General features: G+C 62.0%; 51 protein-coding genes and 1 pseudogene (2 of these 52 cut by a window edge). 38 read left to right on the top strand and 14 right to left on the bottom strand.

The features are described from left to right. The 3 genes in view from K408_RS0103270 to K408_RS0103260 are tightly spaced (at most 51 nt apart) and all read right to left on the bottom strand, a layout consistent with a single transcriptional unit that may run on beyond the window. Positions 1 to 760, bottom strand: the 5' portion of a protein-coding gene (locus K408_RS0103270; protein ID WP_006022652.1) for a hypothetical protein. 635 nt of this gene lie to the left of the window's left edge; the window shows 760 of its 1,395 coding nt (coding positions 1-760); it begins with the start codon at positions 758 to 760; its stop codon lies off the left edge, out of view. 51 nt (positions 761 to 811) lie between these two features. Continuing rightward, entirely contained in the window at positions 812 to 1,738 is a 927-nt protein-coding gene (locus tag K408_RS0103265; protein WP_006022651.1) for a hypothetical protein, read from the bottom strand. A gap of 9 nt (positions 1,739 to 1,747) precedes the next feature. After that, complete coding sequence (locus tag K408_RS0103260; RefSeq protein WP_006022650.1) at positions 1,748 to 2,302, bottom strand: hypothetical protein; 555 nt, start codon at positions 2,300 to 2,302, stop codon at positions 1,748 to 1,750. A gap of 93 nt (positions 2,303 to 2,395) precedes the next feature. Between K408_RS0103260 and K408_RS0103255 the strand changes: the two genes are divergently transcribed. The 9 genes from K408_RS0103255 (at position 2,396) to K408_RS0103215 (ending at position 16,460) form a co-directional block, all read left to right on the top strand. After that, positions 2,396 to 3,031, top strand: coding sequence for a hypothetical protein (locus tag K408_RS0103255; RefSeq protein WP_006022649.1), 636 nt, complete (start codon positions 2,396 to 2,398; stop codon positions 3,029 to 3,031). Continuing rightward, positions 3,028 to 4,140, top strand: a complete 1,113-nt coding sequence (locus K408_RS40200; protein WP_006022648.1) for a toll/interleukin-1 receptor domain-containing protein — start codon at positions 3,028 to 3,030, stop codon at positions 4,138 to 4,140. Before K408_RS0103255 ends, K408_RS40200 begins: the two co-directional genes overlap by 4 nt. Beyond that, positions 4,140 to 5,471 (top strand): hypothetical protein, encoded by a 1,332-nt coding sequence (locus K408_RS0103245; RefSeq protein ID WP_006022647.1) that lies wholly within the window; start codon positions 4,140 to 4,142, stop codon positions 5,469 to 5,471. Before K408_RS40200 ends, K408_RS0103245 begins: the two co-directional genes overlap by 1 nt. An 81-nt stretch (positions 5,472 to 5,552) precedes the next feature. Further along, positions 5,553 to 6,146 carry a DUF6088 family protein gene (locus K408_RS0103240; RefSeq protein WP_006022646.1) on the top strand — a complete coding sequence of 198 codons (594 nt, stop codon included), beginning with the start codon at positions 5,553 to 5,555 and terminating at the stop codon, positions 6,144 to 6,146. Further along, positions 6,139 to 7,155: a nucleotidyl transferase AbiEii/AbiGii toxin family protein gene (locus K408_RS0103235; RefSeq protein ID WP_006022645.1), complete on the top strand. Its 1,017-nt coding sequence runs from the start codon at positions 6,139 to 6,141 to the stop codon at positions 7,153 to 7,155. The genes K408_RS0103240 and K408_RS0103235 overlap by 8 nt, the downstream gene beginning before the upstream one ends. Before the next feature lie 18 nt (positions 7,156 to 7,173). After that, positions 7,174 to 8,478, top strand: coding sequence for an SIR2 family protein (locus K408_RS0103230; RefSeq protein ID WP_006022644.1), 1,305 nt, complete (start codon positions 7,174 to 7,176; stop codon positions 8,476 to 8,478). Then, positions 8,468 to 10,498, top strand: a complete 2,031-nt coding sequence (locus K408_RS0103225) for an ATP-binding protein (RefSeq protein ID WP_006022643.1) — start codon at positions 8,468 to 8,470, stop codon at positions 10,496 to 10,498. Before K408_RS0103230 ends, K408_RS0103225 begins: the two co-directional genes overlap by 11 nt. A 656-nt stretch (positions 10,499 to 11,154) precedes the next feature. Continuing rightward, on the top strand, positions 11,155 to 13,149 hold the full coding sequence (locus tag K408_RS0103220; protein ID WP_237863169.1) for a PD-(D/E)XK nuclease family protein: 1,995 nt from the start codon (positions 11,155 to 11,157) through the stop codon (positions 13,147 to 13,149). Continuing rightward, positions 13,146 to 16,460, top strand: coding sequence for a UvrD-helicase domain-containing protein (locus K408_RS0103215; protein ID WP_006022641.1), 3,315 nt, complete (start codon positions 13,146 to 13,148; stop codon positions 16,458 to 16,460). Before K408_RS0103220 ends, K408_RS0103215 begins: the two co-directional genes overlap by 4 nt. Before the next feature lie 311 nt (positions 16,461 to 16,771). Here K408_RS0103215 and K408_RS0103210 read toward each other — a convergent pair whose 3' ends face one another. The 6 genes and pseudogenes from K408_RS0103210 to K408_RS0103180 form a co-directional block, all read right to left on the bottom strand. Then, a complete protein-coding gene (locus K408_RS0103210; protein ID WP_006022640.1) occupies positions 16,772 to 18,511 on the bottom strand; it encodes a phospholipase D-like domain-containing protein in 1,740 nt (579 codons plus the stop codon). Beyond that, entirely contained in the window at positions 18,508 to 21,951 is a 3,444-nt protein-coding gene (locus tag K408_RS0103205; RefSeq protein ID WP_006022639.1) for a DEAD/DEAH box helicase, read from the bottom strand. The genes K408_RS0103210 and K408_RS0103205 overlap by 4 nt, the downstream gene beginning before the upstream one ends. Positions 21,952 to 22,185: 234 nt before the next feature. Then, positions 22,186 to 23,253: pseudogene (gene dinB / locus K408_RS37540) on the bottom strand (DNA polymerase IV). Beyond that, positions 23,250 to 23,975: an SOS response-associated peptidase gene (locus tag K408_RS0103190; RefSeq protein ID WP_006022636.1), complete on the bottom strand. Its 726-nt coding sequence runs from the start codon at positions 23,973 to 23,975 to the stop codon at positions 23,250 to 23,252. The pseudogene dinB and the gene K408_RS0103190 overlap by 4 nt, the downstream one beginning before the upstream one ends. A gap of 3 nt (positions 23,976 to 23,978) precedes the next feature. Next, positions 23,979 to 24,428, bottom strand: a complete 450-nt coding sequence (locus tag K408_RS0103185) for a hypothetical protein (protein ID WP_006022635.1) — start codon at positions 24,426 to 24,428, stop codon at positions 23,979 to 23,981. A 46-nt stretch (positions 24,429 to 24,474) separates the two neighbouring features. Further along, on the bottom strand, positions 24,475 to 24,870 hold the full coding sequence (locus K408_RS0103180; protein WP_024337238.1) for a hypothetical protein: 396 nt from the start codon (positions 24,868 to 24,870) through the stop codon (positions 24,475 to 24,477). Positions 24,871 to 25,015: 145 nt separating this feature from the next. Between K408_RS0103180 and ku the strand changes: the two genes are divergently transcribed. The 3 genes from ku to K408_RS0103165 all read left to right on the top strand — a co-directional run bounded on the left by ku (position 25,016) and on the right by K408_RS0103165 (position 27,200). After that, complete coding sequence (ku, locus tag K408_RS0103175) at positions 25,016 to 25,948, top strand: non-homologous end joining protein Ku (protein ID WP_006022633.1); 933 nt, start codon at positions 25,016 to 25,018, stop codon at positions 25,946 to 25,948. Between the two features lie 284 nt (positions 25,949 to 26,232). Beyond that, positions 26,233 to 26,739 (top strand): NUDIX hydrolase, encoded by a 507-nt coding sequence (locus K408_RS0103170; RefSeq protein WP_028145790.1) that lies wholly within the window; start codon positions 26,233 to 26,235, stop codon positions 26,737 to 26,739. After that, entirely contained in the window at positions 26,736 to 27,200 is a 465-nt protein-coding gene (locus tag K408_RS0103165) for a metallophosphoesterase family protein (protein WP_006022631.1), read from the top strand. The genes K408_RS0103170 and K408_RS0103165 overlap by 4 nt, the downstream gene beginning before the upstream one ends. A 52-nt stretch (positions 27,201 to 27,252) precedes the next feature. Here K408_RS0103165 and ligD (K408_RS0103160) read toward each other — a convergent pair whose 3' ends face one another. Further along, positions 27,253 to 28,200, bottom strand: coding sequence for a non-homologous end-joining DNA ligase (gene ligD, locus K408_RS0103160; RefSeq protein WP_006022630.1), 948 nt, complete (start codon positions 28,198 to 28,200; stop codon positions 27,253 to 27,255). A 138-nt stretch (positions 28,201 to 28,338) separates the two neighbouring features. Between ligD (K408_RS0103160) and K408_RS0103155 the strand changes: the two genes are divergently transcribed. Further along, positions 28,339 to 28,941: a hypothetical protein gene (locus tag K408_RS0103155; RefSeq protein ID WP_006022629.1), complete on the top strand. Its 603-nt coding sequence runs from the start codon at positions 28,339 to 28,341 to the stop codon at positions 28,939 to 28,941. A 95-nt stretch (positions 28,942 to 29,036) separates the two neighbouring features. On the opposite strand, the gene K408_RS0103150 is transcribed toward K408_RS0103155, so the two are convergent. Together K408_RS0103150 and ligD (K408_RS0103140) are read right to left on the bottom strand one after the other, a co-directional pair. After that, a complete protein-coding gene (locus K408_RS0103150; protein WP_006022628.1) occupies positions 29,037 to 29,240 on the bottom strand; it encodes a hypothetical protein in 204 nt (67 codons plus the stop codon). Positions 29,241 to 29,593: 353 nt separating this feature from the next. After that, positions 29,594 to 30,514, bottom strand: coding sequence for a non-homologous end-joining DNA ligase (gene ligD, locus K408_RS0103140; protein WP_006022626.1), 921 nt, complete (start codon positions 30,512 to 30,514; stop codon positions 29,594 to 29,596). A 104-nt stretch (positions 30,515 to 30,618) separates the two neighbouring features. Between ligD (K408_RS0103140) and K408_RS0103135 the strand changes: the two genes are divergently transcribed. Continuing rightward, a complete protein-coding gene (locus K408_RS0103135) occupies positions 30,619 to 30,807 on the top strand; it encodes a DUF3606 domain-containing protein (RefSeq protein ID WP_006022625.1) in 189 nt (62 codons plus the stop codon). 25 nt (positions 30,808 to 30,832) lie between these two features. On the opposite strand, the gene K408_RS37535 is transcribed toward K408_RS0103135, so the two are convergent. Further along, on the bottom strand, positions 30,833 to 31,111 hold the full coding sequence (locus K408_RS37535; protein ID WP_006022624.1) for a hypothetical protein: 279 nt from the start codon (positions 31,109 to 31,111) through the stop codon (positions 30,833 to 30,835). 571 nt (positions 31,112 to 31,682) lie between these two features. Here K408_RS37535 and K408_RS0103125 point away from each other — a divergent pair. From K408_RS0103125 to K408_RS0103090, 8 genes are all read left to right on the top strand, one after another. Next, positions 31,683 to 32,645: an ArdC family protein gene (locus K408_RS0103125; RefSeq protein ID WP_024337240.1), complete on the top strand. Its 963-nt coding sequence runs from the start codon at positions 31,683 to 31,685 to the stop codon at positions 32,643 to 32,645. A gap of 97 nt (positions 32,646 to 32,742) precedes the next feature. Beyond that, positions 32,743 to 34,857, top strand: a complete 2,115-nt coding sequence (locus tag K408_RS42615) for a ParB/RepB/Spo0J family partition protein (RefSeq protein ID WP_006018709.1) — start codon at positions 32,743 to 32,745, stop codon at positions 34,855 to 34,857. Positions 34,858 to 35,043: 186 nt separating this feature from the next. Beyond that, positions 35,044 to 39,363, top strand: a complete 4,320-nt coding sequence (locus tag K408_RS0103115; RefSeq protein WP_006018710.1) for a bifunctional class I SAM-dependent methyltransferase/DEAD/DEAH box helicase — start codon at positions 35,044 to 35,046, stop codon at positions 39,361 to 39,363. Beyond that, positions 39,363 to 40,424: a DUF7146 domain-containing protein gene (locus K408_RS0103110; protein WP_006018711.1), complete on the top strand. Its 1,062-nt coding sequence runs from the start codon at positions 39,363 to 39,365 to the stop codon at positions 40,422 to 40,424. Before K408_RS0103115 ends, K408_RS0103110 begins: the two co-directional genes overlap by 1 nt. Positions 40,425 to 40,763: 339 nt before the next feature. After that, positions 40,764 to 41,687, top strand: a complete 924-nt coding sequence (locus tag K408_RS0103105) for a DUF2493 domain-containing protein (RefSeq protein WP_006018712.1) — start codon at positions 40,764 to 40,766, stop codon at positions 41,685 to 41,687. 140 nt (positions 41,688 to 41,827) lie between these two features. Next, positions 41,828 to 42,277, top strand: coding sequence for a hypothetical protein (locus tag K408_RS0103100; protein WP_006018713.1), 450 nt, complete (start codon positions 41,828 to 41,830; stop codon positions 42,275 to 42,277). A gap of 92 nt (positions 42,278 to 42,369) precedes the next feature. Next, entirely contained in the window at positions 42,370 to 42,666 is a 297-nt protein-coding gene (locus K408_RS40895) for a hypothetical protein (protein ID WP_080654815.1), read from the top strand. Positions 42,667 to 42,854: 188 nt separating this feature from the next. Further along, the gene (locus K408_RS0103090) at positions 42,855 to 43,175 is read left to right on the top strand and encodes a DUF736 domain-containing protein (RefSeq protein WP_006018714.1); all 321 of its coding nucleotides are present in this window, start codon (positions 42,855 to 42,857) and stop codon (positions 43,173 to 43,175) included. Between the two features lie 101 nt (positions 43,176 to 43,276). Here K408_RS0103090 and K408_RS0103085 read toward each other — a convergent pair whose 3' ends face one another. Continuing rightward, entirely contained in the window at positions 43,277 to 43,525 is a 249-nt protein-coding gene (locus K408_RS0103085; protein ID WP_024337241.1) for a helix-turn-helix domain-containing protein, read from the bottom strand. Between the two features lie 146 nt (positions 43,526 to 43,671). Here K408_RS0103085 and K408_RS0103080 point away from each other — a divergent pair, with 146 nt between their 5' ends. From K408_RS0103080 to trbE, 16 genes are all read left to right on the top strand, one after another. Further along, positions 43,672 to 43,944 (top strand): hypothetical protein, encoded by a 273-nt coding sequence (locus K408_RS0103080; RefSeq protein ID WP_006018715.1) that lies wholly within the window; start codon positions 43,672 to 43,674, stop codon positions 43,942 to 43,944. 165 nt (positions 43,945 to 44,109) lie between these two features. Further along, the gene (locus tag K408_RS0103075; protein ID WP_006018716.1) at positions 44,110 to 44,304 is read left to right on the top strand and encodes a transcriptional regulator domain-containing protein; all 195 of its coding nucleotides are present in this window, start codon (positions 44,110 to 44,112) and stop codon (positions 44,302 to 44,304) included. A 136-nt stretch (positions 44,305 to 44,440) separates the two neighbouring features. Next, positions 44,441 to 44,881: a DUF2285 domain-containing protein gene (locus tag K408_RS0103070; RefSeq protein WP_024337242.1), complete on the top strand. Its 441-nt coding sequence runs from the start codon at positions 44,441 to 44,443 to the stop codon at positions 44,879 to 44,881. A gap of 134 nt (positions 44,882 to 45,015) precedes the next feature. Then, positions 45,016 to 45,297 (top strand): helix-turn-helix transcriptional regulator, encoded by a 282-nt coding sequence (locus K408_RS0103065; RefSeq protein WP_006018718.1) that lies wholly within the window; start codon positions 45,016 to 45,018, stop codon positions 45,295 to 45,297. Positions 45,298 to 45,319: 22 nt separating this feature from the next. After that, positions 45,320 to 46,201 carry a replication initiator protein A gene (locus K408_RS0103060; RefSeq protein ID WP_006018719.1) on the top strand — a complete coding sequence of 294 codons (882 nt, stop codon included), beginning with the start codon at positions 45,320 to 45,322 and terminating at the stop codon, positions 46,199 to 46,201. A 289-nt stretch (positions 46,202 to 46,490) separates the two neighbouring features. After that, positions 46,491 to 46,955, top strand: a complete 465-nt coding sequence (locus K408_RS0103055; protein ID WP_006018720.1) for a DUF2840 domain-containing protein — start codon at positions 46,491 to 46,493, stop codon at positions 46,953 to 46,955. After that, positions 46,952 to 47,464, top strand: a complete 513-nt coding sequence (locus tag K408_RS0103050; RefSeq protein WP_006018721.1) for a S26 family signal peptidase — start codon at positions 46,952 to 46,954, stop codon at positions 47,462 to 47,464. Before K408_RS0103055 ends, K408_RS0103050 begins: the two co-directional genes overlap by 4 nt. A gap of 2 nt (positions 47,465 to 47,466) precedes the next feature. Beyond that, complete coding sequence (locus K408_RS0103045) at positions 47,467 to 48,297, top strand: lytic transglycosylase domain-containing protein (protein WP_006018722.1); 831 nt, start codon at positions 47,467 to 47,469, stop codon at positions 48,295 to 48,297. 385 nt (positions 48,298 to 48,682) lie between these two features. After that, entirely contained in the window at positions 48,683 to 50,446 is a 1,764-nt protein-coding gene (locus K408_RS0103040; RefSeq protein WP_006018724.1) for a relaxase/mobilization nuclease domain-containing protein, read from the top strand. Between the two features lie 36 nt (positions 50,447 to 50,482). Further along, the gene (locus K408_RS0103035) at positions 50,483 to 52,471 is read left to right on the top strand and encodes a conjugal transfer protein TraG (RefSeq protein WP_006018725.1); all 1,989 of its coding nucleotides are present in this window, start codon (positions 50,483 to 50,485) and stop codon (positions 52,469 to 52,471) included. Positions 52,472 to 52,477: 6 nt separating this feature from the next. Further along, complete coding sequence (locus tag K408_RS0103030; RefSeq protein WP_006018726.1) at positions 52,478 to 52,903, top strand: ribbon-helix-helix domain-containing protein; 426 nt, start codon at positions 52,478 to 52,480, stop codon at positions 52,901 to 52,903. 133 nt (positions 52,904 to 53,036) lie between these two features. Next, on the top strand, positions 53,037 to 54,365 hold the full coding sequence (locus K408_RS0103025; protein ID WP_006018727.1) for an MFS transporter: 1,329 nt from the start codon (positions 53,037 to 53,039) through the stop codon (positions 54,363 to 54,365). A 228-nt stretch (positions 54,366 to 54,593) separates the two neighbouring features. Beyond that, a complete protein-coding gene (trbB, locus tag K408_RS0103020) occupies positions 54,594 to 55,508 on the top strand; it encodes a P-type conjugative transfer ATPase TrbB (protein WP_006018728.1) in 915 nt (304 codons plus the stop codon). A 1-nt stretch (position 55,509) separates the two neighbouring features. After that, on the top strand, positions 55,510 to 55,833 hold the full coding sequence (locus tag K408_RS0103015) for a TrbC/VirB2 family type IV secretion system protein (RefSeq protein WP_006018729.1): 324 nt from the start codon (positions 55,510 to 55,512) through the stop codon (positions 55,831 to 55,833). After that, positions 55,833 to 56,096 (top strand): VirB3 family type IV secretion system protein, encoded by a 264-nt coding sequence (locus K408_RS0103010; RefSeq protein ID WP_006018730.1) that lies wholly within the window; start codon positions 55,833 to 55,835, stop codon positions 56,094 to 56,096. The genes K408_RS0103015 and K408_RS0103010 overlap by 1 nt, the downstream gene beginning before the upstream one ends. Positions 56,097 to 56,106: 10 nt before the next feature. Next, on the top strand, positions 56,107 to 57,671 hold the 5' portion of the coding sequence (trbE, locus tag K408_RS0103005) for a conjugal transfer protein TrbE (protein WP_006018731.1). It continues 877 nt past the right edge of the window; 1,565 of the gene's 2,442 nt are visible here — the first part of the coding sequence; the start codon lies at positions 56,107 to 56,109; its stop codon lies off the right edge, out of view.

The raw sequence follows: 57,671 nt of genomic DNA, 5'->3' as shown, positions 1-57,671 counted from the left end.
TGCGCTGAAGCTTGCCGCGCAGCGTCTTGGCGAAGCGCTCAGCTGGCGCGCCGGTTAAGCGTTCATTTCGATCGACCGGAGCATGCACCCAGTCCCCGATCCCGCCGGAGCGGGGCGTCTCGGAATTCGCGGTCACGGCTTCGATCCAGCAGGCGGCGCCATCGTTCTCGATCAGGAAGTCCGGTGAGACATGCTTCTGCCGGACGATCAGGCCTTGCTCGCGGAAGCAGGCAAGAAGATAGAGTTCGAAGAGGCGGGACGCGAAATTGCTGGTCTGCAGATCGGGGACGAAATTGGCATCCGGATTGGGAAGCGCGAGGTAGCATTCGCCGACCGCCATCAGCGCCGGGAAATGGCTGATCGTGCTCGTCAGCAGGTCGAACTCCGGCGATGTGCCTCGCGATCCGGTCTTCAGCAGAAGCGGCCGTCGCCGTGCGCCCGGCGGCAATGGCTCGGGCGGCTCGCCAGCGCGCATGCTGATGGTGAGCTGATCCAGCGCGGCTTCGGGAGTGGGATAGGGGCCGCCTTCATCGACGCGGACCCAGCGATGATCGACACGCCTGCGCAAGGCCAGGGCGGTGAAGGTCCCGCGCTCCGGATCGAGGAGGATGCAGCCGCTCGCGCTGCCGTGTCCGGCTTGATAGCTCCCGAAGATCTGCGCGGGATCAAAATTGGGCCCACGTTCGAGCGACAGCGCATAGAGCTCAAACTGCCGCTGGCTGATCGGCGTGATCAGTCGCTGCTCATCGCCGACGGCCATGATCAACCTCACGGAACGGAAGGCGCCAGACGCGGGCACTCGGGCGCATCGTCATGATGCCTCCGCTGCGGCTTGCGCCAGAATGTCGTTGGCCTCCCACTCGTCGCCGCGCGGCGTGATGACGAACTCGCGATCCCAGACGCCCCAGCTTGTCGCCAGCGGAACCTGCGCCAAGGGGTTGTGGACATAGGTCAGCGGGCGGCTTCGACGCGAGAGGTTGCCGAGGCCAACGCGCGACCAGATCACACCTGAGATGTCAGCGAAACGCTCGTCGAGAAACGCCGTGCGCGGGATCGGATTGCGTTCGCGGTCGATGAAGGGGGCCGGGTGAAATCCTTCGTCAACGACGTTGCCGGTCTCGCGATCGATGGTGATGTAGGCATCTCCGATCGGAAATAACGTGGTCATGATCAGCGGCAACGGCTGGTCGGCGACATAGACGCCGAAGCGGCTCGCACTGATCGCGATGATCCTCGTGTCTTCCGGGCCGATCACACCCTGTTCGAGATAGCGCGCGATCCTCTGCGCCTTGGTCCAGAACGCCCCGGACGTGCGCAACTGCGCCTGACGGATCGGTGCGGCGAAGAGGCCGCCGCCCTCGTTGAGGGGGACCGGACGCACGATCTGGTCAGGACCCGGTGCGCCTTCATCTGGGGTAATGGCCTCGATCCAGATTCGGCGGCCATCTTCCAGGACGCAGAGGTCCGGCTGACCGCCTTCGCGCTGGCGCTCGACGACGGGAAGCAGGGTGCGGCCCGCCTCGAGCAGCGTGCAGCCCAGATACATCTCCCAAAATCGGCCATCGACATCGCGTGCGAAACCCTGCCGAAAGTCGGGGTCGGCATAAGGCTCGTAACGCCCCCACATCTCTTGCAGCATGGCGTGAAGCTGCTGCTCGATCGGAAGCTCGGCGGCTTTCAGGTTTTCAAACCCGCGATCGAGATTGGCGCCGTCGACATCGAATAGATCAGTCATCATCTGCTCGTCTCATGCCCGGCGCAGCATCCGCTCGATGCGAACACGGTGGAAGCCGTGCGAATGGACCTGCTGACGAAGCTGCTTGATGTCGTTGACGCCGAACGCCACCGCCGCTTTTAGCGGGCTGGCGAAGGTAGCGTAGAAGGTCCAGCGCGCGCCGTTCGGCAGCGTCGGATTTTGCCGGCGATCGGTGATAACGACGTCGCGCGGATCACTGCTGTTGCGGAAGGCGTGAAAGGTGAACCAGTCAGGCCGGCGATAGCGTGCCGCCTTGCTGAAGGGCACCGACTGAACTTTCACATCGGTCTGGTCGAGCACCCAATCTCGCTGCTCCAGGATCTGCCGCACCATATGGCCGACCATCTGCTTCACGCGGTCGGCCAAGACCTCCTCGCGGAATTCCGCCAGGAGCTGCTCCTCGATGCCTTCGACCGCGGGCTTGCCGAGTTCGGACGCGGTCTCCAGGCGGGCGACGTTTTCGGGCCGCGTGAGAAAGGCCCAGATGCGCTGGCCAAGTTCGGAGGCGTAGAGCGACGCAAATTTTTCGGGGCTATAGGTAAACATGACAGGCCTTCCTTTACCGGGCAAATATGGCCGGTTATAAGCTCCTGTCAATGGTGCGCGCTGCGCGTCCGCAGATATCGCGGGGAGGCTGGATTGGATTTCGAGGATCTCGTGACGGCGCTCGAGCCGCCGCCGAACCGCGCCGGAAAATCGGACGGCGCCCACGAACATCATCTGTATGAGGGCGCGGTGATGGTCGCCTACGCGATGCACTTGCTCCGCACGCAGGGCGCACGGGACGTCCGTGTCCATCCCGACGGCGAGCACGGAAAGCAGTTCGATTTCGCGGGCTGGCTGGGGCGGCGAGCGTTCACCAAGGTCTCCGGCGTCGGTAGCACCGCCTATGGCGGAGTCTATCGAAATCCGGCGGGCCAGACGATCACCGTCAACCCGAAGTCCGGGCTCGGTGATGTCGTCGCGAATATCGGCGACCACGTCATCTCGGCCGAATGCAAGGGCGGCATTATCAACGCGCGGCATCCAGGCCAGTTGTCGCGGCTCTACCGGGGTCTTTGCGAGACCGTAGGCCTGCTGATGGCCACGCCATCGCAGGGGCGTCAGGTGGCCGTGGTTCCGCTGACGGACGGCACCTTGCGCCTGGCCGAGCGGCTCGCGCCGCGGTGCGCCTTGGCCGGCATCGAGATCGCGCTCGTCGGCAGCCGCGGCGAGGTTTTGGAAGTGAAAGCTAGAGAGGCGGCCAAGCAGGCGGCGGAAAGGAACGACACGTGAAACGGGTGCTGACTGTCGGGCTGACTTACACCGGCGACAAGATCGATGGCGTGGAGATCGAAAATCTCGGGCTCTGCCAGCCCGATGTCGATCGAGAGCGGGCGGCCTATCCGCTCTACGAATACGACACGATCATCATCAATCCGGAGAGCTACACGCATTTTCTGTTCGGTAAGGCCGGAGAGTTTTCGAACGAACTTTACGAGCTGGGCAAGCTGAAGGGGCAGAATGACCGCTACGACCTCGACTCCGCCTTCGATGGCGAGGACCGACGCAAGGAGATGGAGGCCGCGATTGCGGGTGGCGCGACGGTCGTTTGGTGCCTGTCCGAGCCGAAGCGGGTGAACTTCTTCGGCTATCGCGAAACCCATCTTGGATATGTGGCGCCGAAAGTGGCGAGTTTCGTAAAGCGTTCGGAGCTTCTCATTAAGAAGGGGCGCAGGATGGGGCCGGTCGATCTCGACAGCCCCTTCGCGCGCTATTTCGAGGTTCTGTCGCGGACCGGCGGCTGGACGCTGTGCCTATCCGATCCCGGCGAAGGCTATGGGTCGATCGCCGCGACGCCGGAGGGCTACAGCCTCGGCGGTCAGCTGATGCTCGGCACCCCGACGGGCTGGCTGCTGACGCCGCCGACGTCGCAGGAAGCCCAGAACCAGCTCGTTCGCGACAGCCTCGCGTTGGAGAAGGCCGATCCGGCGCATGAGAAGTATCACGGCATCTTCCTGAGCCATACTGGCGTCGACAAACCCTTCGTGCGCCAGCTTCGCAAGGATCTGCTCGCTCATGGCGTAGAGCATGTGTGGCTGGACGAGGCCGAAATCGACATCGGGGACTCGCTGATCGCCAAGATCGAAGAGGGGATGAAGCTCAGCCGCTACATCGCCGTCGTCCTGTCGAAAAAGTCGATCGGCGCTCCTTGGGTGAAGAAGGAGCTCGACGTGGCGATGAACCGCGAGATCGCGAGCGGCGAGGTGGTCGTGCTGCCGCTGCTCTACGAGGAATGTGAGCTGCCAGAGTTCTTGAAAGGCAAGCTCTACGCCGATTTCTCCAAGCCCGAGGAGTACGAGGCGGTCCTCGGCAAGCTTTTGCGGCGGCTCCGGATCTCCTGATGAGCGAGACGGGTCCGAGAATGGCGATGCTGATGGCGATGACGGACCTGTGGCGCATACGACCGCCCGGGCCCGACAATATTCTTGCGCACCCGGCCTTCATGCGGCTGCGTGAGATCTGCCGCGACGACTACCCAAACGCCGGCAAGAAGGGGCCGAACTTCGCGCTCTCGACGGCATTGCGGGCGTTGGGCCTTCCATGTCACCTGCAGAAGGACACGGCCCATCTTGCCATGCCTGTGGAGGAAGCGGCGAAGGGATTGGACGCGGCGCTGCGCGCTACCCGGGCCAGGCGCATTCACCTTGCGCCGCTCGATCTTGCCGCCGACCTGCCGCCGCACGCATTCGGTCCGGCCAGGGTGTGCCGGTTGAGCGCCGACGAGCTGCGCGGCGTGATCGATGCGCGCCGGCTGAGGCGGCTTTATCCGCGTCAGGACTTCGATGCCGAGCGCTTCGCCGAATTCCACTGGCTGATCGTTGAGGAGGTCGTGGTGCTCGAGCAGGAGCCGGAGGAACGCGCGGTCCCGGTCCTGTTCATGGACCTGAGCCTAGATCTGGGGCGGGTCGAACCGCATCAAGGGCGGTTCCCGACTGCCTTGGAAGAAGCGCTGTTCTTCCTCCTGCTGGCCCCCTGGGAGAGCTGGTCGACCATGCAGGAAGTCGATTGGCGGGGCTTCCGTGTGCCATGGGTCTACACGATCGACAGCGACATCTTCGTTCGTCCCAGTTCGCCGCCGTCCCCCGACACGTTGAGCTGGGAGGACCGGGTCTACGACGATGGCTATGGCGGGACATACGAGGAAGAGCGCCCGGTCGAGCTGCACCTAGAAGAGGATGCAAAGACCGAGCTGACGGTGTGGGACCAGAGCCGATGGACGACCGTCGAGCAGGCGAAGCAATCGGTTTTGTTTGAGACGCCGATCCCTCACTTCCTCGTCCGCGCGTTCCTGGCCGAGGGCGTGGATGAATTCCTTGCGCACATCACGACGATCGAGGCGGCGCTCGGCTTGCGCGCGGACTATCAGAAGAATTTTCGCATCGCGCCTGACCGCCACAAAGGGATGCGCGCCACGAATAGAATTCGGGGACGGGTGGCCGGCCTGCTGGGCGATCGACGCTTCGCCGATCAGTATGAGCAGCTCTTCAACGTGCGAAGCGCATTCCTGCACGGCCGAGCCATGACCGCCATCTCGACGAAAGAGCGGGTGATGGCGCGGTCGTTGGCCCGCCAGATCGTCGAGGCGTTGATCCTTGCGACGCTCGCGGGGCCGATCAGCTCGCGGGAGGATTTCCTGGATGGTCTACTCGACAGGGGTTCGCCCTTGATCTAGCCGAAATAGACGGCTCCCCAGCAAGTCCGCTGGCTTGAAAACTGTCAGAAAACCGCGTATATTTCTGACAGGAGAACGGCCATGCAACGGTTAACCGAACAGATTCTCGCGCATGCCGAAGGGTTGCCGGAAGGTACGCCCGTGGCGGCTAAGAGCTTGCTTCACCTCGGTAATCGCGCCGCGGTGGATCAGGCTTTGTCGCGTCTGACTGAGCGGGGCCAACTGATCCGGGCCGGTCGCGGCGTCTATCTCCGTCCCATCACGAGCCGGTTCGGAACGAGGGCCCCCTCCGTCCAGCAAGCGGTCGAGGCGCTCGCCAACCAGCGCGGCGAAGTCATCGTCCCGAGCGGGGCGGCGGCGGCCAACACTCTCGGCCTGACGACCCAGGTGCCGGTTCGGTCGGTCTATCTAACCTCCGGCCGCAGCCGAACGATGAATCTCGGCAAACAGGTTGTCGAACTTCGTCATGCTCCGCGCTGGCAACTCGCCCTGGCTCATAAGCCGGCTGGCGAGGCGGTGCGGGCGTTGGCCTGGCTTGGGCCGGAGAAAGCGGAAGCCGCCTTGAAAACGTTGAAGCGGAAGCTCTCGCCGTCCACTTTCAGCGAACTGGTCGCGGCAGCGCCGCAGCTTCCGACCTGGCTCGCGCGCAGCGTAGGAAAGGCGGCGCATGGCTGACGCCTTTCTCCACCTTCCGGTCGCTGACCGCCGCGAGGCGCTAAGCGTCGCGGCCGATCAGTCGGGACGACCGGCGCACCTTCTCGAGAAGGATGTGTGGGTGGTTTGGGCGCTCGCCACGCTCTACGGGTCGGCGCTCGGCGAGCATCTGGTGTTCAAGGGCGGCACGTCACTGTCGAAGGCCTATGGGGTCATCCGGCGGTTTTCCGAGGACGTCGACCTGACCTACGACATCCGGGCGATCGCGCCCGACCTGGTGGACGGCAACGGCGAGGCGTTGCCGAAAACACGTAGCGAGGAGAAGCGCTGGTCGAGCGAGGTGCGCAAGCGCTTGCCGGATTGGGTGGCGGGCACCGCGCAGCCGGTCGTCGCGGACGCGTTGGCTGCCGCGACGTTGGCGGCTGCCGTCCGCGTGGAAGGCGAGAAGCTGTTTGTCGACTACGAGGCGACCACCGCTGGCTCGGGCTACGTCGCACCGAGTGTGATGCTGGAGTTCGGGGCGCGATCAACGGGCGAGCCGGCGAGCCTCCGCGACATCAAATGCGATGCATCCGGCCTGGTTGAAGGCGTAACGTTCCCAACAGCGCGGCCGCGCGTGATGCACGCCGAGCGGACCTTCTGGGAGAAGGCGACGGCTGTCCACGTCTTCTGCCTCCAGCAGCGGCTGCGCGGTGATCGCTTCGCACGCCACTGGCATGACATAGCGCGTCTGGATGACGCCGGCCTGGCGGATGCGGCTTTCGCCGATAGGGAGCTGGCGAACGCGGTCGCGCGCCACAAGGGCATGTTCTTCGTTGAGAGGGCGGCCGATCGAAGTCCGATCGATTATGCGGCTGCCGTGAATGGCGGTTTGCAGCTCGTGCCTGGCGGTGATGCCGCGAAGGCGCTGGAAGAAGATTATGGTCGCATGGTCGAGGACGGTCTGCTGTTGGAAGATGCTGAAACCTTCGAGGTCCTCATGGCGCGGAGTGCAGATGTCGCGCGCCGGGCAAACGAGGCGGCGAAATAGAGATTTGGGGGGAATGCGGTGGCGGATGCAGACAAGACGGAGCCATCGAAGCTCACATTCAAGTTTATTCGCGGCGTCGAGGGTGAGAAGGCTGATTATGATTGGCCTGATGGGGCGGATATTGTCAGAAAGGCGTTGGCTGAGTCACTGAATGCCAAAAATGTGGCGTTCCTCCTGGGAGCTGGCTGTTCTTCGTCGTGGGCTAATGACAAGGAGGTCGGCATCCCAACGATGGCGCCCCTCGCGAAGGAATTCACGGCGGCACCGAAGGAAGGGGATCAATCGTTCCCGACAGCCGACGAACGTGATGCTCTGTTGAAGCAGTTTGGAATCGACCTCGGTGCCGCGGAGTATGCGCGCAACCTAGAGCGGCTGATGGAGCTTCTTTTCAGCCTGCGCTTCGTCTTAGTGCGCAGTTCGCTGAGTGATGCCGCCACAAGACTCAAGACTGTCGAATCGATCATCAAGAAGGTTCAAACATTTCTTTGGGCCAAATGCACGAACGGCGCCTTCGCGAATGGCGACCATACCGTCGTTGGCCTTTATGAATCCTTCTATCGCAAGCTTGTGCTGCGCGACCGATCTCTTCCGCGTCCTTGGGTGTTCACCACGAACTACGATCTCTTCAACGAGACCGCAATGGATAGGCTCGGCCTGCCATACACGAACGGCTTCTCCGGCGTTGTCGAACGGCGGTTCAATCCAGCGACGTTTCGGTACGCCCTCGCTGAACAGCTCGATGTCACCAGCCGCAAGTGGTCTGCGGTCGATGGCTTTGTCTATCTGTGTAAGATTCATGGGTCCATTAGTTGGACAGAGGACGATCACGGACTTTTCCCGATCCGAGAAACGGCCGTCTCCAAAGAACCGGGCAAGGTGATGATCTATCCGACGCCTGCCAAGCAGAATTCGAGCCTTGGGTCTCCCTATGCCGATCTGTTTCGGGAATTCCAGTCACGCATTGTTCGCGAACAGAGCGTGCTATTTACGATGGGGTATGCCTTCGGCGACGAGCACATCAACAATATCATCTATCAGGCCCTGACGATTCCCACGTTCCGGCTCGTGATCTTTGTAGATCCAGATTTGGACGGGGAGATTGCGAAGCTTCGCGCGCTAAATGATCCACGAATTTGGATCATTGGGGGTGCCGGACGCAGCGCCGGACGCAAAGCCCATTACTTCGACACCATTATCGAAGAGTTCATGCCGCAACGCCCGAGCGAGCGCATTGATGACGCCGTTCGGAAGGTGATCGAGGCGATGGCCCCGAAGAAGGAGGCCGCGGCTCCCCAGAAGGGGGAGGATGACGATGAGTCGTGACGATCGGAAGCGCGCAATCGGCAAGGTGGTCTCGGTCGCGGCCGACCGTTTCGTGATCGAGATGCATGCGGGCACCGACAACTTCACCGTCGTCGGATTCGACGACGTTCACTATGTCGCCAGGCTCGGATCGTTCCTGATGGTCGCGGTGCAAACCGAGTACGTGGTTGTCGAGGTCGTCGGCCTGCGTGAGCGCGACGTTGGTCATGTTAGTCGCAGTGAAGGGGAGCTGGATAAGGCTTCTTCGGCGAAGTACCTCGATGTCGTTCCCGTCGGGATGCTGCCTCAAGATCGGCGCGAAAGGTTTCGCTTCGGCGTCTCCGTGTTCCCGTCACTCTACGGCGACGCACTGTATGCGCTGGACGCTGAACTGGATCGAGTCTTCGAAACCGATCATCCTTCGGAGCCTACACCCCCGATCGACAATGTTCCACCCACGCCACCTGATGCCACCCGCTATCGCGCATTGACGATCGGCCGGTCCGTCATATTCGAGGGTTACGACGTTAAGGTCAGGATCGATGATTTCTTCGGCGGACACACTGCCGTCCTGGGAAACACAGGGAGCGGGAAGTCCTGCACGGTCGCATCGGTCCTCCAATCCTTGTTCGAAAAGGCGGAAGAACACCATGCTCGCGGTGCCACGTTCGTCGTATTCGACGTCAATGGAGAATATGCGAAGGCGCTGTCGCCGCTCGCAAAGCGCAAGCAGATCGGCGTGGACCATGTCATTCTGGACGGCACCGCACGCACGGAGCGTTTTCGTCTGCCCCATTGGTTTCTGGAGCAGTCAGAGTGGGAGCTGCTTCTGCAGGCCAGCGAGCGCACCCAACTACCGATACTGCGCATGGCGCTCGGGCTGGCAACATTGTTCTCAGCGGGCAGCGCGGCGGAGCTGAAGGGGATCAAGAACCACATTCTGGCAACCTGCCTGAGCCAAATTCTTCGTGACGACACAGGCAGTCCGTCAAAACACGATCGCATGGTCGGTCTGCTGCAAAGATTCAACACGCCGGAGATCAACAATCAAAAGATCGCGCCATTCATCAAAATCGGCTTCGGCCAGATGGCCAACCCTGCCGGTTTAACAACCTATTTGTTGGGAAACGCCAATGGCGGCGGATTTATCATCGAAGGTTTGAAATTCCCGGCATATGCCAACCTTCCCTTTGAGTTTTCCGCGTTGGGAGAGGCGCTCGATCTGGCGATCCTATACGAGGAGGCTCACGGTAACCGTCAGATCCGAGATTACTGCTCGCAGATGCTGACGCGTTTTAAGTCGCTCGAGGAGCGACCTGAATATGCGTTCCTGCGCTACGACCTTCAAGGAAGCCAAGCTGGGCCGTCGCTCGAAAACTTCCTTGAGCAGCTCCTCGGTTTGGCACGCGACGGAGCGGGTTGGGTCAAACGCAACCAGATCGTCATCATCGACATGAATGCGGTGGAGGATGAGGTTGTCGAGCTCGTAGCGTCAGTGCTCGCTAGAATGGCCTTTCGGCTGCTCCGACAAGCAGATCCACGCAATCGGTTTCCGATCCATCTGCTTCTTGAGGAAGCGCATCGATACATCGCGGAGAAGCCATCCCGCTATGCCATAGACGCCAGCAGAGTTTACGAGCGGATTGCCAAGGAAGGGCGAAAGTACGGGCTGTTCATTCTCGCCGCTTCGCAGAGGCCCAGTGAACTCTCGAAGACCATTCTTTCGCAGTGCTCGAATTTCGTCATCCATCGAATCCAGAATCCCGACGACCTTGCTCATATACGGCAGATGACCCCGTTCATCTCCGAGGCGGTCCTGAAGCGGCTCCCGTCGCTTCCGAAGCAGCATGCGCTGGTCTTCGGCACCTCCGTGAACCTTCCCACGACCTTTCGCGTGCGCGACGCAAATCCTTTGCCTGCAAGCGATGACGCGAGAATTAGAGATTTGTGGTTCCATGAGGAGGGGCGAGCGGCTCAGGTTCGCATTACGCCGGCAACTTTCGAACATGGCGATGATAGCGTCGCGGCTGAGGGGAAATGAGTCGACGATCGATAGTTGTCGAAGGGCCGCTTGCATTCCGTACAGCGCGGATCGCTGCCGCACAGCGAGCGGATTCTGGGCTGCAGATTTTCACACTTCCACTGCTTGCTGCACGTCTCGCCGGAGGCTTTAACCGACCGGCGCGATCCCAGGACCTCGACCCAGCCATTCGCGCTGCACTCGCCGCCGGCGGCTTGACGGAGCTCGAAGGTATCCGTCAGCTTCCGGGCACGACACGGTCAATCGCCCGCACGCTCGCAAAGGTTTGGCAAGCCGACCTCGATCTTGAGGGGCTCGCTAGCCACAATGCTCGGCTTGCCGAGCTTGCGGAGGTCGAGCGCCGCGTTCGCGCCAACCTCCCAGCAGGGGTTCTGACACCGCGCGACTTGCGCGATGCCGCAATTGCGCACGCGGCCCATGCGGCTGCAGCGCTCGGGTCAATCGATATCGATCAGCTCAGTGAGATTGCATCGGTCTGGCGTCCGCTTCTTGCGACGCTCGCGAAGACGGTCCCACTCGCTTGGCGCAATCCTGGAACCTCCGATGCGAACTGGTTTCCGGGCCAGTTAATTACCAGCGACCGCGAGATGGCTGCGGACATATCCTTAGTTTCCTGCGCGAACCCGCGCGCCGAAGCAGTCGAAGCGCTACGTTGGATGCGTGAACTCATTGCCTCTGGCCGCGCGCGACCCGATGAGATCGCGATCTGTGCCACGGCCACCGAGGACTGGGACGAGCACTTCCTGGTTCTCGTCGCGGACGCGGATCTCCCACTCCATTTCTCGCACGGCGTGCCGGTCCTCGCATCGCGCGAGGGACAAGCGTGCGCCGCACTTGCCGACGTCCTGCTCAACGGGCTTGGCCAGGATCGCCTCCGGCGACTGTTCGGCCATGCCGCGGGTCGAAGCCGTGCCTTGGCCGACTTGCCTGCGGACTGGTCGCTCGGCCTCCAGCCTGGTGCGGCGCTGTTCGAGATTGATCAGTGGCAGCGCGCGCTTGACGAGGCGACCGGCCGCCGCGCCGACGCAGGCGATCCAAGACCGGTCGTGATGCCCATTCTGCGGCTGCTTGCGAGTGGCCCCGAGGCGGCTGCGCAGGCCGGCGCGATGCTATTGGGCACAGCGGCCCGTGCGCTCTGGACCGAGGCGCTTCGACGCGCGCCGGCCGAAGGGCTCGAATTCTCACTAGAGGACTTGCGGCTGCCCGATGGACGCGATCCAGGCGCGAGCGCTGTCTGGTGCCCGGCGAGCCACCTTGCAGGTGCGCCGCGTCCCTGGGTGCGCCTGCTCGGCATGACATCGCGCTCTTGGCCGCGCCGCACGGCCGAGGACCCACTGATACCGGCCCACATCCTGCCGCGCTCTGTGCTTGACCCTGATCCCGTCGCCGAGCAAGATCGACGCGCCTTTGCCGTCATCACCAGTCAGGCGGCGCGCGGCTGCGTTCTCTCGCGAAGCCGGCGTAACGCTCAAGGTGGGCAGTTGTCCGCCAGCCCGCTGATCCCGCAGAGCGCATCTTTGCAGATCCTGAAGCGGGCGCGCATTCCGCAGCATGCATTCAGCGAGGCCGATCGTCTTCTTGCACGGCCGGACGAAGCGGCGACATCGCCGGCGCTCACCGCAGCCAATCTCTGCTGGCGCAACTGGCGGCGCCCGATCGTCACCGCCCACGATGGCCAGGTTCGCGCAGACCATCCCCAAATCGTCCGCGCAATCGGTGATGTCCAGTCCGCCACCTCCTTGCGGCTGATGTTGCGCGATCCGCTCGCCTTCGTCTGGCGCTACGCGCTGGGCTGGCGCGCGGTCCCAGAAGACGATCAGCCCCTCACGCTGGACGCACGCTCTTATGGTGAGCTGGTCCATGAGTTGCTGAAGCGCACGGTTGATGCGCTCGAACCTGTGCCGGGCTATGCGCGTGCGTCCCGGGAGGAAATCGAAGCTGCGCTCGCGACCTCGACGGAGACGGTCCGCACGCATTGGCCACTCAAGCGATCGGCGCCGCCCGCGTTGCTCTGGAAACACACGCTCGCTGCCGCAGCTCAGCTCGCCCTCAAGGCACTGACGCTTGACGAGACGTTCCAACCCGGTACGCGAAGCTGGACGGAGCTTGCTTTCAGTCAAGCTGGCGATGGTGCGATGGCACACGATCTACCCTGGCGCCCCGATTCCCTTGTTACGATTCCCGGTACCCAGGTGCGCATCCGAGGCAATATCGATCGGCTCGATCTCACCGGCGACCGTCGCGGCGTGCGCGTGTCGGACTATAAGACCGGCGTAGAACCGCGCCGAGCGGAGGAGATCGTGCTTGGCCGCGGTGCGGAGCTTCAGCGCGTCATCTATTCGGTCGCGGCCAGTCAGTTGCTCCCCGACAATCCGCGCGTGATCGCGCGCCTCGTCTTTCTCGGCAACAAAGAGCCGAGGCCCTATCGCCTACCGGACGTCGACCAGGCGATCGCCGAACTCGGCGGGCATGTCACGGCGGCCATCACCCTCCTGCGCGGTGGCCATGCCCTGCCTGGCCCCGACGCTCAGGAAGAGCACAATGACTTCCGCATAGCCCTGCCGTCGTCGCCAGCAGCCTATCTTCAGCTCAAGAACGGCGCGTTCATGCGCGCTTTCGGAGGGTTTGCACGAGTGTGGGGCTGCCGATGACACTCGCCGACGATCCCGCACGGCTTCGCATCCTGACTGATCTCGACGCCACGTTGCTCGTCGAGGCCGCCGCCGGCACCGGCAAAACGGCGCTAATGGCCGGACGCCTGACCATGCTGCTCGCGCGTGGCACCGAGCCCGGCGCGATCGCCGCGATCACTTTCACAGAGCTTGCCGCGAGCGGGCTGGCGACGCGCGTGCAACGCTATGTCGAGGAGCTGCTTGCGGGACGTGTGCCTCAACCTTTGCGGCTTGCTCTGCCCAACGGACTAAACGTGGACCAACGACGCGCACTTTCCGGTGCAGCGGCGAAGCTCGACGAACTGACAACCGCCACCATTCACGCATTTTGCCAGACGATCATCTCCAGCTATGCGGTTGAGGCCGACATTGATCCGGGCGCGCGCATTCTTGACGCCGTTCAGGCGGCGGCGGCCTTCGATTCCGTCTTCGAGCAGTGGCTGAAACGGCGATTGAATGCGCCCGAGCGGCCAGGCGATGCCATCGCGACACTCTCGCGCGATGATCCGCGTCGCATCGTCGATACTCTTCAGGAACTCGCACGCTTCCGTCTCAGATATCGCGGCGCACGCGCTCTGCCCGCCGAGCTCGGCGGTCGGCCCGACATCGACCTGGTCGACGCCGTCGCGGACTTCCGACGCTGGATTTCGTCGCAGCCGGTCGAGCCCAAGACCCTAGAATTGGTCGGAGAGCTTGAGACGCTCGCCAACTTCTACGCCGGTAGTTTCGACCCTCCACCGGATTTTGCCACGCTCTGGCGTCTCGCCCATCCGCCACAGCTCGCGTGCATGCGCCGACACAGTTTCGATCTTCTCACGCCGAGACGGAAATCAGCTTGGGAGCGTGTCGCGGGCAAAGAGCGAGGCGCGCTCCTCAATGAAGAGGCGACCGCATGCTTTGAGCGGGTCAATCGCTGCTACCGGACCGTTCTTGGTCGGTTCGCGACCGCGCTTGTCGCCCAGCTTGCGGCCGAGCTCGACGAAGTACTCGATGACTACGCCGCCTTCAAACGGGCCGCTGCAGTCTTGGACTTCGACGACTTGCTCGAGAAGGCGCGTGCGCTGGTGCGCCAGCATGACGACGTGCGCCGCGCGCTTGGAGAACGCTATCGCCACATCTTCGTCGACGAATTTCAGGACACCGACCCTGTTCAGACAGAGATCCTCTTCGGGATCGCGGGGAAGGATCGCGCCGGACGCTGGCAGGACAGCGTGCTGCGTGCCGGGGCTTTATTCATGGTCGGTGACCCGAAGCAGGCAATCTATCGCTTCCGAGGCGCCGATATCGGCTCATACTCGCAGGCGCGCGCCGCTGTTGAGCGGCAATTGCCGGAAAATATCGTTCAGGTCACCGCCAATTTTCGTTCGCGTCCCGACATCCTTAGGCACATCAACCGCTGCTTCGCGCGCCCGTTGTCGGGAGAAGGCCAGCCCGGTTACGTGCCGCTCACGTCGACGCTCGGCGACCCCGATCATGATCTGCCCTGCGCGGCGCGAATCACAGTGGATGTGCCGCCTGATTCTCGGCCCGCTCAAATCCGCGACGCGGAGGCCGAAGCCGTTGCCGATCTCTGCACCCGCCTTATCGGCAATCTCCCTATCCGCGACGAGGACGGCGCAATCGTACCGCTCACTGCCGGCGGCATCGCCCTGCTTGCGCCAACTGGCGCCGAGCTTTGGCGTTATGAGCGCGCGCTCGAGCAGCGCGGGCTGCCGATCGCCTCGCAGGCCGGCAAGAGTTTGTTCCGCCGGCAAGAAGTGCAGGACCTGCTCGCGCTAGCTCGCGTACTCGCCGACGCTGGCGACACATTGGCCTTCGGCGCGCTGCTGCGTGGCCCACTGGTCGGGCTTACTGAGGAGGAGCTACTCGACATCACCGTGGGTCTTCCGCCGCATCTCGATCGCGCCGAAGCGCCCCAGCGCTTCTCGGTGCTGACCGATGTCGATCATGTCGCCCATCCTCTGGCACGTCGCACGCTCGCGATCCTACAAGACCTCAGAAAACGCGTGCGGGCGACCACGCCTGCGCTGCTCTTGGCCGAAGCGATCGAACGCCTCGCGGTCCGTGCAACCCTCGCCGCGCGCGAGGGTGATCGTAGTGCGCGCGCGGCCGCCAATCTCGAAGCGTTCCTGGAACGTGCGCGGCCTTACGGTGTGCGAGGCCTCAGGAAGTTCGTTCGGGATCTCGCCCGGGAATGGCGCGACGGCGTGCCCCACAATGAGGGACGAGTTGATGCGGAAGGCGATGCGATCGAAATCATCACGATCCACAGCGCTAAGGGTCTCGAATGGCCGGTGGTAATTCCGATCAACACCGGCACCTTGCTGCGCTCGCGCGAGGCATTCGTCTACCGCGCCGACGACGAAACACTGCATTGGCTGATTGGCGACGTGGTTCCGCCGGAACTGCTTCGCGCACTCGAGTCTGAAGACGATAGCTTGGCCCGCGAGCGGGAGCGCCTCTGGTATGTCGCCTGCACGCGCGCCCGCGAACTTCTGATCGTTCCGGAATTGCCTCAGGCTGAGCAGCGGTCCTGGGCACGGATCGTTGATCTTGCGCATCGGGACTTGCCGCAGCTTGTCCTGTCGCACTTGACGCCGGTCGCCCGCGTGACCGACGTCGCGCCTCCGAATACGCAGACGCCGGAGCTGTTCGGGGCAGAGCGTGCCGCGATCGCCGCCGCGGCGATGCCGCTCCAGTGGCTGCGGCCAAGCGATCACGATCCTGATCGAGCGCCAAGAGGTGAGGCGATCGCGATGGAGCCTGGCGAAGCCCCAGAAACCGAATTGCCGGTCGGCGCCGGCCGCGTGCGGGGCCTTATTCTCCACAAGCTGATGGAGGAGATGCTTACCGGCGAACTGGCCGAGGAGATGCCGGTCGTCGCTGCACGTGCGCGAGTGCTGATGACGCAGCTTATAATTGATGCTGACAACGGAGCGAAGCTTCCGGACCCAGAGGAAATAGCGGTGACCGTCGCGCGCACCCTTGCACTGCCCGAAATCGCCGCACTCAGGCCAAGCCTCGCTCCGGAGTGGCCAATTTATGCGATGCTCTCGGCTTCACCCGCGGCGACTGCGCTGGCTGGGCGGATAGATGCCATCGCTGTTCAAGATGGTCAGCCTGCCGTTGTCCTGGATTGGAAGAGCGATGTCGCGCCCAGCGAGCAGGATAGGCGCGATCATGCCGCTCAGCTGAGCGACTATCTTCGTGCCACAGGAGCACCTCGGGGCGCCGTGGTTTACATGACGGATGGCGTCATTCGGTGGGTCACGACTAGAACGCCACGGTAAAATTCGTGAGGCGGTCTTTTGGACGCTCCCGATCGGGGCTGCCCACCCGGCTAAGCACTGCAAACGGGTTGCGTTATGACGGCGTGGCTTTCACGACGGCAGATTTTTGGGGGTCATACCGATCTTCGTCGTAGTCTGTAGGAAAATCGGCGAGCTCGGTCTGCTTTGTATTTATCAGGCGTTTTGGCTGCGCCTGATGATAGATGGCGAAAGGTTCTCTTTCCACCTTGAACAAAGAACTCAGCAATTTCAGCGCAATTGGCGCGCAGCGCGTTGACAATTTGGACGCAGCCCAAAATACGTGTCAGATACTAATCGTCGAGTTGACTCTCGAACTTCATTAGGAGGAACTCGGCTATGCCAGGCCCTTCCAAATGGAGGCCGATCTCGTCGAGAGGATTATCCGGTGAACCCGACTGAGAGCCCCAATTCATCGTGCTCACCACGACGTGATCTCTGTCCCACAAAAGAAACTTTGCATGGACTTGCGGATCCTCCACGGCGATCAGATCGACTACACCATGTAGCCGTTCGCGGTGGGCCTTGACGTGCCGCCGTTTGATCGGCCCGGTCTGGCGCGAGTAGTAAACACGGACGTCGTCGAGTCGGCGTCCTGCGATTTCGGCGGGGTTAAAGATCGCCGGCACCATGGGAGCTCCGACCTTGTTGGTACAGCAGACAAATCGCTCTTCGGCTTCGTGAGCAACCCTCCGAATCAATCGCTCATGATCGTCAGCCTGGAGAATGCTCATCCGAACTGGAATACTCCCTCCAGCATCGGCGCTAGATGTTAAGGCGCTCCGCGAGCGCCTTAAATCCGATGCTATGAATTGGAGCGTCTCAATCGAACGGCTGGCGCTTGAAAGAGGTGACACGATAGAACGCAAAAGATCCAGGCCCGCCGCGGCCGCGCGGTTCTCTGTCAGCTCGACAGACACCTCCAAGGCAGAAAAGGGCGACGACAGCCAATTGGAGGAGCCGAGCACGACGACAGCGCCGCCGTGGCCGTCATCCGCGGCAAGGCATTTCACATGGCTTCGAACAGAATCGCGCTGCGTGAACACAAAGCCACGCGCGCGACGGACCGACGAGAGCCGCATATTGAGCTCCTGCATCGCGATCGCGTTCTTTCTGTCGGTGTCTAGCGCAGTACCGTAGAACAAGTGGCAGCGCACGCCACGCTGCGCAGCCTGTTCAAGAGCTTTTCGAATGCGTTCATGTTGCTCCGTGTATTTTTCGCCGTGAGGCGTCACAAAAGTCGAAAGTACGAAAACGTCTTCCTCGGCCTGACCCACGATGCGTTCGAAGCATTCGAGATGCTGTTCGCCGCCGACGATCAATTGATCGGTGCCAATCATCGTATCGACGGTCACTGACCGGCTTGGCTGCGGATCGCTAGCTTCCGGCAGAATACCAGTCCTGATTGTTGCTTGAAGAGCGCCGATCAAGTCCTGGCTGGCCCCCTCAGGGAGCAATCCGTTCTTGACGTCGTTCAGTTCGATCGCGAGATATTTTCTTTCGAGAACGGAGTTGATCGTTTGAACGCCGCGCAGCCATTCGCCGGGACGGAGCATGCCGGCGACGAGCTGCGTTACGCGGACCGCCATTGTGTCATCGGTCTCATCTGGGCCCGGAGGAAAGTTGACCTTGTGATCTGTATGGGTCATCCGATAGAGTGGAGCGGTCTCGACGTCGCGGTTGCGAAAGACCGAGTGTCCGACCTTCTCCAGCACTAGACTGATGTGAATCTCCCGATCTTCAGTTCGCTCCGGCAAGGCGCCACCCAACCGGATGAAGTCTTGACCGACGCCGCTTGTCGCCAATTGAGGGACAGGAGCCAGGCGAAGCTCGACCAGGCCGAACTGCATCAACCGCGCGATGGTCGAGCCCGCGACCTGGCTTGGAATCCCGAGCGACGTTGCCACCTCTTCGATCGTTTCTGGGGTGCGATCGAGCGCGAGCAGGATCATTTCTTCGATTGGACTCCATCCCCATGTGCGTTGAACGATGGCGCGCGCGCGATAGTGCCAAGCGGGAAGGTAGATTTTCACGCCGGAAGCCTCCCGTTCTCGTCGATCGCGACGATGGATGCGCCTTTCACCTTAATGCTAGGAGCATCCTTCCTGACGAGCTCGTAATCGGTCCCGGCGAGGGTCGCGAGCTCCTTCAGCATCTTTCGTAGGAATTCAAGATCGTCCTTTTTTGCATCCGGATCGATTCCTTCGACCACTTCGCGAATGAAGCGCTGGCTTGTGGCAAGAATCAGCTTTTGCTTGGCGCGGCTGAGCAGCACATTCATGCGCTGTGGGCTTTTGACGAATCCGAGCGCGCGCGATCCCACCATGACATTGTTGCGCGTAAGGCTGGCGGCCACGACATCGGCTTCGCCACCTTGGAAGCTATCGCTGGTAAAGACGAACTCACCATTACTGCGCGGGCTCGCGAAGCCGAACAAGGTCTTGTCTTTCCTGACTTGGCCGCGCAGTAAGCGCTTGAACCATCTCACCTGCGCCGCGTAGGGCGAGATGATCACGAGGGTCGGTCGGCGGCCGTCCGCGCCAACTATCGGCCGCAACCCTTTCAAGGCCGCTATCAAGGCCTGCGCCTCAAGCTCGTTGCGGAATGATCGCTCCACTTTGTGTTCGAAATGTCGCCGTTTTGACATGCTGAGGGGCGGAAAATCGAGAAGAACGATTGGAGAGGTGAGGTACGCGACCGTGGACGTGACCGTTAGCGTGCGACGCTTGACGCGGTCGGAGGGAGCGAGCTTTCTGTCATAAAAAGTATTCGAGACGAGATCGCCGATGGCGGGGTGCATGCGGCTCTGTTCCAGCAGCGTGTTGACGATCGTGCTCGGACGCCCCGTGTCCTTTTCGCGCTCAATTTCGCGCTCAGCTATTGATCGAAACGGTTCTTCAAGACGCGCCGCTGTTGCGAGAGCCTCCCTCATCAGATGTTCGCTCGACTTAACTGTATCAAGCGCCTCAGTAACTTCCGGCGGTAGATCGGAGATGGTTTCAAGCCGCTCCTTCGCGTCCCGCAGCAGATCAACTGCGCGCTCGGGATCGTAGAATTGTTGCCGCTGGGCGGCATCGAATGGAGAGAGTTGGTTGTGATCGCCAACCATGATTCTTCTGTTGCCCAGCAATAGCGCGCCGATCAGTTCCGCACCGTTGGCGCGGGCCGCTTCTTCGACGATGACCCAGTCGAATTGATCGCCATCGGCAATCATCTCCTCGATGATGTGCGACGATGTCGTGGCAAGCGTGACATCGGAAGAGCGCAGCAGCAGATTGTCGGTATCGCGAAATACGCGTTCCGCAACCGTCGCTTCCGACGCATCAACGGGCCGGAGCGCCTGCTTGATTTGATAGCGTTGGTTGACCATCATGCTTTCAGCGGCGTGGTCGACCGTCGAAACGGACCTAAGAAGATCAACGGAGCTCGCACGCAAGGAGCTGACTTCATCGGTCGATCGTGTCCGCTCGACACGAACGACGATCTTCGTGCCGCTCGCCAGTGTCGCCTTGAGTTCGTCCTCCATTTGAATCAAGGTCTCGTGGTTTTGCGCCGACACTAGAAGCCTTGCGTCCGGTGTTTTGTCCAGAATGCTTTTGACAAGATTCGAAATTAGGAACGTCTTGCCGACGCCAGGAGGGCCAACAACGACATTGATGGACTTGCCTGATACGATTGCGTCCCATGCCACCTTTTTCGAACCGTCCATCTCGTCCGGCGGCACCGCATTCGGGGTCGCAATATCACGTAATACTTCGTCCAGCGCGACCTGCGCCGGATCGTCAATCGCTCTCAAGAGTTCAATATTCGTCCGGGCCGCCACAATATTTTGAAGGCGGCGGCGAATTGCGCGTTCAAATCCACCATCTCTTCGAGGACGAAGAAAAAGAAGCTGCCCCGGTACAACAGCTTCGCTTGTCGCGAACGTGAACGGTAGGCGGCCGTCGACGACACCGCCCGTTCCCTCATAACTGAGTTCCGGAAATCGCTCCCGATCGCCGGCGAGCGCGTCGCTGCGTGAAAGAGTCCAATTTGGTTTGCCGTCGTCGTACTTCAATTCGCGCGCCAAGGCGTCGTATGCCGGGCGCAGTCCCATCAGCTTGCGTCGCATGTCCCGGTCGGGATCTTCGCGGGAGGCGATCCAGGCCAAATCTGAATCCCCGCCGGACGGCGGGTGAAGCACTTCGACGGGATAGATTCGGAATTGCTCCCGCAGCCAAGTAAAGGCTTCGAGAAGAATGAGGGCGTACCAAGTGGGAATCTCTTCGACTGATCGGCTCACTCCTGTTGTGACACTCGCGTCAATCCACGGTTTGGCGCCAGGGCCAAGCCTGCGTACTCGCTCTTCGGCGCTTCTCCGAGTTCGCGCAAGATGAATCCGGTGGCGAACCTCGACGGCATCATAGATGTAGTCGTCAGGCCGCCTCTTGTTGGCGTTCTCGATCATGCCGACATAGTCATCGATGACTTTCACGCCATACGCGGCAAGGTCGGTGACGATACGCACGAAGGCCTCATCTACGACAACAGTGCGTACCGTTGGTCCGCTGAGATCCTCTTCGACAAAACGGAGGACCGCATCCCTATCGTCAGCCGGGATGGTGCCCGATGTAAGCGATGCAAGGTCGCTTTGGGTAACCTGGGTGGAAGGGTAGAGAATTAGCTCGCCTTCGCCGCTTGACCCCGACCGGTCAAGATCGGCCACGACCTCGGCGATCTCGTTTAGCACGATACTTCCGTCGAAAAGCTGGTAGCGTGGCGGATCGGCAAGACGATTAAGCATGCGTCGCTCGATCGACAGCAGGGAAGGACCGCCGCCGTCCTCGGTCAGGCCGAGGATCCGCGACGCTGCCTGCCCAAGATCACTCCAGTCCCGGCGAAACGAGACGGTGCCGGAGGGCCGCAGCAGATGTCCCGCGCCGCCCACATCGCCGTCGGCAATGTGTACGCACGCTTCGTAGCCGCCGAGTCGGAAATCCTCTTTTTCATCGCTATGCGAAAAGATCGTATGTTCGCTGACAGCGCCGTGCACGATGCCCGCATCATGACAAAGTGCAAGTCCTTCAGCTACGCGCAAGATATTGCGCCAAAACATCTTGCGGCCGGTCGTCGTAAGCAGCCGGCCTTCTCGCGCTCGAACCCTGTGCAATGACCCGCAGATCGGACTGCCAGGATCAACCATTAAGATACCGATCTCTTCCTGGTCCTCGACGATCTCAAGAACCTCGACCAATAACTGGCGCGCACGGCGTGACGACAGAACACGCCGGACACGCCTGAGGCCGTGCGTGATGAGCCGCTTCAGGTCCTCGTCCAGCGGGGTTCCGGTCTTCTTGAACAGACGAAGAAGATAGTCCTCGCCGTCGGCGATGCCGGTGGCAAAACGAAGTTGAGAATTCCAACCTTCGGTGCCGCTCGAAAACGCGGTATCAGCAAACTTGAATCGTGCGTCGAGCGTCGCTTTGCCTTGCATGGTAGCTCGCGCCATAGCGCCGTAATCCATCCTTGAAACAGTACAAATGCGGTGATTCGTATATGATAGCGCAGTATATGCTTTGGGTCAGAGTTATCGACTGCAAAGCGATATTTTGCGCGTTTTCCCAAGCATGCTCTGTGTAAATTGGGGGAGTGGATGGCACCTATTGCAAGCAGCAACGAGATGCGGTTGGACCCGCCAAATCAAGCCAGCATGAGTGGCAATTGATCATCATCGAGCCCTGACCCAACAAACCCCCGAAACAGAGATACCGATTAACCGGATCGGCCTCTTTGGCGGCATAAGTTGCGCTAATAGTTCAAGAGCCAGGCTAGAGAGATCGTCCGCGGTGTCGTTCATGCGTACGGACGTGCTGCGAGTGATCAGCTCGAAATCTGAAAAGGATCGCCGTTTGGCCTCGCGCGCCCGTCGCCTCGCAGTGTTGCCGGACCTTGTCGACCAGTGGGCGCAGTTCGATGGTCAGCGCTTCGTGGTCTGCCAAGTCCCGCGAAACGTGCTTTCGGCGCCGACGGACCTTCGGATTCGGTTGGCACGGACAGGACGCTCGTCAATCCCCCGCGAGATCCAGTAATAATACGCCCCAGCTTTCCCAAAATTGGCGTTCATGAACTCGAGCGACTGATTGCGCATATTCATGCCGGTGAAGATGCCAAGGCCATGCATCTTCGCACTGGTCGCCGGTCCGATTCAATGGAATTTGCCGACTGGGAGATCCTGAACGAAGCTCGGCCTCATCTTTGGCGTGATCACGAACTGTCCGTTGGGCTTCCGTTGGTCGGACGCAAGTTTTGCCAGGAACTTATTGTAAGAGATGCCGGCAGACGCGGTCAGGCCTGTCTCGCTCAGGATCTTGACTCTAATCAAGGTCGCGATCTCTGTCGCGATTGGGAGGCCTTGGATGTTCTCGGTGACATCTAGGTAGGCCTCATCTAACGACAGGGGCTCAATGACGTCAGAATGCTCCGCGAAGATTGTCCGGACGTGTCGAGAGACCTCCTTGTAGACTTCGAAGCGCGGCGGCTTTACGAAAATTAGCTCTTTGCATTGCCGTTTGGCTGTCACTGACGGCAATGCCGACCTAACTCCAAACTTTCGCGCCTCATAGCTCGCTGCAGCTACGACACCGCGCTCTTTCGATCCCGCCCACAGCGACTGGCTTGCCACGCAAGTCCGGATTGTCCCGCTGCTCCACTGATGCGTAGAAGATGTCTATATCGACAGAATGATCTTGCGCTGATGCGGTGCTGGCCCCGTTTGGTAGTCGGTCTCGTCCGTCACGTCGTCGGCCCTATTGGGTCTTCCTTGACGCCGCGAGCGACGACCCGGAGGCTTCCGTCCGGAAGCGGCCTTTGCAATTTCAGTACTTCGTCCGCAGGGGCCGTCATCCAGGTCTCGACTTCATCTGGCGTTGTCAGGATCACCGGCATCGCCTTGGGGTGGATGGCGCCGACCTCGGCGTTGGGCTCCGTCGTGAGGAACGCGTAGAGGTCGTTGGTCGTCTCGCCTTCCTTGACCTTCCGGACGGACGTCCAGTTGGTCCAGATACCGGCGAAGCAGGCGAGGGGACGTGTCTCATCGAGCGCGAACCAGATATCACCGCCCTCGGCCTTGTTGAACTCGCTGAACGAGTTGAACGGCACCACGCAGCGATTTTCAGTCCCCAGCCATCGCGTCCAGTGCTTGCTCTTCACATTGCGGATGTTGGTCGTGCCGCCGTCCGGCTCCATTCGCAGCAATTCCTTGAAATCCACTGCCTTGCCCTTGGCCTGCAGCTTCTCGGCTCGCTTCTTCGTGGCGTCCATCAGCGCCTTTGATGACGACGGCATTCCCCATCGCGCCGTAGCGAGCTCGCGGCCCTCCACTCCGTTGCGCACGATCGGTGCCTTGTAGTCGGGAAAATCCCCCGGCATCGGCGCCAGATTTCCAACGTATCGGTTGACAACGCGGAACAGCGCGTTGATCGCGGCTTGATTGGTCGTGATCGAATAAAGATTGCACATCGGTCAGGATTCGGCTCGAGGGTGGCGCGGCTGCCAGGTCAACTGTAGCAGAGTCGCGGATGGACGCCGGCCGGCCTTGGCACATTTGCGACAGCGCAGCCGGCTGGCGAGATCGTGCACGAAGGTGGTCGGCGGGTGCTTCATCGCGGCCAGGTCGACATCGCTCGGCGTCTTGCAGCGCGCGCACCTGATCTCCAGCCAGGGGAAGCCTCCATTTACGGCCTGATCGATGGTCGGCGACGGATCGATCGGTTCGCCGTCACTCCACATCCGCTCGTTCCAGCTTTCGCAAAGCAGCCTGTCGGCTTGCTGGATCATCGCCCCGCCTTTGGCCCGCATCTCCGCCGATTGGGTCGCCAGCATGCTGGCCATCGCGCGTGCCTTGCCGAGCTCTTTCGCCAGAGCCTTGCGATCGCCGCCCGACAAGGGCGTAGGGTGATACTTCGGGGCCATCCAGACATCCAGGCGCAAAGAGATCGGATCGGCAAATCCAGAGCGGCTACGGCGTCTCGAACGCTGGCCAGCACCCGTCTTCTTCATGCCTGCCGGTGCGCTGCCGGCAGGTATTGTCGAGCAGCCGCTGCGCGACGTCCTTCCAGAGCGCGTTGGCGCCATACAGTCGAACGGCATCAGCGGTCTGGATTTCCACGGTCCGCTCGCAGCGGCGGCAGGAGACGCGCAGCACGTGACGCTGAATCTCGGAAAGACGTCGCTGCCGCATCTGAGCCCCGGTCGTGCCGGCGCGTGCGTCTTTCAGGACCGATTCCCAATATTCGGCCGGGAGGGGGGCATCTGGACCCGCAGCGGGCGGCGCTCGTCTGCGGTCGGCTTCAGCGGCCAATTTTTCCATCTGTTTCGGGGTCGGCATGCGCCAGCTCGCGGGTCGGTCGGTCATGCCCGAATTAGAACATAACAAGAACAAATGTCGAGTCCGGCCAGGCAGGCCGATGAGAAAAATCCCGCTGTGGGGCGGGTCGCGATGTCGGAACCAAGCCCGGTCGTTCGTCTTTAATCCGGCATCAGTAATGGAGTTCCCCGCGATGGCCCCCCGCGCCAACTGGAAAGGCTTCCTGCGTCTTTCCCTCGTCACCTGTCCGGTTGCGCTCTATCCGGCCACGTCGGAATCCGAAAAGGTCTCGTTCAACCAGCTGAATCGAAAGACCGGCCATCGGATCAAGTACGCTAAGGTGGATGCCGATACCGGCGAGGAGGTCGACAACGAGGACATCGTCAAAGGCTACAAGGTCGACACGGACACCTTCATCGAGGTGACGAAGGAGGAGCTAGAGAACGTCGCACTGGAATCAACGCGAACGATCGAAATCGACGAGTTCGTCGACCGCAGCGAGATCGATCCGCGATATCTCATTCGCCCCTACTATCTGCGTCCCGACGGTAAAGTCGGGCACGATGCTTTCGCCGTTATTCGGGAAACCATCCGCGAGATGAACAAGGTCGCGATCGGCCGTGTGGTGCTGACCAATCGCGAGCACATCATCGCGCTGGAGCCGTTGGACAAGGGCCTGATGGGAACGCTACTGCGCTATCCTTACGAAGTCCGTTCAGCTGATGAGTATTTCGACGACATTCAGGATGTCAAAGTCACCAAGGACATGCTTGATCTCGCCAAGCACATCGTCAATCAGAAGGCGGGCCATTTCGAGCCGGACAAGTTCGAAGACCAATACGAAACCGCCCTCATCGAACTGATCAATCAGAAGCGCGCCGGCAAACCCATCACCGCGAAAGCGCGTCCCCGCGGCGAGAACGTGGTGGACCTGATCGACGCGCTGCGAAAGAGCATCGGAAGAGAGGGCGCCTCAGCGACAGAGGCACCCAAGAAATCAGGAAAAAAGCCGCGCAAGGCGGCGGCCGGGCAGAAGGAAATGCTGATGCCGATCGCAGGCAAGAAGCCGGCGAAGGAGGCCGCGGCGAAAAAGCCGGCGGCCAAGCCGCAGCGGAAGTCGGCTTAGGTGTCGTGAAGCATCCGGTGACGCCGGACGGCACTCCTTCGTCGTCCGTGGCAGGCTCTGGCGAATGGCAAATCCGTCTCAACGAGGTCACGCGAGATCATCTCGTCGCCGTCTAATGGCGACCCGGCGGGTAGGTGCGTGCGCCAGGAAGGCGGCCGAGCGCGAGGCCGAAGTAACGGTGCATAGGACCGCGGACGAAGCTAAGCAGGCGCTTGGCGAACGCGGTCCCGTATGGCGGGACGACGGCTCGCCGGCTCTCGATTGCTCTGCAAAGTAGGAGCCATATGGCTGCGGTGAAAAAGACTTCCAGGAGATCGACCTTGAGCGCGGGCATTCTCGCATACCGCAAGGGAGGAGCTCGGGGGCTCGAGGTTCTGCTCGTTCATCCCGGCGGTCCGTTCTGGCGTGAGAAGGATGATGGCGCCTGGTCCATTCCAAAGGGCGAAATCGATGCCAATGATGTTCCGGAGAACGTTGCTCAACGAGAATTTGCCGAAGAACTCGGCCCGAGCGCTTCGATTGGTCCACTCCAGGCGCTGGGGGAGGTCCGACAGCGAGGAGGCAAGCGCGTCATCGCATTCGGCGGCGAGGGACACTTTGATCCGGCAGCACTGACCAGCAATACCTTCGATGTCGAATGGCCGCCTCGAAGCGGTCGACGGCAGAGCTTTCCCGAAGTCGACCGCGCGGAATGGTTTGATATCGAGTTAGCGCGGACCAAGATGCTGTCCGCTCAGGTAGAGTTTCTCGATCGTCTTTTGGCGATCTCGGCTGAGAGCGTCGGGAAATGATGTTCAGGATTGGAGTCATTTCGGACACGCACGGCCTGTTGAGGTCCGAGGCGGAGCGAGGCCTGACGGGCGTCGATCACATCATTCATGCCGGCGACATGGGACGCCCCGAGATCGTCGACGCGCTTCGCCGGATCGCACCCGTCACGGCCGTTCGTGGAAACGTGGACAGTGGCAAGTGGGCTCGCGACTACCCCGACACGAAACTCGTCCGTCTGGCAGGTAAGTCGATCTACGTTCTGCACGACCTGAAGACGCTGAAGACCGATCTCGGCGCCGGCTTCGACGTCATCGTCTCCGGGCATTCCCACGTACCGAAGATCGACACGGTCGGTGGCATTCTCTACCTGAATCCCGGCAGCGCGGGACCTCGGCGTTTCAAGCTGCCGATCACGTTTGCGACGCTCGAACTCACGCCTGACGGCATGCGACCGGAAATCCACGACCTTGGAGGCGAGTGAGTGTCGGCGGAGAGTGCATCAATCCTTTTTGCCGGCTTTCGCCGAAGGGAAGCTACTTGCGCGGACGTTCTCGCTCACGCACGACATCCTTCGCCCGCTTGTCGGACCTGAGCCCGAGGTAGACGGGCTGGCGCAGTTCGCCCTTGCTCGTCCACTGCGCAAATTTGACCTCGGCGACCAACGAGGGCTTGACCCAGGTCGTGGCGGCCTCGTCCTTCACTTTGGCAGGGAAGGGTGATTTCGGGATCGTCAGCTTCACGAGCTTGGCGTGGAGGTCTTCCAGGACCTTGTGGCTGAAGCCAGTGCCAACATGTCCGATATAGCGCCATGTGTCGTCTTCCCGCACGGCGAGGACCAGGGCGCCGAAGTATGGTCTTGTACGCCTCGGCGCCGTGAAGCCCGCGATCACCACTTCCTGCCGCTTTGCTGTCTTGATCTTCAGCCAATCCGCCGTCCGGCTTCCGGACGCATACGCGCTGTCGGCGCGCTTCGCCATGACGCCTTCCAGACCCTTCCGCTCGGCCTCGGCGAAGAATTTCATGCCGTTCGCTTTGCGGTGATGGCTGAAGGCGATCAACTTGTCGCGCGGCAGTATTGCCTTCAACCGCTTCTTCCGCTCGAGGAGGGGGTGGTTGCGCAAGTCCGCTGCGTTCTCAAACATGAGATCGAAGGCGCAGTACAGCAGCTTCGCCTCATGGCGCAGCGCGTTTTGAAGCAACTGGAAATGTGAGACGCCATCCTTACCGATCGCGACAAGCTCACCATCGATCACGGCGTCGCCCTTCACGCCCTCCAGCGCTTTGGCGACCTCAATATAGCTGCGGCTGATTATCTTGCCGTTGCGGCTGTAGAGCGCAACTTTGCCCCGCCGGATTTCCGCGATCATCCGGAAGCCGTCGTACTTGTCCTCGAAAACCCAGCTGGGGTCGTCGAACGGCGCCTCGGTAAGCGTAGCAAGCATCGGCTGCAGGCGCTTGGGCAGGGTCGACATCCGGCTCATTCAAGGCCAATCCTTAAGAGCGCGTTGCGAAATGCATGGACGTCCTTCAAGGATTGGGGAACGCTTCGGGGCCGCGTCGTGTTCCGCAGGCATGGTGGCGTGCGAGACGTTGACGATCGACGAGGGCGGATCAGACCGATGGCCAGAAAACTGAAGACCTATCAGACCTCGCTGGGCTTCTTCGATCTGGCGATCGCCGCTCCCTCCATGAAAGCGGCCCTCGAAGCCTGGGGCGCTGACAGCAATCTCTTCCACCAGGGCGCGGCGAAGGAAAGCGACGATCCGGACGTCATCGAGGCGACTATGGCTGCGCCGGGCATCGTTCTGAAGAGACCCGTCGGCTCCAACGGGCCATTCAGGGAGCATGCCGAGCTACCTACCGACCTTGCCAGCGGCAGCTCAAAGAAGACAGGCCGCCGTCAACCGCGGAAGCCTTCTAAGCGGGCCCACGACGATGCGGCCGACCGGAAGGCTGCACTTGCTTTAGAGAAGGAGCAGATGCAACGGGAGCGCGAACGTGCCAAGGAGGAGGCCGTCCGGCAGAAGGAGCGTGAGCGACGGCAGCACGCCGTCGACAAGGCGCAAAGTGCCTTGGACGCGGCCCGTCGCAAGCACGAAGAAAAGGCCGCTGACATTCAACAACAGCTCGAAGTTCTTGAGGAAAGCGCGCGGGACGAGGAAGCGCGTTGGGAAAAGGAGAAGGCCCGGTTGGAAGTCGCGTTACGACGCGCGCGAGGCTAGGTCTCAAAGTGCGACCATCTCGTGTCTTAGCGTTGACGCCTGATTTGCCGCCGAGACCGGAAATTGCCAGACTCTAAACTGCCAAGTCGCGAGCCTTAGCAGTTGCGCTCTTCCCGCAAGATGCGCTCCAGATCATCCTCGAAGATATTTTGCGTTGCTTCAAAGAGAGCCAGGAGCTTCAGAGCTTCTGCGATGTTTGCGCCACCCTTGCGGACCATCCGTTGCTGCCTTTCGACGATCTGACGTCCTTTGGCAACATGGTGACGGGCAAGGATGACACGTTCGGAATAATGAGACATTGGTGGCTCCTGCTGCAGGCGGGAGCGCGATTGGTCTCTCAGTCACCGGTGCCCGCGGGCAGAGTGCCTTTGCCGGTGATGACCAGATCATACTCCGTTTCGCGAATTCGGACACTGTCCAATTCAAGCAGGTCAATCTTGAATGGTGGGTCTCGAGCGGGCGCGCTCAGACTGGGCGCTCGCTGGTAACTATCGGTCGGAAACCGCCCGCCCTGCGGCCTCATTGACCTTTGCGCGGTCCCGCCTGTCCTCCGGAGACAGCTCCATAACCGCTCGATGGAGCTCCGCAGGGATCGTCAGCGGACTATCGAGCGGCTTTTCCGCCCACTCCCAGAAGCGGTCAAAGGCATCCATTACAGATCCTCCCGAAGCCCCCTGAAGAAGGGATGACGGACTTTTCCCTCCGCTGATTTTGCACGGTACTCTATCTCGGCCAGCAGCTTGGGCTCGACCCAGATTCCTTTGTGCGCAATCCGCTTTGCATAAGGCTGCGTCTTGCGGATCAGCGGCTTCAGACGCTTCTGAAGGTCGGCGGCTGATGCCTTGTCGAATCCATGGTCCACCTTCCCGGCGTATATTAGATCGTCGCCCTTACGCCGGCCGACGTAGATGCCGTCCCACTTCGTTCCATCGAGCGCGAAACCCGCAATAGTCAGGGTCTCACGCTGCACGCAGGTCTTCTTGACCCAGTCATTCGTGCGTCCGGCCGGATAGGCGCCGTCCCGGACCTTCGAGACGACACCTTCGAGGCCAAGCTTGCAGGCGTGCGCAAACATCTCGCGGCCGTCTATCGCGAAGCTTTCGCTGAACTGGATGTCGGTGCCGGTCAGGATCTTCTTGAGTTCGGCCTTGCGCTGAAAAAGCGGTAGCTTCCGGATATCTCGGCCGTTCAGATAGAGCAGATCGAACGCCACGAGCACGATGCTCCTCGACTTACCCTTGAGCTCGTTCTGCAGGACCGAGAAGTCGGTCGTGCCATCGGCAGCTGGCACCACGATCTCGCCGTCCACCACCGCAGAGTTCGCCTTGATCCGCCAGGCGTCATGAGCGACCTTCTTGAAGCGGTGCGTCCAATCGTGGCCGCGCCGGGTGGAGATCTTCGCCGTCTCGTTGGCCAGATGGACCTGAACACGGTAGCCGTCGAACTTGATTTCGTGGATCCAGCGCTCTCCCGACGGCACTTTCTCTGTCGAGGATGCCAGGGCCGGTTCGATGAAGGCGGGGAAAGGCGCCTTGACGCCGATAGCCGCCGGCTTGTTACGCTGAAACGCCACTGAAGAACTCCACGCTACAGCCGATTCAAATTGGCACAGTTCGAATCGTTCCGGAACCTGCGAATCCCTGTCGCGTTGCTTCGATGTCCCAACAGGAGGCACCGATGGCGGCAGCGAAGAAGAGCAAAACGGCGCGCGGACGAAAGCAGGACCGGGCGCGGGTGGCAGGCGGGCAGGACTACGAAGTGCAGTACGAGGCGAAGAAGACCGGAAAGTCGGCGCCGGCGGTGAAAAAGGCCGTCAAAAAGGTCGGCAACGCGCGCAAGCGGGTGGAGAAACGGCTAGGCCGCTGAGTAGCAGACGGGTCGGCGTCGGTGCTTAGCGCGGGTCCTCCTCGTCAGGGGGGCATTCTGGGCAGGTATCGCCAATCGAGTCGAGCACGTCGTGAAGCGCGGCCTCCGCGGCTTGACGGGAGACGTCTGCTGGCGGGTCTCGACGGGCAATATCGAAGGCTCGCTCTCGTGCATGCGGATCGGCGCGGTCCTGCATCCAACCATGCTCTTCGCATTCGCGGATGGCGCCCGCTTCCTGGAGCACGTGGATCGCCCAACCCTGCAGTGTCCGTATCGCCGGCCTTCGCTCACTGGTCATCAGCATTGAATAACTCCGAATACACGAATCTAGTGGTCCGCCGTTTGTTCCGGCTGCTAACACAAGGCTGGGATTCTCAGTCAGCAGAGGACAAGGTTTTCGCCCGTTCTGAGACCACTGTGAAATTGCCAGGCTGTTCTCGCAGGATTGCCAGCATCACTTTCGCTCAAGTCTTTTAGTGGTTGTGCGCGTGCGGCCAGGGCCGCACCGGGCTCTCGTGAACCGAGCCGCGCCGCGTCTCGGCCTGCGGCTTCGATCCCTCGCGCCAGAGCTTTGGTGCTCCTCGCCGGGGGCACTCGGAAAAGGGGCTCGCCTGCGGCGATCGTTATCACTGCCCCGTTCCCGGGTGCCCTTTTAACCGGTCTCGTCGCTGCACTCGGTCCCGCGTGCCGCCTTCGGCGTCGCTATGCTCACGCTCCTGCGGGTGCCATTTCTCTTGGGGCGATGCGCCCCTGGCGCACGCCGGATCAGGCCTGCGGCCTAAGGCAAGAAGCTGAGAGTAAGAGTGCAGGCTGGTTTTCCGTGACGGGTTACAATCTGCGAGAGAGGCTCGCGGTGCCCGTCGCGGAGACCCGCGATGTCAAACCCTAATGCTTGCGCGCGCGCCGGCCAGGACCGGGCGAACCTCTACAACGAAATCACCGACAAGATCATCGCCGAGCTTGAGGCCGGACGCGTCCCCTGGGTTCAGCCCTGGGGTACTGCCGCGGCGAAAGCGCCGCTGGCCATGCCGAAAAATGCGTCGACCAACCGGCAATACAGTGGTGTGAACATCCTCATCCTCTGGGGAGTCGTGATCGAACGCGGATTTACCGGTCAAAGTTGGCTCACTTTCCGCCAGGCACTCTCTCTTGGCGGCCACGTTCGCAAGGGAGAGCGCGGGACTACCGTCGTCTACGCGGATCGTTTCGTGCCGAATGATGAAAAGCGCCGCGCCGCCGAGACCGGCGAAGACGCGCAGGCGATCCCGTTCCTCAAGCGATTTACCGTTTTCAACACCGATCAGTGCGAGCAACTGCCCGACGACATTGCCACCGCTGCGCCGCCGCCGCCGGCCGGCCTCATCGAACCGACGGTCGATGCCCTGATCACGGCCAGCGGAATTCCATTTCGGATCGGTGGAGATCGCGCATTCTATGCAACAGCCGAAGACTATGTTCAGGTCCCGCCGCCGCAGGCCTATTTCGAACCCATCAACTGGCACCGTACGGCCTTGCATGAACTCGGTCATGCGACTGGGCACCCGTCGCGTCTCAATCGCGACCAGAGCGGATCCTACGGTACCAAGAAATATGCCTTCGAAGAGCTGGTCGCCGAATTGAGTTCCGCGTTCAGCTGCGCGTCGCTAGGGATCGTCCCCACCGTGCGCCATGCCGACTATATCGGCTCCTGGCTCGAAGTCCTGCGTGAAGACAATCGCGCCATCGTGCGGGCCGCCTCGCAGGCGAGCAAGGCCGCGGACTATTTGCTCGGTTTCGTTCCCGGGTCCATTGAGCCCGCATCGCTGGATTCGGCTGTCGCCGATCACGAGACGGCGTGATGCCTGGCCTCGCGCGAGAGTGAGAGGAGGGGAGGCTGTTCGCGACGGGTTGGAAGCCGAGAGAGAGTCTCACGGCCACCCGTCGTGGAGAGCCAAAATGACGAAAGCCGTACAAAAGATCACGCTGTCCCCTTCTCGGGACATTCCCTTCAACAAGCTCGTGCTCGGCCAGTCGAACGTTCGCCGCGTCAAGGCCGGTGTCTCGATCGAGCAGCTAGCCGAGAGCATCGCGCAGCGTACGCTTCTGCAAGGTCTGAGTGTCCGGGCCGTCGTCGATGCAGATGGCAACGAGACCGGCATGTTCGAGGTGCCAGCGGGCGGCAGGCGCTATCGCGCTCTCGAGCTCCTGGTAAAACAGAAGCGGATGTCAAAGACGCAGGCGGTGCCGTGCGTTGTGCGTGAAGGGGGCATCGCCGAGGACGATTCGGTGGCGGAGAACGATGAGCGGGTCGGCCTGCATCCGCTTGATCAGTTTAGGGCCTTCCAGACACTCCGCGATCTCGGCATGAGCGAGGAAGACATTGCCGCGCGTCATTTCGTGAACCCTGCAATCGTCAAGCAGCGCCTGCGCCTGGCGTCGGTCTCGCCAAAGCTGCATGAGGTCTATGCCGAAGACGGCATGACCCTCGAGCAGCTCATGGCGTTCTCGGTCACGGCCGATCACGCCCGCCAGGAGCAAGTCTGGGAGAATGTCAGCCGCTCCGGTTATGACGAGCCATACCAGATCCGCCGGCTGCTCACGGAGAACACCGTGCGCGGTTCCGATCCCCGGGCCCAATTTGTGGGCCTCGATGCCTATCAGAGCGCGGGTGGCGGCGTTCTGCGGGATCTGTTCGAGCACGACGACGGCGGCTGGCTTCAGGACGTCGTCTTGCTCGACCGCCTCGTAACCGAGAAGCTCAAGGCCGAAGCTGAGACGATTGCTGCCGAAGGCTGGAAGTGGATCTCGGTCGCCGTAGATTTCCCCTACGGTCACACTCAAGGCCTACGACAAATCGAAGGCAAGCCCGTCGATCTCTCGCCTGAGGAGCAGGCCACCATCGATGCGCTGAACGCCGAGCAAGCCAAGCTGGAAGTCGACTACCGGGATGCCGACGAGTTGCCCGACGAGGTCGATCAGCGTCTCGGCGAAATCGAGTCGGCCCTGGCTGCATTCGAAGACCGGCCGATGCTTTACGAACCGGCGGAGATCGCCCGAGCTGGTGTCTTCATCAGCATCGACTCCGAAGGACGCCTCGCCGTGGACCGGGGTTACGTCCGGCCGGAGGACGAGGTGCCGGCAACTGATCCTGATGTCGGGCAGGGCGCCGATGCGTCGTCGACCGAAGGTCTTGAAGTGGGCCCTTCCGTCCAGCGCACGGTCATCGCGGTCGCAGGCGGCGCTGCTGATGCCGAGGAGGATGATGAGGACGCGACCAAACCTTTGCCGGATCGTCTCATCATCGAGTTGACGGCGCATCGTACACTGACATTGCGTGATGCGTTGGCGGGAAATCCAGCGGTCGCGTTCCAGGCAGTTCTGCATAACTTCGTGCTGACGGCCTTTTACCGGTTCGCATCGTCCGGGAGCTGTCTTGAGATCAGCCTTCGCACGCCGAACTTTCCCGCCCAAGCTCCGGGGCTGAGGGAAAGCGTCTCGGCCAAAGCAGTCGAGGCGCGACATGAGGTCTGGAAGGCACGGTTGCCAAAGAGCGAGAACGATCTCTGGGATGCGCTGACGGCTCTCGATGGTGGTGCACAGGCGTCGCTGTTCGCCCACTGTGCGTCGTTTGCGGTCAACGCCGTCCATGAGCCAGCCAATCGCTACAATCAGGGTCGCGTCTCCGCCCATGGCGTTCGCACGCGTCTCGACCAGGCCGATGTGCTGGCGCGCGCGGTCGGGCTCGACATGGTGCAGGCCGGCTGGCGACCGACCGTCGACAACTATCTCGGCCGGGTTACCAAGCCGCGTATTCTGGATGCCGTGCGGCAGGCCAAGGGCGAGTCGTCGGCGCAACTGATCGACCATCTGAAGAAGGCCGACATGGCCAAGGAGGCTGAACGACTTCTGGATGGCTCGGGTTGGTTGCCGGAGCCGTTGCGTCTCCTCGATCCCGATGCGGCGTCAGAGCAGGAGAGCGAGGCGGGCCGGCTGCCCGAATTCCTCGCCGACGAGGAGGATCAGGAGACCGCCGCCGACGAAGATCCGCAACATCTCGACGCGGCTGAGTGATCATCACAGAGCGGGGCGGCTTTGGCCGTCCCGCGGTTGCTTGGGGACCGGTGTGTAGCGCTGGTCCCCATTCTTATTGGGAACGGCGGAGAGTGAGAGTCGGGCCGGGAAGGGTTTGAGCCGTCGGGGGCAAAGGAGAGCGCCTGATGGTTCGACCCATTCCTGCTCTCCGAAAGAATTCCTGCCATGACCGAATCTCTTGCCGGCGGCATCGCCACGCCGCTCTCCATGCGTGCCGCTGCAAATCTCACCTCTGCCGCTGTCAGGGCCGCGCGACAGGTCCTGACCGAGCTCGAACGCGGCCGTCGCATCGATGCCGCTGTTCTGCGTAGCGCCATGGAGTCTGCCTTTGGCGCCTCGGACACGGCCGGCGTTTGGAATTGGAAGACCGCCTATGACGTCTGCGAGGCGGCAGCCGTTCTGTTCCTTCGCAAGTTCGGCCCCGCGATGCGTGCCAAGGCTGGGTCGACGGCAGCAATGCTGCCGATGCTCACGAAGATCGCTAGCTGTCTGCCGACCCACACGCGGCGTTCCGAGGACAGCCAGGCGCTTCAGCAATTCTCGACGCCGATCCCGCTTGGGCTGGCCGCATGCGCCGCGGCTGGCATTACGCCGGCCGATCGCGTTCTTGAGCCTTCTGCTGGGACCGGTTTGCTCGCCGTCTTTGCCGAGCTCGCCGGCGGCGTTCTGGTCTTGAACGAGTTGGCCGAGGCCCGCGCGGCGCTGCTCGATCATCTCTTCGCAGGCGTTAAGGTCTCGCGGTTCGATGCTGCACAGATCGACGACCACCTCGACGCGAGTGTCGTGCCGAGCGTCGTTCTGATGAACCCGCCGTTCTCGGCATTGACGAACGTAGACCGACGGATGACGGATGCGGCTCTCCGTCACATCGCTTCAGCGCTCGCGCGTCTTGGCGACGGTGGACGCCTTGTCGCCATCACTGGCGCCAGCTTCGCACCGGATAACCCGGCATGGCGAGAAGCCTTTGTGCGGCTCCAGGAACGCGGGCAGGTAGCGTTTTCTGCGGCGATCGACGGCGCCATCTACGCGAAGCACGGAACACAAATCGACACACGGCTGCTTGTGATCGACAAGCTGCCCGCTGCCGATCCGACGGCTTTTCCGGCTTCGCCAGGCATGGCGGCCGACGTCGCTACCTTGCTCGACTGGGTGAACCAGCATGTGCCTCCAAGGCTGCCCGTCGCCATATCACCGGAGATCGTCGCTATCGAGCGGCCGGCTATGTCGCGATCGCTGGGCGCCGTTGCACCACGCTCATCGTCTTCTTCGAGAGACGCCGCGCCAGAAGGCGTCGAACTTACATACGAAACGGTCGAATGGTCGCCGCCGGAAGGCACCCGGCTCACCGATGCCCTTTACGAGGAATACGGATTGCAATCGATCCGTATTCCCGGATCGTGCGCACACCCGACCAAGCTCGTGCAGTCCGCGGCGATGGCGTCCGTTGCGTCACCGAAACCATCCTATCGTCCGCACCTGCCTTCGAGTCTGGTGGCAGATGGAGTTCTGTCGGACGCCCAACTTGAGAGCGTCATCTATGCCGGCGAGGCGCATTCTGAGTTTCTCGTGGGCTCCTGGACGGTCGATGCGACCTTTGATGTTATCGCCGCCGCGCGCGATGACGCAGAGAATGCCGTCCGCTTTCGCCGCGGCTGGTTCTTGGGCGATGGCACCGGCGCGGGCAAGGGCCGGCAGGTCGCCGGGATTCTGCTCGACAACTGGCTCAAGGGCCGCCGACGTGCCGTCTGGGTCAGCAAATCCGACAAGCTGATCGAGGACGCGCAGCGCGATTGGTCCGCGCTCGGGATGGAGCGCCTGCTCGTTACGCCCTTGTCCCGGTTTCGCCAGGGCACCCGGATCCGGCTTGCGGAAGGCGTCCTATTTACCACCTACGCCACGCTACGGACCGACGAGCGTGGCGAGAAGCTTTCGCGCGTCAGGCAGATCGTCGAATGGTTGGGCTCGGACTTCGACGGAGTGATCGTCTTCGACGAGAGCCACGCCATGCAGAATGCGATCGGGGGCAAGGGCGAGCGTGGTGACCAAGCGGCCTCTCAGCAGGGGCGCGCGGGCTTGAGGCTCCAGCACGCGCTGCCGAATGCCCGCGTGGTCTATGTGTCGGCGACGGGCGCAACCACGGTCCACAATCTCGCTTATGCCCAACGCCTCGGCCTTTGGGGCGGCGCCGACTTTCCGTTCGCCACCCGTGCCGAGTTCGTCGAAGCGATCGAGGAGGGTGGGGTCGCGGCCATGGAGGTGCTGGCGCGCGACCTCAAGGCGCTCGGCCTCTACGCAGCCCGCTCGCTCTCTTACGAGGGCGTCGAGTACGAGCTTGTTGAGCACCAACTGACGCCGGAGCAGGTCCGCATTTACGACGCCTATGCCGGTGCGTTCAGCGTCATCCATAATAACCTGGACGCGGCGATGCGGGCCGCCAACATCACCGGCGCAACGGGAACGCTGAACGGGCAGGCCAAATCTGCGGCACGCTCCGCCTTCGAAAGCGCGAAGCAGCGCTTCTTCGGTCACCTCCTGACCTCGATGAAGACCCCGTCACTGATCCGTGCGATCGAGAACGATCTTGAGGCTGGGCACGCCGCGGTCATCCAGATCGTGTCGACGGGCGAAGCGCTGATGGAGCGCCGGCTCGCGGAGATTCCAACTGAAGAATGGGGCGACGTCCAGGTCGACATCACCCCGCGCGAGTATGTCCTCGACTACCTCGCCCACTCCTTCCCGGTCCAGCTCTACGAACCCTTCACCGACTCGGAAGGTAACCTCTGCTCCCGGCCTGTCTATCGCGACGGCCAGCCGGTCGAGAGCCGGGAAGCCGTCGCACGCCGTGACCGCCTCATCGAGAAGCTTGCCTCGCTGCCGCCGGTACCTGGGGCACTGGATCAGGTCATCCAGCGCTTCGGCACCGAACTGGTCGCCGAGGTGACGGGCCGCTCGCGCCGCGTCATCCGCAAGGGCGACCGGCTGGTGGTCGAAAACCGCGCAGGCTCGGCCAATCTCGCCGAGACCTCGGCCTTCATGGATGACGTCAAGCGCATCCTCGTGTTCTCCGACGCCGGCGGCACGGGGCGGAGTTACCATGCCGAACTGTCGGCGCGGAATCGCCGGTTGCGCGTCCATTACCTGCTCGAGCCCGGCTGGAAGGCCGACGCCGCGATCCAAGGCCTTGGCCGCACCAACCGGACCAACCAGGCGCAGCCGCCGCTGTTTCGTCCGATTGCGACAGACGTGAAGGCCGAGAAGCGCTTTCTCAGCACCATTGCCCGCCGGCTCGATACGTTGGGAGCCATTACGCGCGGCCAACGTCAGACCGGAGGACAGGGCCTGTTCCGGCCCGAGGACAATCTCGAAAGCCAGTATGGACGTGATGCGTTGCGTCAGCTCTACACGCTGCTCGCGCGAGGCAAGGTCGACGGTTGCTCGCTTGGGAGGTTCGAGGATGCAACCGGTCTGAAGCTCATGGATGCCAATGGGCTCAGGAATGACCTGCCGCCGATCACGACCTTTCTGAACAGGTTATTGGCGCTCACCATCGACCTCCAGAATGTGCTGTTCACCGCCTTCGAGCAGCTCTTGACCGCTCGGATCGAAGGCGCGGTTGCATCCGGCACCTACGACGTCGGGTTGGAAACACTCCGTGCCGAGAGCCTTGTCGTCACCGACCGGCGGACGATCTATGACCAGCGGGGGACCGGCGCCGAGACCCGGCTGCTCACTGTCACACAGCGCCAGCGCAATCATCCGGTGAGTCTGGATGACGCTCTTGCTCGTCTTTCCGATCGTCAGGCCGTCCTGCTGGTCAATGAGCGCTCGGGACGAGCCGCCGTGCAGGTCCCCGCGGCGAGCGTCATGCTCGATGACGGCGAGATCGAGCGGCGCGTCCGTCTGATCCGGCCGATGGATCAGCACACGGTCCCCTTGAGCATGATGGCGGAGAGCCACTGGATCGAAGCGGACCGTGGGCGCTTCGCTGCGGCCTGGGTGGCGGAGCTTGCCGAGGTGCCCCAGTTCACGGAAAGCACGATCCACGTTGTGGCGGGCTTGCTGCTCCCTATCTGGAAGCGGCTGCCGAACGAATCAACCCGCGTCTATCGGCTCCAGACCGATGCGGGCGAACGCATCATCGGACGCAAGTTTTCGGCCACATGGGTCGCAAACGTCCTTTCGAGGGACGCGCCCGCGCTGACGCCGGACGCTGCCTTTGCCGCGCTGATGGAGGGACGCACCGTCCTCGACCTCGCGGAGGAACTCCAACTTCGCCGCGTCCGGGTGATGGGCGCCTATCGCATCGAGCTGTCCGGATTCAACGACACGATACGCGATCGCCTCCGTGCTTACGGCCTCTTTGGGGAGATCATCTCCTGGAAGCTGCGCATGTTCGTACCCACGGACGCGAGCGGCATCGAGGTCCTGTCCAGGGTGCTCGACACCTATCCGGTTACGGGCGTCAGTGAGCGGGAGGCCGCGTGATGGCCGGCGATGCTTCCGAACTGGCACGCCGCCTCTCGTGCGAGGCTGAGGCGGTGTGCCGACACTATCTCTCTAATGGCAGGCGGGCGGGGCGGTACTGGCTGGTCGGCGACGTCTACAATACGCCGGGCCGCTCGTTGTTCGTGCGGCTGCACGAATCACCGAAGGGACCCGCTGGGAAATGGACCGACGCCGCGACCGGAGAACATGGTGATCTCCTCGACATCATCCGCGAAAGTCTGGCCTTGCGAGACTTTCGCGAGGTCGCCGAGGAGGCGAGGCGCTTTCTGAAGCTGCCTCGTTCCGAGGAGCAATCACTCCCGAGGCCCGTTCGTCCAGTCGCGCCGGCCGGATCGCAGGAAGCCGCTCGTCGGCTCTTTGCGATATCCAACCCGATTGAAGGGACATTAGCCGAGGCGTACTTGCAGCGTCGCGGAATTAGTTGCATCAACCATGGTGGCAGCTTGCGCTTCCATCCTCGTTGCTACTATCGACCGGATGAGCATTCGTCGACCGAAACCTGGCCGGCGATGATAGCCTGTGTCACCGACCTCGATGGACGGATCACCGGCGTGCACCGCACCTGGCTAGATCCACACGGTTTTGATCGCGTGCGGCTCGGCAAGGCTCCGATCGACACACCACGACGCGCCATGGGTGACCTGCTCGGCAACGCCGTTCGCTTCGGCGTGGTCGATGATGTGCTCGCTGCCGGCGAGGGAATCGAGACCATGCTGTCACTGCGTTACGCACTGCCGGCCCTGCCCATGGCGGCCGCGCTTTCGGCTAATCATCTCGCAGCGATGATGCTGCCATCTGGCCTGCGTCGGCTCTATATCGCCCGCGATGACGATGCTGCCGGAGATACCGTACAGGCGATTCTCACGCAGCGCGCGGTAGAGGCCGGCGTTGAAGCGATTCCGCTGTCGCCTCGGGTGGGCGATTTCAACGAAGATCTGCACATCTTTGGCCTCGAAGCCCTCCGCGCATCGTTGCGGCTTCAGCTCGTACCAGAGGACGTCGTCCGTTTGCTGCATTCGTCGTTGGCAACCGCGGAATAGCCCCGGCAATTCGATGGGCATCGACAGGTCGGTCGCGGTGCGGCCACTGCCGGGAGAGCACGCGACCACGGCCTTCTAGAGGGCGATCGGACGGCAAGCGGCTCGGACCGGCAATGGCTGCGTCCGGCTATTTTCCGCCGCGCGCCGGCGACGAGAAGACACATTAGCCATCTGGCGAGCGCGCTTTGCATCGCGAAGCAAAATAGCCCGGCCTCCGCCATCCTCCGCTGCGCTTCGGCCCTCCGCTCTGCTCCGGGTTCTGGCCCGTTCCGCCTGCCGTCTGAGTGATCGCCACGAAGGCCGCGATGGTCGCGGCCGATCCGGCAAAGGATCGCCTCCATGACCGACCACGATGACATCGAACCACCGCACGACGCATCTCCGACCGAACACGTTCTTGCCGAATTGCAGCTCTTCGGTTACCGCCCCTTCGACGACCAGCCCGATCCACGGCCGCTTCCCGACGGCAGGATCATTACCGGTGCCGTCGTCGATATCTTCGATGCCCTGGTCGCGACGTTGAGCGACACGCGGCTCGAGCCGGACCTCGACGATCTGCTCTGGTCGACCGTCAACCTGTTCCACCGAGCCGTCGACCGCATCGGTCGCCAACTCGACGACAACGAACAGGCGCAACGGAAGAGTCAGCGCGAGCAGGACGGTTCCGAAGTTCGATCCGTCGAACTCGAACGCATCACGGCGGAAGGCACCACGTTGATCGAGCGACGCAACTGCCTGGAGCTCTTCCGTGACCAAGCCATCGAACGCTTCGAGACTCACACCGGCACATTATGGCGCCCCCGATCGGGATCGCTGGTGAACCACCGCACCCTGACCGCGGCGATGATCGACTCCCGCGACTTCATCGCAGCCAAGCGCCGCGCCGAGACCGAGATCCTGCTGCCCTCAGGGCCAAAGATCGCGCTCACCGGAGGGCTCGACTTCAACGACCACCACCTCATCTGGGATCGTCTCGACAAGGTTCATGCCAAGCATCCCGACATGGTCCTGCTGCATGGCGGCTCCCCGAGGGGGGCCGAACTGATCGCCTCGAAATGGGCGAGCAACCGCAAAGTGGCCCAGATCGCCTTCAAGCCCGACTGGACGAGGCACGCCAAGGCAGCACCGTTCAAGCGCAACGATGCCATGCTCGAACTCCTGCCGATCGGCGTCATGCACTTCCCGGGCACGGGCATCCAGGACAACCTCGCCGACAAGGCGAAACGGCTCGGCATCCCGGTCTGGATGTTCGGCGGCGCATGAGCGCCGTCTGCTCAACTGAAGTCTTTGAGGCGAAATTGCTCCCGCCGCAACTCCGCCTCGTTTCAGTCTCATATCCAGAGTTGCGCCGTGGTGGTGGTGGAAGGCGCGACTGGTAGATCTATGCACATGGAGCCACCACCATGCTCGCTATTGGGCTTGTTCTCAACACACTCGGCATCGGTCTGTTCTGCTGGGCGATCATTGCGCTTGCCGTGTATGCCCTGCCGTTTTTTGTCGCACTCATTATCGGGATGATGACGTTTCACAGCGACGCCGGCCTCATTGGCGCCATGCTTATCGCGACGGCCGGCGGTGCGCTGACGCTGGTCCTCGGCCAGGTCGCCTTTGCTGTTACTCGGTCCTCGGCCTTGCGCATCGCGATCGCAACAGCATTCGCTGTTCCCGCCGCCGTCGCCGGCTATCATGTGGTGTTCGCCGTGTCCAATATCGGGGTGCCCTCGCTGGCTTGGCGTGAAGTCTTCGCTTCCTTGGGCGCGGTTTGCGTTGGCGGCACGGCGATGACGCGCTTGGTGGTTTTGGCGAAGACCCGCCCGTTCGAGCCCGATGTGGTGGTGGAGAAACCGTCCTAGCCAATTCTTACGGCCGCATGGCCCCAGGGGCGATCGCTTACCGCTGCCATGTCGAATAGCTTCGTTTCGCGTAGATCGGCGCGGTGAACGGGATGATCGAACTTGAGCGCGGAGATCTCGTCCTGCTCGGAATTCATCGATCAAGCTGCCGACATTCGGTCTGGCCCACGCAGCCGCGGCAGAACGATCTTATCTCGATCCGTTCTTGGGAGACGATACCGCCTTTTGCAGGAGATTGTTTCTCTTTCCCCGCTGAATCGTTCACGCCTCTTGTTCATCAAAACCGAGATAGCCACGCTTCTCCAGATATCGTGGTTCAGCACGCGGACGCACGTGGCCTCGTTGATGGCTTGATCTGGCCGAAGACCGGCTTCGCCTCGATCGTCTGAGCCGCAACGCCGTTGATGCGACTTTCTTCCCCTGGGCTTCGCCCATTCCTCGCGAGGCAAGAAAGTCGCCACAACGACGTCCTCCGCTGCGCTCCGGCCCGAGCGGGTGCGTCGCCGATCGTCCTCGGCCCTAGATCGCCATCGAGGCCGCGGTGGTCGCGGGCTCGAAACACAACAGGAGAAGTGACATGGCTAACATCGGTTCTTTCAAGAAGGTCGGTAACGAATTCCAGGGCGAGATCGTCACCCTGAGCCTGAAGGCCAAGGGCGTCCGCATCGTCGCCGAGACCAACCGCTCCAATGACAACGCCCCCAGCCACCGCATCTATGTGGGCCGGGCGGAGATCGGCGCAGCCTGGTCGAAGCGTTCCGAGGAAGGCCGCGACTACCTCTCGCTCAAGCTCGACGATCCTTCCTTCAACGCGCCGATCTACGCGAACCTGTTCGACGACGAAGGCGGTGAAGGCTACACCCTGCTCTGGTCGCGGCCGCGCAAGACCGGCGAGTAGGCCACTTCATCAAGCCCCGTCCGGTCTGCCGGGCGGGGCTTCCCATCCTTCCAGGCGTCAGTGAGCGCGAACCGGCCGCCGGATCGAGCGGGTCGGCTCAATCACTCGGCCTGCCCCCGAGTCCTTTTCTTGGTGCTTGTGGGCGGGCGAGTGAGCAGGTCGGCGGCCTCGACACCCAGGCTGCGAGCGAGCCGATCGACAACGTCGATACCCGCCGCATAAACGCTTCGCTCGAGTGCGCTGATATAAGTGCGGTCAATTTCAGCACGATGAGCCAATTCCTCCTGTGACAAACCACGGGCCTGCCGGAGCTTCCGCAAATTGATTGCAAGTATCTCGCGTATATCCATACGCGAGAGGGCATGTCCTTGAAGAGTATTTCACCACGGAGTATTTTCGACAAAACGCGATCCGGACGGCTTCCGCGACAATTTTGGCGCTTCTGCTCCTTCCTGCCCGCGTGTTAGAAATTGTCTAAACTAAGGCGTGGAGTCTTATGAGGAAGCCGCCGCTCGACCCAGGCGTCGCCGACGCTGCGCCTGCAGATCAAATTCTCACTGCCTACGATGAGCAGCATGTCGTGACCTACATGCGCCTTCTGCAGGCCGAAAGCCAAGGGGCTGACTGGATGGAAGTCGCTCGAGTGGTGCTGCATATCGATCCGGTGCGGGAGCCGGACCGTGCGCGAAGCGCATATCAGAGTCATCTCGCGCGCGCCAAATGGGTGACCGAGCAGGGACGCCTCTTGCGCGGCACCGGCTCAAAATAGAAGAAAACCGCCGGCCGGCGACTTGCAGGCAGAACTATTTTCTTTTGCTGATCGGTGGTCATTCCGGTGCACCACGTGGTGCCAAACTAGGGGCTTCCTACAACCGCCTCGTTCATACCTATTGCGGCGCAATCGTTGTTAGCAGCGTGCAATGGGGCGGAAGCAATGCCTGAATTCGACTGGCGGTCGCCGGAATCCTACAAGAGCCTACAAGACGCCGAAATCACCGACATCGCCTGGGAATGTCTCCGCCGCAACGCCGGTTACCGGCGTGAGTACGAGGTGATGATTGCCAACAGCCCGAACGGCGAAGTGACTGACGAATTCAGGAGGAGGTGGGGCCTCTGCTTTCGCCCATGACCCGCGGCGGTCGTTCGATGAGCAGACGATCTTTTGGGCGCCTGAGGTTCTAGCGGCGGTCGTTCCGGTCAAGGTTGCCTCGGCCGCCGATCGCAGTTCAGCGCCTCAACCGCTGCTTGACCTTGCAGCAGGCCAGATGCGCCGCGCCGCCGACGGCTGGCACGCCGTGCTGCGCATCGGTGCAGTGGATCACCGTGTCTGGTCCAAGGATCCACCGGTGCTTGGCGCGTCATATGCAGCCGAACTGCCATTTGACGGCGATTTCGGCGCGCGTGCGTATGCAGCCCGCCGGCTGTGGCGCGCGATGAATGGACGCGCACCAGGTCCTGCCTTTCACCAACTATCTAAACAGCGGCGCGAACGCTTGAGCGCCGCGATCCGTGCGCTTGATGCTCGCAGCGCCGGCGGAAGCTATCGCGTTATCGCCGAAGCGCTCTTCGGCAAAAAGCGAATCCCCGACCGTGCCTGGAAGACCCATGATCTGCGCAATCGAACAATCCGCTTGGTGCAAGGCGGCCTTGCGTTGATGCGCGGTGGTTACCGCAAACTTCTGCGGTCCGGGCGCAGGGACGAATAGCCCTTCCGGTTGGGGGGTATCGAAAGCGGCCCCCTCCATATTCGGCATCCCCCTCCGAGATCTTGCTTCTCCATGATGACCGCACACACGCCGGCCTAGCCAGGCGTAGTGCGATGTCCTCCTGGAGTCCTCAAATGCCCGATCCGATGGCCGGTCTACCACCGCGATTCCTGCGTACACCTGAGGCCGCGCGCTATCTTGGCCTGTCCGGTCGCACGCTCGAGAAGCACCGCACGTACGGTACTGGACCGACGTATCGGAAGATCGGCGGACGTGTTGTCTACGCCGTCGATGACCTGAAAGCGTGGGCTGACCGCGGCGCCAAGACGTCGACGTCCGATCCCGGGAAGGGGACGGTACTGCCGGCCAAGAAGCAGCCCGCGCTGCGCCCGTATGCGGGCCAGGAACGTCGCTGATTGCCGCGTGAGAGTAGTGACCATGCGGCGCAAACACCATTCGGAGCGCGACCAGCTTGAGCTCTTTCGGGCGTTGCCCGGCGATCTTGCGCCGCGCGACGCGCAGGATCTGATGGCGTATCCGTTCTTCTCCCTCGCAAAGACTAAGCGGATCGTGCCGATCGACTTCCGTGCCGGTGCGATCGCAATTCGTGTCGAAGCCGTGCCGGAACACGGCATGGCGACGATCTGGGATGCAGACGTTCTGATCTGGGCCGCGTCCCAGATTGTCGAAGCCCGTGATGCCGGCCTGAAGACGTCGCGCCTGATGGCTGCAACGCCGTATGAAATTCTGACGTTCGTCGGCCGCGGCACCGGCGCACGCGACTATGATCGGCTGAAGGCGGGTCTCGACAGACTTCAGTCAACGACCGTGCTGACGTCGATCCGTCAGCCGGCAGAGCGGCGACGGCATCGCTTCTCCTGGATCAACGAGTGGAAAGAGACGGCCGATGCAAATGGCCGCCCATTTGGGATCGAGCTGATCCTGCCGGATTGGTTCTACGCTGGCGTCATCGATGACGCGCTCGTGCTGACGATTGATCGCGCCTATTTCGAGCTGACGGGCGGACTTGAGAGGTGGCTTTATCGTCTTGTGCGCAAGCACGGCGGACGCCAGGACGGCGGCTGGAGTTTTGATCTGGTGCACCTCCATGCCAAGTCCGGCATCCTCTCGCCCCTCAAGCACTTTGCTTACGACGTGCGCCAGATCGTCCAGCGCCAGACATTGCCCGGTTATCAGCTCGTGCTCACGCGCGACCCTGATGGCACCGAGCGACTGAACTTTGCACCCACGCCTGTTGATCCCTTAACGGCCCGCTTGCGCCGGCGCGGTCTCATTCCAAATTCGGAGGACAACCTGTGAATCAGCTCGTGCTATCGGGGACCGCAACCCTCGTGCTATCGGGGACCCGATCCTCGTGCTATCGGGGACCGGAATCGAGCTTAAGAGCTTGTTTCTCCGCGCTTTCCAGCCGCTCTAACTTTACTAACCGGAAATCCTTCGGATTTCTTCTAACGGAGCAGGCCGAAAGCGGCGTCGATGGCGCTCGGCAACGGCAGTCCGACAGGCCAGCCTGCCTTTGCAGGCGATACACACTCTCGACCGAGCCCCAAGCTCACGGCTGCCAGCCCCAGCGTCCGGGAGCCGCCGCATGAGCGATCTCACGGAAGTGGAAGTGTTGTGGCTCGAGAAGCGCATCGAAAACCGCATTCGGTTCGGTCGCATTGTCGGGGAACGGAAGCTTGATCGCCATCGGCGTGTCCTGTCATTCGCGCCAGGCAGCATCTTTGCCTTCGTCCGGTGGACCTCCAACGACTTTGGCACGATCATTTCGCGCATCGACATCTTGCGCGCGGTCGCACTGGGACAGCGCTGCTCGACCGTTCCTTATGTGACGCCCGGCGGTGAGATTCTGCTGCGCCTGTCCGGCTGGCCGAAGGTCGAGCGCGTGCTGCAGATGATCGATGCCGTTGAGGCGCTCGGCGTCGATCCGGCTGATGTCGCTCCCGACCATTGGCATCACGTTCACAACCGTCTGTCCGTTAATGAAAACCCGCGCCCGTATACGAAAGCGCGCCATCAGGCCTGGCTCCATCGCCAAAGGGTGATGCGATGACGGGCCGCCTACCGATGCTGGCCGTGACGATTGGGGTCGCTGCTGCGCTCATCGCGACGATCGTCCTGGAGCCGATTCCGCTATACATCTGGAACGCATCCGCGAGCGTGCCGATCGGTCTCTACCGCCTCCGACCGGCGGACCAATTCCAAGTTACTGAATTGGTCGCCGTGCAGCCGCCGGAGCCGCTCGCGACCTTCCTCGATTTGAACGGCTATTTGCCCATTGGCGTGCCCATGCTGAAGCGCGTGCTCGCCCTTCCGGGGCAGAGTGTTTGCAGAACCGGCCTCACGATTTCGGTCGACGAGGTCGCGGTGGGCGAGGCGAAGGACCGCGACGGACGCGGCCGGCCGCTGCCGAAATGGCAGGGCTGCCGCGTCGTCGGCGACGGCGATCTGTTTCTGATGAACTGGCAGTCGGACGACTCTCTTGATGGCCGGTATTTTGGATTTCTTCCGGCATCCAGCGTGATCGGCCGTGCGATGCCGGTGTGGACGTGGGAGGGGTGATCGTGCGTATTCGACGTGTTCTCCTCGCCATGCCCTTGTTCGATCGATTGCGGGATCATTCCTCCGTCTCGATCGATGTCTGCAAGGCTGGCGCGAGCCCGACCGCGTGCTTGGGTCGGTTGGGCACGCGCGTTTGTGCAGTCGTGCCCGTGATGCTTCTTCTGACCGCGTTCGACGGTGCTGCTTTGGCCCAGAGCGGATCAACCGCCCAGCCGGCGATCAGTCAGACCGCTCACTCATTTGCCGGCTTCATCAATGAAGCCGCACAACGCTTTGCGATTGCGCCGAACTGGATCCGATCAGTCCAACGCATCGAGAGTGCTGGTGACGTGCACGCCAGATCGCCAAAAGGCGCAATGGGCCTGATGCAAATCATGCCAGCGACTTGGGCGGAACTTCGTGTGCGCTACAATCTCGGGAACGACCCCTACGACCCGCACGACAACATTCTGGCCGGTACGGCGTACTTGCGCGAACTGCTCGATCGGTATGGCTCGCCTGGCGTGTTTGCGGCGTACAATGCGGGACCATCTCGCTATGAAGAGCATCTTGCGGGCGGCTCTCTGCCAGACGAGACGCGAGCATACGTCGCAAAGCTTGCAAATCTGCTTGCCGTCGAACTGCCGCCGAGGTGGACGTCCGGCGGACAGTCATCAGCAGCTGCGACGCTATTCGTCACGCGATCCGATCTCATGAAGACGCGTGATCGGTTGTTGGCGCTCATGCCGTCTAGCGGTGTCACGACCGCGTTCTCGGCGCCCGATGTTTCGCCCATGGTCCCCCGGCCAATTGGCATGTTCGTCCCTCGATCGGATTCGGGAGTATCGCGATGACCAGGTGTGCGGGTTCGCAAGCTGATGGTGTATGGGCGATGCCTTCGGCCCGCGCTCTACTCGTCGCTTCGCTCCTCACCGAGCCACCCTTCGGGTGTCTCGGCCCTTCGGGTAACGATCGCTATCGCAAGCGCTCGGAAGCAGTGGGGGCTTCGCGAGTTGGCGGCCAGGTCGCGGTGGCTCTTTCGGGAACCGGCGACCCGGAGACCACGACGGCAGGACGGCGAGATAAAAGGGGCTCGCCGCTCGAACCGCAAGCCATTGACATGGCTTGGGTTCCGGCGTGCCGGTCGGTCGGGGCGCGTGCCGCGCCTTGGATTTTTAAGAATGAGATCAACTACATTTTCGGCACTCTACGCGTTTTGGCGTCCTTCGAGGCGCAGTCATGACCACGGGCGACAGCGATCTGCGTATCCGGCCCGGGCGCATCCGCAGTACCCGCGCGCCGAAGCCGAAAAGCTTCATCAATCAGGTGCTACGCGCGGCGAAGAAAACCGGACACACCTCGGGTCAGACCCCGGCCGGCAGGCGTTCCGCGGCCCATGGGCGTTCGACGTTTGGCCGCGGGCGCCTCGCCTTTAGCCGGGCGAGATTGTTCAGCCCGACGCGGCGCGTTGTGGTGAAGGCGCGCGTGGTTCGCCACAAAGGACGAGCCTTCCGCTCAGCGCCGCTGACGGCCCATCTCTCGTATCTGAAGCGCGATGGCGTGACCCGGAGTGGTGAGCGGGCCGAGATGTTTGATGCCCGCGGCGACGGCGCCGATAGCGCGGCGTTTGCCGAACGCTGCAAGGACGACCGTCACCATTTCAGGTTCATTGTCTCGCCGGAGGACGCCGGCGATATGACCGACCTGAAGGCCTTCACCCGCGACCTCGCCAAGCAGATGGAAGCCGACTTTGGCACGCGACTGGATTGGGTGGCTGTCGATCATTGGAATACCGACAATCCTCACGTCCATCTTCTCGTTCGGGGGGTCGACGAAGAGGGCGCTGATCTCGTGATCTCCCGCGACTACATCAGCCGGGGCCTGCGTTCACGCGCCGAGGAATTGGTCGCGATCGAACTGGGTCCAAAACCGGAGCACGAGATCCGCAATTCGCTGGAGAGGGAAGTCTCGGCGGAACGATGGACGCGGCTCGACCGGGAGGTCCGACTGGCGGCGGAAGAGACCGGGTATATCGATCTTCGACCCAAGAATCCCGGCAGCGCGGATCCTGAGATCCGCCGCCTGATGGTTGGCCGTCTTCAGCACCTCGAGAAGATGGGCCTTGCCGCATCCGCCGCACCAGGGGAGTGGATGGTCGGACTCGAGGCCGAGCGCAGCTTGCGCGACCTCGGCATGCGCGGCGACATCATCAAGACCATGCACCGCGCCTTTACCGAGCGCGGGGAAGCGCGCGGCGTCGCCGACTTCGTCATCGAGGGTGGACAGCCGACGTCTCAGCTTATGGGACGACTGGTCGAGCGTGGATTGCATGACGAACTGACTGGCGAGGCCTACGCCCTGATCGACGGGACCGACGGACGCGCGCACCACGTGCGCTTTCGAGGTATCGAGGCCTTCGAACATGCTCCGCCCGTTGGGGGAATCGTCGAAGTCCGACGCTTCGGTCAAGCCGGCGATCCACGGCCGACCGTGGTGCTCGCCATCCGCTCCGATCTCGATCTTGCCGAGCAGGTCACCGCAAAAGGCGCGACCTGGCTTGACCACAGGCTGGTCGAACGCGACTCCATGCCGCTTGCCATGGGCGGATTCGGCCGAGAGACGCGCCAAGCCATGGAAGCCCGTACCGAGCATCTGATCCGGGAGGGCCTAGCGCGGCGGCAGGGCCAACGCATCATCTTGCAGCGCAACCTCCTGAACACGTTGCGCCAGCTTGAACTGGACCAGGTGGCCGCAAAAGTCTCGGCCGACACCAGCCTCCCTTACGTGAAGTCCGAATCCGGGGAGCATGTGGCGGGGACATATCGCCAGCGTCTGACGCTCGCCTCGGGACGCTTCGCCATGATCGACAATGGGCTCGGCTTCCAACTCGTGCCCTGGTCGCGCGAACTCGAAAGGAGGCTCGGCCAACACGTCACCGGCGTCGTGAAGGACGGCGGTGGAATCGAATGGGGCTTTGGTCGCAAGCGCGACCTCGGTCTCTAACAATCGCACCAATCCAGCTGCGGAAGGGCGTTCGGGATGTCCGGAACCAAAATCCTTTGGGGGCAGGTGATCGTGGTCGGCCTGATCGTTTTGCTGGCCATCTGGGGAGCAACCGAGTGGACGGCCTGGCGGCTCGCCTGGCAACCGGAGCTTGGGCGGCCCTGGTTCGAACTGTTGGGCTTCAAGGTCTATTACCCGCCCGTCTTCTTCTGGTGGTGGTTCGTCTACGACGCCTATGCGCCACGGGTCTTTGTCGAAGGAGCCTTCATTGCGGCGTCGGGGACCTTCGTTTCGATCGCGGTGGCGATCGGCATGTCGGTTTGGCGGGCGCGCGAAGCCAAGAATGTCGCGACCTATGGGTCGGCGCGCTGGGCTGGTGCGGACGAGGTTCGAGCGGCGGGACTTCTCGGTCCGGATGGTGTGGTGCTCGGCAAGCTCGACCGCGACTACCTTCGCCACGACGGGCCGGAGCACGTGTTGTGTTTTGCACCCACCCGATCCGGCAAGGGTGTCGGTCTTGTCGTCCCCTCGCTCCTGGCTTGGCCCGGCTCGGCCATCGTTCACGACATCAAGGGCGAGAATTGGCAACTGACCGCGGGCTTCCGCTCGCGACACGGCCGCGTCCTGTTGTTCGATCCCACCAACCCAAAGTCCTCAGCCTACAATCCGCTGCTCGAGGTCCGGCGCGGGGAATGGGAGGTTCGCGACGTCCAGAACGTGGCCGACGTCCTGGTCGACCCCGAAGGCTCCCTCGACAAGCGGAACCACTGGGAGAAGACCAGTCATTCGCTCCTGGTCGGCGCCATACTCCACGTTCTCTATGCCGAGGCGGACAAGACCTTGGCCGGCGTCGCCGCCTTCCTGTCCGATCCGAAGCAGCCGATCGAGACCACGCTGAGGGCGATGATGACTACACCGCACCTTGGCGAGCAGGGCGCCCATCCCGTCGTCGCCTCGACCGCGCGCGAACTCCTCAACAAATCCGAAAACGAACGCTCCGGCGTCCTATCCACCGCGATGTCGTTCCTCGGGCTCTACCGCGATCCCGTCGTGGCCCAGGTGACCTGTCGCTGCGACTGGCGGATTGCCGATCTGATCGCAGATGGTCGCCCGACGACGCTTTACCTCGTGGTGCCGCCGTCGGATATTTCTCGGACCAAGCCGCTGATCCGTCTGGTGCTGAACCAGATCGGCCGGCGCCTGACCGAGGATCTACACGCCCGCGACCGTCGGCATCGAGTGCTAATGATGCTCGACGAGTTCCCGGCGCTGGGGCGGCTGGATTTCTTCGAGTCTGCGCTCGCCTTCATGGCGGGGTACGGCATCAAGAGCTTCTTGATCGCGCAGTCGCTCAACCAGATCGAGAAGGCCTACGGGCCTAACAACGCCATCCTCGACAACTGTCACGTCCGCGTCAGCTTCGCGACCAACGACGAGCGGACCGCCAAGCGGGTATCGGACGCGCTCGGGACCGCGACCGAGATGCGGGCCATGAAAAACTATGCCGGCCATAGATTGAACCCGTGGTTGGGGCACTTGATGGTCTCGCGGCAGGAGACGGCCAGACCTCTCTTGACCCCGGGCGAGGTCATGCAGCTTCCACCGATGGACGAGATCGTCATGGTGGCGGGTACGCCGCCGATCCGGGCGAAGAAAGTTCGCTACTACGAGGATAGGCGGTTCACCGAGCGGGTTCTGCCGCCGCCAAATCCGGCGAGCGCCGGCCGATCATCGAGAACGGACGGTTGGTCAGCGCTAGGACCATTGAAGCCGACGGCGGGTCCAACTGACAAAGCCGCGGAGGTCGAGGAAGACACGGCGAACAGCGGACTCCGTCGCGAGCCCGAACTCCCCGATCACGTCGCGATCGCCAAGGAGACGACCGAACCGACGCCGGCAGAAGAATTTGCCGCCGTTCTTGACGATGACGAGGATGGGGTCCGCCAGTCCCGGCTCATACGCCAGCAGATGCGCGGCGTTGCGCGTCAGGTCGCCATGGACCCGAATGACGGTATGGAGCTCTGAGGCATTATGCGCGACCGGATGAACGTCTACTTCCCGCCAGAACTGCTGAAACAGATCTCAGAGCTCGCCGATCGCAAAAGACTTTCTCGGTCGGCGATCGTGGAAGCGGCAGTTGTTTCGTTTCTGTCCCCGGATGGAGCGGACAGGCGAGAAGCGGCGTTTACCCGGCGCCTCGATCGGCTGTCGCGCCAGATGCAGCGGCTGGAACGCGACGTGGGCTTGACGGCCGAAAGCTTGGCGCTCTTCATCCGCTTTTGGCTGACGATCACGCCGCCGCTACCCAACGACGCACAGGCTGCCGCGCAGGCAAAGGGCAGGGATCGTTTTGAAGGATTTGTCGAAGCACTCGGGCGCCGTTTGCAAAAGGGGCAAAGCTTTCTCCGGGAGATTCCAGAAGACATCGGTCGTCAGGAACCGGCCGAAGAAACTTGAGAGAGCCACGTAGACAGACCATTTCGCGGATCCTTCTTATTCTACGCCACCCTACGACCGCAGGGATTTACCCGAACTGACGAAAAGCTGGTCGCGCTATCGGCTCGCACGAGCTGACAGCAAGAGGGCCAGCATGCAAATTTCCGGGACATGGCGTCTCATCTCGCGCGTTTTTCTCCCGTTTGCTGCTGGATACTATCTTTCGTATCTGTATCGAACGATCAACGCTTTGATCGCCAGTCATCTCAGCTCGGATACCGCGCTCGGGACTGCCGACCTCGGGTTGCTTACGTCAGTCTATTTCCTGATATTCGCGGCGGCTCAGATCCCTGTCGGTATATTGTTGGATCGCTTTGGTCCGCGTCGCGTCCAGAGTGTTCTGCTCTTGCTAGCCGCAGCGGGCGCCGGACTCTTCGCGATATCGACCGGTTTCCTGTCGCTTTTGATCGCGCGTGCAATGATCGGGCTTGGCGTGGCGGCGGCGTTGACCGCAGGACTGAAGTCGATCGTCCTTTGGTTCCCCAGAGAACGAGTTGCCTTGCTTAACGGCTACATGATCATGCTGGGATCGCTAGGAGCGGTGACCGCTACGGTTCCCGTAGAATACCTACTCGCTTGGATGAGCTGGCGGCAGCTCTTTGAGATCCTAGCGGCGGCGACCGGCGCGACGGCCATTTTCATCTATGTCGTGGTTCCCGAGCGGGGCATTGTCCCATCAGCAGCCTGCGCCACTCTTAGCTCCGTTTTCAGCGATCGGCGCTTCTGGCGAATGGCCCCGTTGTCGGCGACTTGCGTCGGATCAGCCTGGTCTCTGCAGGGGCTGTGGGCATCACCGTGGCTGATCGACGTGGAGAGGCTTGATCGCACAAGTCTCGTCAGACAGCTGTTTACAATGTCCGTCGTACTAAGCGGCGGTGCCTGGTTGTTCGGTATGGCCGTCCATTACATCAAACGCAAAGGAATCGGAGCGGAGGCTATATTAGTGGTGGTTGCAGTGCTGTTCATCGCAGCCGATTCAGCCTTGATCTTGCGAGCGCCCCTGCCGTCCATCCTGCCCTGGTCGGTTGTCGCAATTGCCGGAACGGCAACCGTGGTCAGCTTCGCGGTAATAGCGGATTACTTTCCGCCGGAGCTTGCTGGTCGTGCCAACGGCGTCTTGAACGTCCTGCACTTTGGTTGGGCATTTCTGGCACAATACGCGACAGGCCTGATCCTGGAGCAATGGCACACGATCGATGGCCATAGGTCCGTCCAGGCCTATCAGGTCGCGTTCGGCCTCAACGTAGCGCTGCAGATCGCAGCCTTGGTCTGGTTCGCGCTGCCTTGGCGTAGAGTCTGCGCTTCATGGATGAGTTTAACTTCCCGCTCCACGCCAGCCTCTGTTTCCAATGGTGTCAAGTCGGTCGGCTTGTACGAGAATTCGCCCATCCTGATACCCGCGGACGACGGCGCGGAGTGGTGAGCGATAGCTCTTAGCGGACTGGTACGATTGAGCAGGAGTCCAATATCAGTTCTCAGTCTTCCTTTTTCTACGCCAGTCTACGATCACCGAAAGCGCTTGTTGCGCCAACTCCATAGGTGCTTTTTCTAATCATCCCATCTGAGGGCCCTTTGCGGACGCTCTCACTGGGTGGGGACGACGGTGCCAAGCCATTCCATTCAATCGGAAGCGAATTCGCGCGGCGCGCGCATGCTTCGTAGTGCGCTTGGCACAGCGATTGCCGGCTACCTCGAAGATGAAGCGATCATCGAGGTGATGCTCAATCCGGATGGGCGGTTGTGGATCGACAGGCTGTCGAGTGGCTTGATCGACACAGGCAAAACTCTCTCCGCAGCGGATGGCGAGCGCATTGTTCGCCTGGTAGCGCACCACGTAGGTGCGGAGGTGCATGCCGGGGCGCCACGGGTTTCGGCAGAACTGCCTGGAACTGGTGAGCGCTTCGAAGGCCTTTTGCCTCCGGTCGTTGCCGCCCCGGCCTTTGCTATCCGCAAGCCAGCGGTCGCGGTGTTTACCCTCGACGATTACGTCGCCAAGGAAATCATGACCTCGGAGCAGGCCGAGATCCTGAAGAGCGCGGTCGCCGCACGGAAGAACATCCTCGTCGCCGGGGGAACGTCGACCGGCAAGACGACTCTGACAAATGCGCTCCTGGCCGAAGTGGCAAAGACTGCCGATCGGGTCGTGCTGATCGAAGATACGCGCGAACTGCAGTGCACAGCGCCCAACCTTGTCGCTTTGCGTACCAACGATGGCGTGGCGACGCTATCGGACCTCGTTCGCTCCTCGCTGCGACTGCGTCCTGACCGTATTCCGGTCGGCGAGGTCCGCGGTGCCGAAGCCCTCGATCTGCTCAAGGCCTGGGGTACCGGGCATCCCGGTGGCATCGGGACCATTCATGCTGGTACCGCGCTCGGTGCCCTGCGGCGGCTTGAGCAACTCATTCAGGAAGCCGTCATCACGGTTCCGCGTGCCCTGATCGCCGAGACCATCAACGTTATCGCCGTGCTGGCGGGGCGTGGCGCTGATCGTCGCCTCGTTGAGCTCGCGCTCGTCCGGGGGCTTGGAGCTGCCGGCGACTACAGCCTTTCAACAGCAGGAGACTGACATGCGTCAGCAAATTCGTTTTCTTCGAGGTGCATCGGTGGCCGCCTTCGGCACGGTGCTTTTGGCGGCGGCGCCGGCATGGGCCGCTGGTTCGAATATGCCATGGGAGCAGCCGCTCAATCAGATCCTGCAATCGGTTGAAGGTCCGGTTGCCAAGATCATCGCGGTCATCATCATCGTCGTGACCGGGCTCACGCTCGCGTTCGGGGATTCGTCGGGTGGTTTCCGCCGGCTGATCCAGATCGTGTTCGGCCTGTCGATCGCATTTGCCGCCTCGAGCTTCTTCCTATCGTTCTTCTCCTTCGGCGGCGGCGTGGTGGTTTGATGGATGAACCGGTCACAGGTTTTGTCGTGCCCGTTCACCGCGCACTCACTGAGCCGATTCTGATGGGCGGCGCGCCGCGGTCCGTCGCGATCGTGAACGGCACGCTTGCTGCGGCCCTTGGACTTGGATTGCGGCTCTGGATCGCGGGTCTCATCCTCTGGTTCATCGGCCACATGGCCGCCGTCTGGGCCGCCAAGCGCGATCCCGCATTTGTCGATGTCGTGCGCCGACATCTGCGCATTCCCAGCCACCTCAACACCTGAGCGCTCCGCCATGATGAACCTTGCCGAATATCGTCATTCCAACGCGCGTCTCGCCGACTTCCTGCCCTGGGCAGCTCTCGTCGACGAGGGAATCATCCTGAACAAGGATGGTTCTTTCCAACGGACAGCAAAGTTCCGGGGACCTGACCTCGACAGCGCGGTGCCGGCCGAACTCGTTGCCGTCGCCGGTCGTCTGAACAACGCCTTGCGCCGCCTCGGATCCGGCTGGGCCGTGTTCGTTGAGGCGCAGCGTCATTCTGCGGGCGCTTATCCTCCAAACACCTTTCCGGATGTCGCGTCTGCGCTGGTCGATGCCGAACGCAGAGCGCAATTCGAGGAGGCAGGTGCCCACTACGAGTCCAGTTATTTCCTGACCTTCCTCTATCTGCCGCCGGAGGAGGGAGCGGCTAAGGCGGAGCGATTGCTCTATGAAGGTCGCGACCGCACCGTTGGAGCAGATGCCCGGGAGGTGTTGCGCGGCTTTATCGATCAAACCAACCGCGTGCTGCAACTCGTCGAAGGGTTCATGCCGGATTGCGCCTGGCTCGATGATCAGGCCACGCTGACCTATCTGCACTCGACGATCTCGACTAAGCGTCACCGCGTTCGCGTGCCCGAAATTCCCATGTACATCGATGCGCTTTTGGCCGACCAGCCACTGACCGGCGGGCTTGAGCCGATGCTGGGTTCAGCGAACGTGCGGGTCTTGACGATTGTCGGCTTTCCGGGCGCGACGACCCCGGGGGTCCTGGACGACCTGAATCGCCTGGCATTCTCGTATCGTTGGTCGACGCGCGCAATCATGCTCGACAAGACCGATGCCACCAAGCTGCTGACCAAGATTCGGCGGCAGTGGTTCGCCAAGCGAAAATCCATTGGCGCCATTCTCAAGGAGGTCATGACCAACGAGGCGTCGACGCTGCTCGATACCGACGCCCACAACAAGGCGATCGACGCCGACGCGGCGTTGCAGGAACTGGGGTCGGATCAGATCGGACAAGCCTTTGTTACGGCCACCCTCACTGTGTGGGACCGAGATCCCAACGCTGCCGATGAAAAGCTGAGGCTGGTCGAGAAGGTCATTCAGGGCCGCGATTTCACCTGCATGATCGAGACGGTGAACGCTGTCGAAGCCTGGCTCGGTAGCCTGCCGGGACATGTCTATGCGAATGTGCGGCAGCCACCGGTCTCGACGCTCAACCTCGCCCATATGATTCCGATGTCAGCCGTGTGGGCCGGTGAGGCGAGGGATCTGCACTTCAAGGCGCCGGCACTCCTGTTTGGCAAGACTGAGGGATCGACGCCCTTCCGATTCTCTCTCCACGTCGGCGACGTCGGCCACACCCTCGTGGTGGGCCCGACCGGCGCCGGAAAATCCGTTTTGCTGGCTCTGATGGCGTTGCAATTCCGCCGTTATCCGAACTCTCAGGTCTTTGCGTTCGACTTCGGCGGTTCAATTCGGGCGGCTGCGCTCGCCATGGGTGGCGACTGGCATGATCTCGGCGGTGCATTGTCAGACGGGGACGAAAACCCCGTCGCCCTGCAGCCGCTGGCCTGGATTGAGGATCCTTCCGA

Source organism: Bradyrhizobium sp. in8p8 (genome assembly GCF_000426845.1).
GTDB classification, from domain to species: domain Bacteria; phylum Pseudomonadota; class Alphaproteobacteria; order Rhizobiales; family Xanthobacteraceae; genus Bradyrhizobium; species Bradyrhizobium japonicum_C.
This window is presented reverse-complemented; position numbering and strand designations above follow the sequence as displayed.

Excerpts from the sequence above, each read along its gene's own strand:
- K408_RS0103215 (WP_006022641.1), top strand. The coding sequence starts at position 13,146 with ATGACACTCGCCGACGATCCCGCACGGCTTCGCATCCTGACTGATCTC.
- K408_RS0103065 (WP_006018718.1), top strand. The coding sequence starts at position 45,016 with ATGCCCGATCCGATGGCCGGTCTACCACCGCGATTCCTGCGTACACCT.
- K408_RS0103205 (WP_006022639.1), bottom strand. The coding sequence starts at position 21,951 with ATGCAAGGCAAAGCGACGCTCGACGCACGATTCAAGTTTGCTGATACC.
- K408_RS0103090 (WP_006018714.1), top strand. The coding sequence starts at position 42,855 with ATGGCTAACATCGGTTCTTTCAAGAAGGTCGGTAACGAATTCCAGGGC.
- K408_RS0103060 (WP_006018719.1), top strand. The coding sequence starts at position 45,320 with ATGCGGCGCAAACACCATTCGGAGCGCGACCAGCTTGAGCTCTTTCGG.
- trbB (WP_006018728.1), top strand. The coding sequence starts at position 54,594 with ATGCTTCGTAGTGCGCTTGGCACAGCGATTGCCGGCTACCTCGAAGAT.
- K408_RS0103030 (WP_006018726.1), top strand. The coding sequence starts at position 52,478 with ATGCGCGACCGGATGAACGTCTACTTCCCGCCAGAACTGCTGAAACAG.
- K408_RS0103265 (WP_006022651.1), bottom strand. The coding sequence starts at position 1,738 with ATGATGACTGATCTATTCGATGTCGACGGCGCCAATCTCGATCGCGGG.
- K408_RS0103025 (WP_006018727.1), top strand. The coding sequence starts at position 53,037 with ATGCAAATTTCCGGGACATGGCGTCTCATCTCGCGCGTTTTTCTCCCG.
- K408_RS0103260 (WP_006022650.1), bottom strand. The coding sequence starts at position 2,302 with ATGTTTACCTATAGCCCCGAAAAATTTGCGTCGCTCTACGCCTCCGAA.
- K408_RS0103085 (WP_024337241.1), bottom strand. The coding sequence starts at position 43,525 with ATGGATATACGCGAGATACTTGCAATCAATTTGCGGAAGCTCCGGCAG.
- K408_RS0103245 (WP_006022647.1), top strand. The coding sequence starts at position 4,140 with ATGAGCGAGACGGGTCCGAGAATGGCGATGCTGATGGCGATGACGGAC.
- K408_RS0103170 (WP_028145790.1), top strand. The coding sequence starts at position 26,233 with ATGGCTGCGGTGAAAAAGACTTCCAGGAGATCGACCTTGAGCGCGGGC.
- K408_RS0103055 (WP_006018720.1), top strand. The coding sequence starts at position 46,491 with ATGAGCGATCTCACGGAAGTGGAAGTGTTGTGGCTCGAGAAGCGCATC.
- K408_RS0103225 (WP_006022643.1), top strand. The coding sequence starts at position 8,468 with ATGAGTCGTGACGATCGGAAGCGCGCAATCGGCAAGGTGGTCTCGGTC.
- K408_RS37535 (WP_006022624.1), bottom strand. The coding sequence starts at position 31,111 with ATGCTGATGACCAGTGAGCGAAGGCCGGCGATACGGACACTGCAGGGT.
- K408_RS0103075 (WP_006018716.1), top strand. The coding sequence starts at position 44,110 with ATGCCTGAATTCGACTGGCGGTCGCCGGAATCCTACAAGAGCCTACAA.
- K408_RS0103155 (WP_006022629.1), top strand. The coding sequence starts at position 28,339 with ATGGCCAGAAAACTGAAGACCTATCAGACCTCGCTGGGCTTCTTCGAT.
- K408_RS0103165 (WP_006022631.1), top strand. The coding sequence starts at position 26,736 with ATGATGTTCAGGATTGGAGTCATTTCGGACACGCACGGCCTGTTGAGG.
- K408_RS0103105 (WP_006018712.1), top strand. The coding sequence starts at position 40,764 with ATGACCGACCACGATGACATCGAACCACCGCACGACGCATCTCCGACC.
- K408_RS0103070 (WP_024337242.1), top strand. The coding sequence starts at position 44,441 with ATGCGCCGCGCCGCCGACGGCTGGCACGCCGTGCTGCGCATCGGTGCA.
- K408_RS0103010 (WP_006018730.1), top strand. The coding sequence starts at position 55,833 with ATGGATGAACCGGTCACAGGTTTTGTCGTGCCCGTTCACCGCGCACTC.
- K408_RS0103125 (WP_024337240.1), top strand. The coding sequence starts at position 31,683 with ATGTCAAACCCTAATGCTTGCGCGCGCGCCGGCCAGGACCGGGCGAAC.
- K408_RS0103100 (WP_006018713.1), top strand. The coding sequence starts at position 41,828 with ATGCTCGCTATTGGGCTTGTTCTCAACACACTCGGCATCGGTCTGTTC.
- K408_RS0103235 (WP_006022645.1), top strand. The coding sequence starts at position 6,139 with ATGGCTGACGCCTTTCTCCACCTTCCGGTCGCTGACCGCCGCGAGGCG.
- K408_RS0103190 (WP_006022636.1), bottom strand. The coding sequence starts at position 23,975 with ATGTGCAATCTTTATTCGATCACGACCAATCAAGCCGCGATCAACGCG.
- K408_RS0103180 (WP_024337238.1), bottom strand. The coding sequence starts at position 24,870 with ATGACCGACCGACCCGCGAGCTGGCGCATGCCGACCCCGAAACAGATG.
- K408_RS0103080 (WP_006018715.1), top strand. The coding sequence starts at position 43,672 with ATGAGGAAGCCGCCGCTCGACCCAGGCGTCGCCGACGCTGCGCCTGCA.
- K408_RS0103110 (WP_006018711.1), top strand. The coding sequence starts at position 39,363 with ATGGCCGGCGATGCTTCCGAACTGGCACGCCGCCTCTCGTGCGAGGCT.
- K408_RS0103035 (WP_006018725.1), top strand. The coding sequence starts at position 50,483 with ATGTCCGGAACCAAAATCCTTTGGGGGCAGGTGATCGTGGTCGGCCTG.
- ligD (WP_006022630.1), bottom strand. The coding sequence starts at position 28,200 with ATGAGCCGGATGTCGACCCTGCCCAAGCGCCTGCAGCCGATGCTTGCT.
- K408_RS0103115 (WP_006018710.1), top strand. The coding sequence starts at position 35,044 with ATGACCGAATCTCTTGCCGGCGGCATCGCCACGCCGCTCTCCATGCGT.
- K408_RS42615 (WP_006018709.1), top strand. The coding sequence starts at position 32,743 with ATGACGAAAGCCGTACAAAAGATCACGCTGTCCCCTTCTCGGGACATT.
- K408_RS0103135 (WP_006022625.1), top strand. The coding sequence starts at position 30,619 with ATGGCGGCAGCGAAGAAGAGCAAAACGGCGCGCGGACGAAAGCAGGAC.
- K408_RS40895 (WP_080654815.1), top strand. The coding sequence starts at position 42,370 with ATGATCGAACTTGAGCGCGGAGATCTCGTCCTGCTCGGAATTCATCGA.
- K408_RS0103150 (WP_006022628.1), bottom strand. The coding sequence starts at position 29,240 with ATGTCTCATTATTCCGAACGTGTCATCCTTGCCCGTCACCATGTTGCC.
- K408_RS0103220 (WP_237863169.1), top strand. The coding sequence starts at position 11,155 with ATGCGTGAACTCATTGCCTCTGGCCGCGCGCGACCCGATGAGATCGCG.
- K408_RS0103050 (WP_006018721.1), top strand. The coding sequence starts at position 46,952 with ATGACGGGCCGCCTACCGATGCTGGCCGTGACGATTGGGGTCGCTGCT.
- K408_RS0103240 (WP_006022646.1), top strand. The coding sequence starts at position 5,553 with ATGCAACGGTTAACCGAACAGATTCTCGCGCATGCCGAAGGGTTGCCG.
- K408_RS0103185 (WP_006022635.1), bottom strand. The coding sequence starts at position 24,428 with ATGGCCCCGAAGTATCACCCTACGCCCTTGTCGGGCGGCGATCGCAAG.
- ku (WP_006022633.1), top strand. The coding sequence starts at position 25,016 with ATGGCCCCCCGCGCCAACTGGAAAGGCTTCCTGCGTCTTTCCCTCGTC.
- K408_RS0103015 (WP_006018729.1), top strand. The coding sequence starts at position 55,510 with ATGCGTCAGCAAATTCGTTTTCTTCGAGGTGCATCGGTGGCCGCCTTC.
- K408_RS0103040 (WP_006018724.1), top strand. The coding sequence starts at position 48,683 with ATGACCACGGGCGACAGCGATCTGCGTATCCGGCCCGGGCGCATCCGC.